Annotated in this window: 66 protein-coding genes and 1 tRNA gene (2 of these 67 only partly in view); 65 read left to right on the top strand and 2 right to left on the bottom strand. The window is 46.5% G+C overall.

Going from position 1 to position 56,786, the window contains the following annotated elements:
- From ACI3EW_RS11500 to ACI3EW_RS11205, 60 genes are all read left to right on the top strand, one after another.
- A protein-coding gene (locus tag ACI3EW_RS11500; protein WP_405578291.1) for a tyrosine-type recombinase/integrase crosses the window boundary here: on the top strand, positions 1–84 show its 3' portion. It extends 783 nt beyond the left edge of the window; the window shows 84 of its 867 coding nt (coding positions 784–867); the start codon falls outside the window, past its left edge; the stop codon is at positions 82–84.
- A 338-nt stretch (positions 85–422) separates the two neighbouring features.
- Positions 423–1,124 (top strand): AP2/ERF family transcription factor, encoded by a 702-nt coding sequence (locus ACI3EW_RS11495; RefSeq protein WP_405578288.1) that lies wholly within the window; start codon positions 423–425, stop codon positions 1,122–1,124.
- A gap of 250 nt (positions 1,125–1,374) precedes the next feature.
- Entirely contained in the window at positions 1,375–5,328 is a 3,954-nt protein-coding gene (locus tag ACI3EW_RS11490; RefSeq protein WP_405578285.1) for a vWA domain-containing protein, read from the top strand.
- Positions 5,309–6,025, top strand: a complete 717-nt coding sequence (locus tag ACI3EW_RS11485; protein ID WP_405578282.1) for a class C sortase — start codon at positions 5,309–5,311, stop codon at positions 6,023–6,025. The genes ACI3EW_RS11490 and ACI3EW_RS11485 overlap by 20 nt, the downstream gene beginning before the upstream one ends.
- Before the next feature lie 77 nt (positions 6,026–6,102).
- Positions 6,103–8,133, top strand: coding sequence for an isopeptide-forming domain-containing fimbrial protein (locus ACI3EW_RS11480; protein ID WP_405578279.1), 2,031 nt, complete (start codon positions 6,103–6,105; stop codon positions 8,131–8,133).
- 46 nt (positions 8,134–8,179) lie between these two features.
- Complete coding sequence (locus tag ACI3EW_RS11475) at positions 8,180–8,782, top strand: hypothetical protein (protein WP_405578276.1); 603 nt, start codon at positions 8,180–8,182, stop codon at positions 8,780–8,782.
- 148 nt (positions 8,783–8,930) lie between these two features.
- Complete coding sequence (locus ACI3EW_RS11470; protein WP_118628460.1) at positions 8,931–9,125, top strand: helix-turn-helix domain-containing protein; 195 nt, start codon at positions 8,931–8,933, stop codon at positions 9,123–9,125.
- Between the two features lie 29 nt (positions 9,126–9,154).
- Positions 9,155–9,544, top strand: a complete 390-nt coding sequence (locus tag ACI3EW_RS11465; RefSeq protein WP_405578273.1) for a hypothetical protein — start codon at positions 9,155–9,157, stop codon at positions 9,542–9,544.
- A 19-nt stretch (positions 9,545–9,563) separates the two neighbouring features.
- A tRNA-Ile gene (locus ACI3EW_RS11460) sits at positions 9,564–9,636 on the top strand.
- Between the two features lie 235 nt (positions 9,637–9,871).
- Positions 9,872–10,189: a hypothetical protein gene (locus ACI3EW_RS11455; RefSeq protein ID WP_405578270.1), complete on the top strand. Its 318-nt coding sequence runs from the start codon at positions 9,872–9,874 to the stop codon at positions 10,187–10,189.
- Entirely contained in the window at positions 10,180–10,527 is a 348-nt protein-coding gene (locus ACI3EW_RS11450; RefSeq protein ID WP_227240232.1) for a hypothetical protein, read from the top strand. Before ACI3EW_RS11455 ends, ACI3EW_RS11450 begins: the two co-directional genes overlap by 10 nt.
- Positions 10,524–10,895: a hypothetical protein gene (locus ACI3EW_RS11445; protein ID WP_405578267.1), complete on the top strand. Its 372-nt coding sequence runs from the start codon at positions 10,524–10,526 to the stop codon at positions 10,893–10,895. The genes ACI3EW_RS11450 and ACI3EW_RS11445 overlap by 4 nt, the downstream gene beginning before the upstream one ends.
- Positions 10,888–11,229, top strand: coding sequence for a hypothetical protein (locus ACI3EW_RS11440; RefSeq protein WP_003023411.1), 342 nt, complete (start codon positions 10,888–10,890; stop codon positions 11,227–11,229). Before ACI3EW_RS11445 ends, ACI3EW_RS11440 begins: the two co-directional genes overlap by 8 nt.
- 12 nt (positions 11,230–11,241) lie before the next feature.
- On the top strand, positions 11,242–11,565 hold the full coding sequence (locus ACI3EW_RS11435) for a hypothetical protein (protein ID WP_405578264.1): 324 nt from the start codon (positions 11,242–11,244) through the stop codon (positions 11,563–11,565).
- A complete protein-coding gene (locus ACI3EW_RS11430; RefSeq protein WP_129879491.1) occupies positions 11,562–12,290 on the top strand; it encodes a single-stranded DNA-binding protein in 729 nt (242 codons plus the stop codon). Before ACI3EW_RS11435 ends, ACI3EW_RS11430 begins: the two co-directional genes overlap by 4 nt.
- Positions 12,280–12,534 (top strand): hypothetical protein, encoded by a 255-nt coding sequence (locus ACI3EW_RS11425; RefSeq protein WP_003023403.1) that lies wholly within the window; start codon positions 12,280–12,282, stop codon positions 12,532–12,534. Before ACI3EW_RS11430 ends, ACI3EW_RS11425 begins: the two co-directional genes overlap by 11 nt.
- Positions 12,524–12,844 (top strand): hypothetical protein, encoded by a 321-nt coding sequence (locus ACI3EW_RS11420; protein ID WP_405578257.1) that lies wholly within the window; start codon positions 12,524–12,526, stop codon positions 12,842–12,844. Before ACI3EW_RS11425 ends, ACI3EW_RS11420 begins: the two co-directional genes overlap by 11 nt.
- Complete coding sequence (locus ACI3EW_RS11415; protein ID WP_129879492.1) at positions 12,841–13,347, top strand: DUF7768 domain-containing protein; 507 nt, start codon at positions 12,841–12,843, stop codon at positions 13,345–13,347. Before ACI3EW_RS11420 ends, ACI3EW_RS11415 begins: the two co-directional genes overlap by 4 nt.
- Positions 13,348–13,519: 172 nt before the next feature.
- Complete coding sequence (locus ACI3EW_RS11410) at positions 13,520–14,287, top strand: rolling circle replication-associated protein (protein WP_129879494.1); 768 nt, start codon at positions 13,520–13,522, stop codon at positions 14,285–14,287.
- Between the two features lies 1 nt (position 14,288).
- Complete coding sequence (locus tag ACI3EW_RS11405) at positions 14,289–14,462, top strand: N-acetylmuramoyl-L-alanine amidase (protein WP_129879496.1); 174 nt, start codon at positions 14,289–14,291, stop codon at positions 14,460–14,462.
- Positions 14,463–14,677: 215 nt separating this feature from the next.
- Positions 14,678–15,088 carry a VRR-NUC domain-containing protein gene (locus tag ACI3EW_RS11400; protein ID WP_022279756.1) on the top strand — a complete coding sequence of 137 codons (411 nt, stop codon included), beginning with the start codon at positions 14,678–14,680 and terminating at the stop codon, positions 15,086–15,088.
- Positions 15,089–15,115: 27 nt separating this feature from the next.
- Positions 15,116–15,889 (top strand): ParA family protein, encoded by a 774-nt coding sequence (locus tag ACI3EW_RS11395; RefSeq protein WP_405578252.1) that lies wholly within the window; start codon positions 15,116–15,118, stop codon positions 15,887–15,889.
- 208 nt (positions 15,890–16,097) lie between these two features.
- Complete coding sequence (locus ACI3EW_RS11390) at positions 16,098–17,366, top strand: ParB/RepB/Spo0J family partition protein (RefSeq protein WP_227240230.1); 1,269 nt, start codon at positions 16,098–16,100, stop codon at positions 17,364–17,366.
- The gene (locus tag ACI3EW_RS11385; RefSeq protein WP_173020123.1) at positions 17,359–17,523 is read left to right on the top strand and encodes a hypothetical protein; all 165 of its coding nucleotides are present in this window, start codon (positions 17,359–17,361) and stop codon (positions 17,521–17,523) included. The genes ACI3EW_RS11390 and ACI3EW_RS11385 overlap by 8 nt, the downstream gene beginning before the upstream one ends.
- The gene (locus tag ACI3EW_RS11380) at positions 17,523–17,885 is read left to right on the top strand and encodes a DNA-binding protein (protein ID WP_227240229.1); all 363 of its coding nucleotides are present in this window, start codon (positions 17,523–17,525) and stop codon (positions 17,883–17,885) included. The genes ACI3EW_RS11385 and ACI3EW_RS11380 overlap by 1 nt, the downstream gene beginning before the upstream one ends.
- Positions 17,882–18,277 carry a single-stranded DNA-binding protein gene (locus ACI3EW_RS11375; protein WP_405578247.1) on the top strand — a complete coding sequence of 132 codons (396 nt, stop codon included), beginning with the start codon at positions 17,882–17,884 and terminating at the stop codon, positions 18,275–18,277. The genes ACI3EW_RS11380 and ACI3EW_RS11375 overlap by 4 nt, the downstream gene beginning before the upstream one ends.
- A 20-nt stretch (positions 18,278–18,297) precedes the next feature.
- Positions 18,298–18,864: a sigma-70 family RNA polymerase sigma factor gene (locus tag ACI3EW_RS11370; RefSeq protein WP_129879502.1), complete on the top strand. Its 567-nt coding sequence runs from the start codon at positions 18,298–18,300 to the stop codon at positions 18,862–18,864.
- Complete coding sequence (locus ACI3EW_RS11365; protein WP_055056146.1) at positions 18,865–19,284, top strand: hypothetical protein; 420 nt, start codon at positions 18,865–18,867, stop codon at positions 19,282–19,284. It begins immediately after the preceding gene.
- A 175-nt stretch (positions 19,285–19,459) separates the two neighbouring features.
- On the top strand, positions 19,460–19,756 hold the full coding sequence (locus ACI3EW_RS11360) for an HNH endonuclease (RefSeq protein ID WP_405578244.1): 297 nt from the start codon (positions 19,460–19,462) through the stop codon (positions 19,754–19,756).
- Between the two features lie 109 nt (positions 19,757–19,865).
- Positions 19,866–20,219 (top strand): hypothetical protein, encoded by a 354-nt coding sequence (locus ACI3EW_RS11355; RefSeq protein ID WP_405578241.1) that lies wholly within the window; start codon positions 19,866–19,868, stop codon positions 20,217–20,219.
- A 6-nt stretch (positions 20,220–20,225) separates the two neighbouring features.
- Positions 20,226–21,881, top strand: coding sequence for a terminase large subunit (locus ACI3EW_RS11350; protein ID WP_129879506.1), 1,656 nt, complete (start codon positions 20,226–20,228; stop codon positions 21,879–21,881).
- Positions 21,882–21,898: 17 nt separating this feature from the next.
- The gene (locus ACI3EW_RS11345) at positions 21,899–23,149 is read left to right on the top strand and encodes a phage portal protein (RefSeq protein WP_055056149.1); all 1,251 of its coding nucleotides are present in this window, start codon (positions 21,899–21,901) and stop codon (positions 23,147–23,149) included.
- The gene (locus tag ACI3EW_RS11340; protein ID WP_003023355.1) at positions 23,139–23,738 is read left to right on the top strand and encodes an HK97 family phage prohead protease; all 600 of its coding nucleotides are present in this window, start codon (positions 23,139–23,141) and stop codon (positions 23,736–23,738) included. The genes ACI3EW_RS11345 and ACI3EW_RS11340 overlap by 11 nt, the downstream gene beginning before the upstream one ends.
- Positions 23,739–23,769: 31 nt before the next feature.
- A complete protein-coding gene (locus tag ACI3EW_RS11335; RefSeq protein WP_405578236.1) occupies positions 23,770–25,002 on the top strand; it encodes a phage major capsid protein in 1,233 nt (410 codons plus the stop codon).
- A 16-nt stretch (positions 25,003–25,018) separates the two neighbouring features.
- Entirely contained in the window at positions 25,019–25,516 is a 498-nt protein-coding gene (locus ACI3EW_RS11330) for a hypothetical protein (protein ID WP_216243015.1), read from the top strand.
- Between the two features lie 17 nt (positions 25,517–25,533).
- Positions 25,534–25,884 (top strand): phage head-tail connector protein, encoded by a 351-nt coding sequence (locus ACI3EW_RS11325; protein WP_003023345.1) that lies wholly within the window; start codon positions 25,534–25,536, stop codon positions 25,882–25,884.
- A 150-nt stretch (positions 25,885–26,034) separates the two neighbouring features.
- Positions 26,035–26,613, top strand: a complete 579-nt coding sequence (locus ACI3EW_RS11320; RefSeq protein ID WP_485662990.1) for a hypothetical protein — start codon at positions 26,035–26,037, stop codon at positions 26,611–26,613.
- A gap of 13 nt (positions 26,614–26,626) precedes the next feature.
- Positions 26,627–26,854 (top strand): hypothetical protein, encoded by a 228-nt coding sequence (locus ACI3EW_RS11315; RefSeq protein ID WP_003023341.1) that lies wholly within the window; start codon positions 26,627–26,629, stop codon positions 26,852–26,854.
- A gap of 14 nt (positions 26,855–26,868) precedes the next feature.
- Positions 26,869–27,192 (top strand): hypothetical protein, encoded by a 324-nt coding sequence (locus ACI3EW_RS11310; protein WP_009297820.1) that lies wholly within the window; start codon positions 26,869–26,871, stop codon positions 27,190–27,192.
- Between the two features lie 2 nt (positions 27,193–27,194).
- Complete coding sequence (locus ACI3EW_RS11305; RefSeq protein WP_129879512.1) at positions 27,195–27,626, top strand: HK97-gp10 family putative phage morphogenesis protein; 432 nt, start codon at positions 27,195–27,197, stop codon at positions 27,624–27,626.
- Complete coding sequence (locus ACI3EW_RS11300; RefSeq protein ID WP_002591274.1) at positions 27,623–27,949, top strand: hypothetical protein; 327 nt, start codon at positions 27,623–27,625, stop codon at positions 27,947–27,949. The genes ACI3EW_RS11305 and ACI3EW_RS11300 overlap by 4 nt, the downstream gene beginning before the upstream one ends.
- 7 nt (positions 27,950–27,956) lie before the next feature.
- Positions 27,957–28,520: a major tail protein gene (locus ACI3EW_RS11295; protein WP_129879514.1), complete on the top strand. Its 564-nt coding sequence runs from the start codon at positions 27,957–27,959 to the stop codon at positions 28,518–28,520.
- Between the two features lie 69 nt (positions 28,521–28,589).
- Positions 28,590–28,958 carry a hypothetical protein gene (locus tag ACI3EW_RS11290; RefSeq protein ID WP_405578225.1) on the top strand — a complete coding sequence of 123 codons (369 nt, stop codon included), beginning with the start codon at positions 28,590–28,592 and terminating at the stop codon, positions 28,956–28,958.
- 209 nt (positions 28,959–29,167) lie between these two features.
- Positions 29,168–32,251: a hypothetical protein gene (locus tag ACI3EW_RS11285; RefSeq protein WP_405578222.1), complete on the top strand. Its 3,084-nt coding sequence runs from the start codon at positions 29,168–29,170 to the stop codon at positions 32,249–32,251.
- 3 nt (positions 32,252–32,254) lie between these two features.
- On the top strand, positions 32,255–33,142 hold the full coding sequence (locus ACI3EW_RS11280; protein WP_003023324.1) for a phage tail family protein: 888 nt from the start codon (positions 32,255–32,257) through the stop codon (positions 33,140–33,142).
- 4 nt (positions 33,143–33,146) lie between these two features.
- A complete protein-coding gene (locus ACI3EW_RS11275; protein WP_129879522.1) occupies positions 33,147–34,301 on the top strand; it encodes a siphovirus ReqiPepy6 Gp37-like family protein in 1,155 nt (384 codons plus the stop codon).
- Between the two features lie 5 nt (positions 34,302–34,306).
- The gene (locus ACI3EW_RS11270; protein ID WP_405578217.1) at positions 34,307–35,443 is read left to right on the top strand and encodes a hypothetical protein; all 1,137 of its coding nucleotides are present in this window, start codon (positions 34,307–34,309) and stop codon (positions 35,441–35,443) included.
- A 14-nt stretch (positions 35,444–35,457) separates the two neighbouring features.
- Positions 35,458–35,895: a hypothetical protein gene (locus ACI3EW_RS11265; protein WP_003023317.1), complete on the top strand. Its 438-nt coding sequence runs from the start codon at positions 35,458–35,460 to the stop codon at positions 35,893–35,895.
- Positions 35,888–37,030: a phage major tropism determinant gene (locus ACI3EW_RS11260; RefSeq protein WP_405578214.1), complete on the top strand. Its 1,143-nt coding sequence runs from the start codon at positions 35,888–35,890 to the stop codon at positions 37,028–37,030. The genes ACI3EW_RS11265 and ACI3EW_RS11260 overlap by 8 nt, the downstream gene beginning before the upstream one ends.
- 40 nt (positions 37,031–37,070) lie before the next feature.
- Positions 37,071–37,427 carry a diversity-generating retroelement protein Avd gene (gene avd, locus ACI3EW_RS11255; protein ID WP_003023311.1) on the top strand — a complete coding sequence of 119 codons (357 nt, stop codon included), beginning with the start codon at positions 37,071–37,073 and terminating at the stop codon, positions 37,425–37,427.
- A 326-nt stretch (positions 37,428–37,753) separates the two neighbouring features.
- Positions 37,754–38,815 carry a reverse transcriptase domain-containing protein gene (locus ACI3EW_RS11250; RefSeq protein WP_405578211.1) on the top strand — a complete coding sequence of 354 codons (1,062 nt, stop codon included), beginning with the start codon at positions 37,754–37,756 and terminating at the stop codon, positions 38,813–38,815.
- A 24-nt stretch (positions 38,816–38,839) separates the two neighbouring features.
- On the top strand, positions 38,840–39,019 hold the full coding sequence (locus ACI3EW_RS11245) for a hypothetical protein (RefSeq protein ID WP_002591286.1): 180 nt from the start codon (positions 38,840–38,842) through the stop codon (positions 39,017–39,019).
- Positions 39,020–39,021: 2 nt separating this feature from the next.
- A complete protein-coding gene (locus ACI3EW_RS11240; RefSeq protein ID WP_330377826.1) occupies positions 39,022–39,504 on the top strand; it encodes a phage holin family protein in 483 nt (160 codons plus the stop codon).
- Positions 39,505–39,582: 78 nt separating this feature from the next.
- Positions 39,583–40,992 carry a phage tail tip lysozyme gene (locus ACI3EW_RS11235; protein ID WP_405578206.1) on the top strand — a complete coding sequence of 470 codons (1,410 nt, stop codon included), beginning with the start codon at positions 39,583–39,585 and terminating at the stop codon, positions 40,990–40,992.
- Between the two features lie 464 nt (positions 40,993–41,456).
- Positions 41,457–41,654 (top strand): helix-turn-helix domain-containing protein, encoded by a 198-nt coding sequence (locus ACI3EW_RS11230; protein WP_003023288.1) that lies wholly within the window; start codon positions 41,457–41,459, stop codon positions 41,652–41,654.
- 21 nt (positions 41,655–41,675) lie between these two features.
- The gene (locus ACI3EW_RS11225) at positions 41,676–42,176 is read left to right on the top strand and encodes a hypothetical protein (protein WP_405578201.1); all 501 of its coding nucleotides are present in this window, start codon (positions 41,676–41,678) and stop codon (positions 42,174–42,176) included.
- 270 nt (positions 42,177–42,446) lie between these two features.
- Entirely contained in the window at positions 42,447–43,508 is a 1,062-nt protein-coding gene (locus ACI3EW_RS11220) for an IS30 family transposase (RefSeq protein ID WP_129879532.1), read from the top strand.
- Positions 43,509–43,650: 142 nt separating this feature from the next.
- A complete protein-coding gene (locus ACI3EW_RS11215) occupies positions 43,651–45,498 on the top strand; it encodes a hypothetical protein (protein ID WP_405578198.1) in 1,848 nt (615 codons plus the stop codon).
- A 39-nt stretch (positions 45,499–45,537) separates the two neighbouring features.
- A complete protein-coding gene (locus tag ACI3EW_RS11210) occupies positions 45,538–46,398 on the top strand; it encodes an LPXTG cell wall anchor domain-containing protein (RefSeq protein WP_405578195.1) in 861 nt (286 codons plus the stop codon).
- A gap of 30 nt (positions 46,399–46,428) precedes the next feature.
- On the top strand, positions 46,429–48,696 hold the full coding sequence (locus ACI3EW_RS11205; RefSeq protein WP_485662983.1) for a hypothetical protein: 2,268 nt from the start codon (positions 46,429–46,431) through the stop codon (positions 48,694–48,696).
- Between the two features lie 192 nt (positions 48,697–48,888).
- On the opposite strand, the gene lysS is transcribed toward ACI3EW_RS11205, so the two are convergent.
- Both lysS and greA read right to left on the bottom strand, forming a co-directional pair.
- On the bottom strand, positions 48,889–50,826 hold the full coding sequence (gene lysS, locus ACI3EW_RS11200; protein WP_021905726.1) for a lysine--tRNA ligase: 1,938 nt from the start codon (positions 50,824–50,826) through the stop codon (positions 48,889–48,891).
- Positions 50,827–50,840: 14 nt separating this feature from the next.
- The gene (gene greA, locus ACI3EW_RS11195) at positions 50,841–51,323 is read right to left on the bottom strand and encodes a transcription elongation factor GreA (protein ID WP_117484601.1); all 483 of its coding nucleotides are present in this window, start codon (positions 51,321–51,323) and stop codon (positions 50,841–50,843) included.
- Positions 51,324–51,691: 368 nt separating this feature from the next.
- Here greA and ACI3EW_RS11190 point away from each other — a divergent pair, with 368 nt between their 5' ends.
- The 5 genes from ACI3EW_RS11190 to ACI3EW_RS11170 form a co-directional block, all read left to right on the top strand.
- Entirely contained in the window at positions 51,692–53,194 is a 1,503-nt protein-coding gene (locus tag ACI3EW_RS11190; protein ID WP_215703634.1) for a class I SAM-dependent DNA methyltransferase, read from the top strand.
- Between the two features lie 81 nt (positions 53,195–53,275).
- Entirely contained in the window at positions 53,276–54,460 is a 1,185-nt protein-coding gene (locus tag ACI3EW_RS11185) for a restriction endonuclease subunit S (RefSeq protein ID WP_405581704.1), read from the top strand.
- A gap of 6 nt (positions 54,461–54,466) precedes the next feature.
- Positions 54,467–55,579 carry a Fic family protein gene (locus ACI3EW_RS11180; protein WP_485662981.1) on the top strand — a complete coding sequence of 371 codons (1,113 nt, stop codon included), beginning with the start codon at positions 54,467–54,469 and terminating at the stop codon, positions 55,577–55,579.
- Positions 55,580–55,669: 90 nt separating this feature from the next.
- Positions 55,670–56,638, top strand: coding sequence for a site-specific tyrosine recombinase/integron integrase (gene xerA / locus ACI3EW_RS11175; protein WP_405581698.1), 969 nt, complete (start codon positions 55,670–55,672; stop codon positions 56,636–56,638).
- Between the two features lie 24 nt (positions 56,639–56,662).
- Positions 56,663–56,786: the 5' portion of a restriction endonuclease subunit S gene (locus ACI3EW_RS11170; protein ID WP_405581695.1), read on the top strand. The gene runs 989 nt beyond the window's last position; 124 of the gene's 1,113 nt are visible here — the first part of the coding sequence; its start codon is at positions 56,663–56,665; the stop codon falls past the right edge of the window.

Raw genomic sequence — 56,786 nt, 5'->3', positions numbered from 1 at the left:
GAGGCCTGCGCGAAGGATTTAGAGCTGGGACTGGTCCAAAGGGAGGAGGCGATATCGGAAGGAAAGAAAGGCAACACGGAATAAATGGGAAAATAAAGGATCCGTCTGCGACATAATGTGTATTATGTCATGAACGGCTTTTCTTAAAAGAATATGCATCGTTTTTACGTATAATTTACATGGTTTTTACACTTTCTAAAGCTAATTTGAAAGAGTGTCCAGTCTGCGAATCTACTTCCCGGACTGTATGTTTTTTGGAAAATCATGTTAAAAAAACGCAAAAAAACAAAAAACCCGGAATATCCATTGAAAACAAAGGTTTTTCGTGATATTATTTTTATGTATATATATGAATACAAGGGGGATTCGTTATGACATAATACACATTATGTCATGAACGGCTTTTTTGAATGAAAAAATGTATGATTGGAGAACGATACGGAAGTCTCGTGGTAATTGAAAAAGTGAAGATTCCGGGAAAACCGAAAACCTATTGGCGGTGCCGGTGTGACTGCGGGAATACATGCACCGTGGAAGATTCACACCTGAAAAACGGACATACGAAGAGCTGTGGATGCAGAAGACGGATCCGACTCCAGGAAAAACGTCTCGATCTCACCGGACAGCGGTACGGCAGACTTGTCGTTCTGGGACCGGCAGCGATGCTGACAGAAAAAAAAGAAGGCACGGTGGAGCAAAGTGGATCGTCTGAAGGTGATCGCGAGGATCGTCCGGGAAGGATGAGTGACTACTGGCTTTGTCAGTGTGACTGTGGAAAACAGTGCATCTGCCGAAAAGAGAATCTCCGCTCCGGAGTCACAAGAAGCTGTGGCTGTCTTCAGGAAGCACAGAGGAAGGTAAATATGAAGAAAGCCATCCATTTTATGGACGGAACCTGTGTGGAGAGGATCGCGTGCAGAAAGACATTTTCCAATAATACTTCCGGTCACCGTGGAGTGTACAGAAGAGAAAACAACCGATGGAGAGCATCCATTGGCTTTCAGGGAAAGTCCTACAATCTTGGCAGCTTCGCAACCTATGAGGAGGCAGTTCAGGCGCGGCTGGACGCGGAAAAGCGGTTATATGATCCATTTTTAGCGAAATACCGCGAAGAAAATTCCTGAGGACGCAGGGAAATCACAATACTGATAAAAACACTTCCAACCGCAGGAATACCGGGCAGCTTTGCTGCATAGAATGCAGTTTAGGGAGTGATTTTTATAAATTTTAAGGAACAAGGGGGAAAGGAGGGGCTTTGTGAGCATACAGAGGCAGAAGAATCCTGTGTGCAGCAATTGAAATATTGACTCACAGTAACTGTTCAGCAGAGATACAGTTACGATCCACGATTTGAAAAAAAGGAGGAAAAGAGAGATGAAGAAGCGCGGAATGAAAAAACGTGTTCTGGCAGCACTCATGACGGCCTGTATGGTCGTTGGGTCTGTGCCGGGAGTGTCGTTGGCGGATGCTACTACAGATAACTCTGGAATAAGCTATACGCTTGATGGAGTTAAGACAACAGATAGCGCGAAAACGGCTATTACATTAAACAAAGAAGCAAAACCGGCCGGTGATGGCAAATATGACATTACATTAACGGTCGATGCAACCAAGGCAAAAGATCAAATTCAGGTAAAGCCTACAGAGGTTGCTTTTGTGTTGGATGCATCCGGATCTATGGCATGGTGTACGAATGAAACACATAACCACAAATCAGCAAGTGGTGGAGAAAGCTGTCACTATAATGATGATTTATACGTTTCCCGGTGGACCACAGCAGTTAATGCAATCAAAAATATGAGTAAAGAGCTGAAAGCTGCCGGAGTAAATTGTAGTTATATTCGTTTTTCTGATAAAGCGGAAGATGTTGATGACGCTTCCAAATATAATACGCATTCTCCGCAAGGGTGGACGTACCTTAGCGCTGGAATAAAAAAGGGAATTGAAGTTTTAAATAAAAAAGATGAAAATGCAAATAAAATTTTAATTATCCTCGCAGACGGCGGCAGCAATGATGGATATATGGAACATGAAGGAGAGTTCAACCTTTGGAATTGGACTTATTATGATAATGAAAAACAAATACTAAAAGATTTCAAGGCAACAGGTAAATCATACACTGTAAGCTTTGCCTTAAATAAGACAGACAAAGGCACCTCAATGGATGAAAATAAGTTTAAAGCGCTTGCCAATGCAGGTAATTTAAATGCAAAAAACGCTGAGGACTTAAAGAAGGTATTTGAAACAATCTCTAAGGATATCACGAGTGGCATTAACGATCCGTTAGGCGAAAATGTTAAAATGATAAGCGGAACGCTTAACGCAAGAGATGGATCTGCCAGCTACGATGAAAATACGAACACGATTAAATGGAATTCCAACGGTACAATGAAAGATAAGCTGACATTGACTTACACCGTGGAATTGACAGATGAAGCGAAGAAAAAGGTCGGAAACATTAAGTTAAACGGCAATGCAGAATTCAACTATTCCTATACAAAGGATGGTAATAAGGTAGATAAGCACATCGAGTTCCCGAAACCATCTATTACAGGTGCAACATTGACAGTCAATTATGTTGATGAAAATGATAATTCTGTACAGGATCCGGTAACTGAGTGGGTAGGCTTTACCGGTGAAAAAGCTTTTGAGACAAAGATTCCACAGGCCAATGAAGAGATTACAATTGGCACGCAGAGTTATCGCGTAACAGATGTAACATCAACGAATTTCGCGATGACATCATTGATGGTGCATCCACTGATGGCAACAGAAGGAAAGGCATACAGTGTTACGGTTCGTTTGACGAAGGTCGAAACACAGCCGACTATTTACAAGGTCACTTATGATGCAAACGGCGGTGCATGGGATTGGTCCTTCTCAAAAGATGGATACAACTTAAATGCGACAAGCGGTGCCAACAAGCTTACAAAAGAGAATGCAAGAGGTGAAGAAACTCTTGAACTCTTAAGTGGCAATGAACTTCCGACACGTGAGAATTATGATTTTGACGGATGGTATCTTTATGATCAGAAACTTAATTCTGAAATGACAGTAGCAAATGCTGCCGGTACAAGAACTGAGGTTGTGGTAGAAGCACACTGGAAGGAAAGAAAACCGGAAGTTCCGCGTAAACCGGTGGATACAGAAATTGTGCCTGCAGTAATCGTAGAGTGCCGCAATGCTTCCAATTCCGGTCATGAAGCAAAACAGTATGATTTAAACATTCCGAACAGCTATGAGATCGGAGAAGTAAGATCCGTTAATGGAAAATACGTCAGCACAGTGAAAGTGTTCGGTGTATATTACGCAGAGAAGTATAATACGGATGTGGATTATGATCATGTACTGACAACAGTAGGCGATATTACATACGATCTTACATGGAACGCAGATACAAAGACATGGGAAGCACCGGCTCTCACAAGAATTCCAACGATTAAGGTAAATTGTGCAGGGGACAAACCGGAGAAACCGGTGGATACAGAAATTGTGCCTGCAGTGATCGTAGAGTGTCTCAATGCTTCCAATTCCGGTCATGAAGCAAAACAGTATGATTTAAACATTCCGAACAGCTATGAGATCGGAGAAGTAAGATCCGTTAATGGAAAATACGTCAGCACAGTGAAAGTGTTCGGTGTATATTACGCAGAGAAGTATAATACGGATGTGGATTATGATCATGTACTGACAACAGTAGGCGATATTACATACGATCTTACATGGAACGCAGATACAAAGACATGGGAAGCACCGGCTCTCACAAGAATTCCAACCATTAAGGTAGATTGCTCAAAGGATACTCCAATCCCGACTGATCCGGAACTTCCAGGCTTTAAAGAGTTAGAGGATCTCATCGAAGGAGTCGTTCTTGTTCATACAGGCAGCAATGCAGCAGCTCACCCGGATGAGAAATATCCTCTGATGGAGAATGGATATGAGATTTCATGGTATGGAACTACAAAGGCAATCCTTACAGTAAAGGCAGCGCCGTATGTAAGCAAATATATTGCAGACCATGGCAATCATGACGTTAAGGGAGCCGCTTCAGCAAAACTGATCCTTGCTCGTACGGATGGCGGCTGGGATGTCGAAGAGGGTACAAGACCGATCAGATTCTTTGTGAAGTGTACCGAAAACAATCCGGAGAAACCGGCTCTTCCGAAATACGATGATCTGAAGAAGCTGTTTGGAGAAACGATCAATGTAACCTGTGAAACAGATGAGCAGCACGCTCCGCAGTCCTTCGGTCTTATGGCCGGAACTTACAGCGTCACAAGAGATAAGGAAGACGATAACGAGGCAGTTGTTACTGTATTTGCAAAAGATTACATCAAGGCATATGCAGATGGAAAACATACCAATGCAGGAGACGATGCAGCAACAGTCAAGCTCTTCTGCGATGAGGACGGCAAGTGGTATTCTGAAAATCATGAGATCGTGATCAACTTCAAAGCAAAATGCGAGAAAACACCGGAGACCCCTGAGGAGCAGTACACCGAAATCAAGTTCGTTGTTGTAAACGGAACATTTACAGAGAACGGTCAGACAGAACTCACAAAGACCTTTGAGGTTGGAACGAAGCTCACACTTGCAGATATTCCAGCATCCAAGGGTAAGAGCAGCAGCTACAGCGATCAGACCTGGGATAAGTTCCCGGTTGGATATGTTGTAGGAAAAGATGGAACGACCTTCACGATCACTTACAGGTGGAGATCAAGCGGCAGTGACAGTGATGACAGTGATTATGACTATGGCACATCCACAAGAGGCAAAGCCACAAACGCAGCCGGTAAGTTCGGTCGCTGGATCTTAGAGGGCGGCGAGTTCACGGAGGACAACGGAAGACTTCCGTCCAACGAGTACTTAAAGATCGGTGATACGATCTACGGTTTCTACACCTACGGATTTGCCATCGACTTTGACCGTCCGGAATACTACACAGACGCGGCAATTCAGGCAAAGGGCGGCTACCGCGACGCAACAGGAACCTGGAGATTAAATGGCTGGTGGTTCTGCTATGATGACGGTACATTCCCGCATGATGAGTGGGTATACCTCACATGGAACGGCCGCTCCGACTGGTACTACTTTGACGTAGACGGCTGGATGGAAGACGGCTGGTTATACCGGAACAACAACTGGTATTATCTCCATACTCAGTACGACAACACAAGAGGACGCATGTACACCGGCTGGCATGAGATCGACGGCAAGTGGTATTACTTCAACACAGCATCCGACAAGGGAACACTTGGCGCAATGCTTGCGAACACCACAACACCGGACGGATATCAGGTAGATGCAAATGGAGCATGGATCCGGTAATTCCGGCAGGAAACCTTCATGGCTCACCGGGCGCGGGATCCTCATAGCAGTCATATTTCTTCTGGGACTGGGAATTTTTCTGTACCCGCATATCTGCGACTGGTACTATCAGTATCAGTTTAACAAGGCGATTGCGGCGTATGACCGGTTTCAGGGGATCGACTGCGAAGGAATGATCCAGGCGGCCCGAGAGTACAATGAAAGACTTGCAAAGAAAGAGGAACAGTTTCTGGTTCCCGCAGAGGAACGGGAGGAGCTTGACCACCTTCTGGATCCATGGGGAACAGGGATGATGGGATATGTGGACATTCCGAAGATCGGGGTCCACATTCCCATTTACCACGGGACGGAAGAGCGGGCGCTTCAGTCGGGCGCCGGTTTCTGGTATGGGACAAGCCTGCCGGTGGGCGGTGAAAATACCCATTGTGTGCTGGCTGCCCATAACGGTCTTGTGAAGGCGAAACTGTTCACCGACCTGGACAAACTGGAAGTGGGAGATCAGTTCACTCTGGATGTCTTAAACGAGACATTCACGTATGAGGTGGATCAGATTCTCGTAACACTCCCGGAAGAGACGGAAGAACTTTATATCCAGAACGGAAAAGACCTTGTGACGCTTTATACCTGTACTCCGTATGGGGTAAATACCCACAGGCTTCTTGTCCGCGGACACCGGGTAACAGAACCGGAAAAATGATGGAAAAAATGCGCCGGTTCACAAAAAAGTGAAAACGGCGCTTTTTTCGACATAAATTGACATGGAGGGGATCGAAAATGAAAAAGAAAATGAACAAGGTTTTCGTGGTCTGTCTGGCAGCGACTGCGATGACGGCGGGAATGTCGGTTTCGGCATTTGCGCAGGTACATATTGGTGAGACTACCTATAAGACGTTTGATGAGGCAGTGGCTGCGGCAGCAGATGGAGCGGTGATCGTTCTTGATACGGATGAGACGACAAGTGGGCTTAATCTGAGCAAGAACTTGACGGTAGATGGTGGTGCGGATAAGAAGAATCTTACATTTAAAGACAAAGGAATTGCACTTTGGGGCAAAAAGCTGACTTTTAAGAACTGCGCTGTGGGATTGGAAGGAATCGGATCGACACCATATACAGCGGAGTGGAATTGGATGACGATCTCTGCATCAAAGGATGCAGAGCTGCATCTGGAGAACGCAGAGATGGTAATGGATGGCAATGGTGTTGCTGCAAACACTCATGCGATCTATTTCGGCTCGAATAATAAGCTGAATCTGAAGGATTCCAAGTTGGAGATTCGAAATTATCCGCAGGATGCCCTGGAGTGGGATGGCGGTGACGGAGGCTATAATGTGAATCTCGAAAATTCGACCTACATCTCGGATAATAACCGCTCAGGTTTTACGGGAACATTTTATGCCACGATCGATAACAGTAAAGTTCAGGTGTTAAACAGCCATGGAAACGGATCAAACGGTACATACTATACGATAAAAAATGGATCGGAAGTTTTGTTTGATGGAAGCGGTACCTGGGGAATTTCCGCATGGCGGATCGACATGAGCAATCAATCCTCCTTAACAGCAACAAACAACGGGTACAGCGGTATCTGGACCAGAGTGCTGAATGTGGATAAGACATGCAAGCTGGATGTGGAAGGAAACGGGGTGAAGCCTTTATCCGCAGCCACAAATGGCGGAATCGTATTTTTTGGAAATGGAACATATAAAAGCACGATCGAGAAGGGCGCAGATGTGACGATCATGAACAATGCCGGTTCCGGAATCTATACAAAACAGGCAGCCTGCGATCTGACGATCGGTTCTGCAACGATCATCAACAACGGAACAGGAATACAGAATGAGAATAAGATTGGTGCCGAATACGGCGGAGGCATCTACAATATCGGTACCATGCGTCTCGGCTCATCGGTTATTCTCTACAATAACCATGCCGGAAAAGGTGCCGACGATATTTACAATGGAGAAAGTGCGACACTGAAATTCGGAGACACAAACAAAGAGTGGATCCTCGACGATTGTAATCACGCGATCGACGGCTGGTATGATGACACAGAAGGAAGCCGCTGGAATGCCGATGGCGGTGAAAGTGAGCATCATATTGTTCTTGTAAACAGCGGAAGTAAGACCGGTATGCTGCAGATCAAAGCTGCGCATGGACTTGATGCGGACGATAAGGAGAGCAGACCGGATATCGATAAAAAGGCAGACGGTGAGGATGAGATCAAGGGCGTAAAACCGGGCGATAATATAAGCTTTACTCTGGAATCCCATCTTCCGGCAAGAATGGCTGGATTTGTAGTACGTTCCGATTCTGATGCAGAGAGATTGTATATTCCGGAGAAGTTCTCCGAGCGTATGATCTTCCATGACGTGATGAGCAAAAATCTGGAATTTGATAAAGCAACCTTGAAAGTGACAGTCGGAAATGAAGGAAGTGTAATTCCAGAAGACTATTACAAGGTAGAAACCGGAAAAGGTGATGAGACATTCCGGGTAAGTATTGCTTTGATCGCAGCATTCAATGACGGATATATTACATATGATGAGTTAAAGAATGCAGAGCCGATTATTGTTTCCTATGACGCAGCTGTCTCTGACAAAGCCATTGATGGAGACAAGGTGGAGAACCGTGCATGGGTCAACGACAGCGAAGAGGATATCGTTGATGGCCCGGTCATCGATCCGGATGTCCCGTCCACCGGTGGAATTGGAACAAAAGCCTTCACAGCAGCAGGAATCGCCCTGATGGGAGCGGCAGCAGGTGCTGTGATCGTGACAGGTAAGAAAAAGAAAAAAGAACAGTAATTCAGACTTTTCGGATTGTTGCTAGTTATAAGAACGAGGTAGAGACATGAAAAAATCATGGAAAAGTTTCATGACCGTCACCGCAGCCGCCGCTGCGATGACGGCTGCCATGGCATTTTCTTCGTTGGCGGCTGTGGCGAAGGTAGGAACACAGGAGTTCAACAATCTTCAGGATGCGATCAATTCCGCGGGAGAGTCGCCGGTAGTGATCGATCTTGAGGAAAATGTAAGTCTTACAGACGGACTTGTGATCGGTGCAGGAAAAGATGTGACGATCCAATGCGGCACGTCGGATCCGAAGACGATCAAGATGGAAGGAAAGGGAATCCACACAGAAGGAACTTATGATGCTGCAGCTAAAAGTTGGAATACCAGTCGGCTGACATTTAAAAACTGCGTATTGGATATTACCGCGAATGATAATCCGGGTGGAAGTGGCGGCACTGCGAATCTGATCTCGAATACAGATCTCACCTTGGATCATGTGACATGGACACAGAATAGTGCGAATGGCGGAAGTGGAAGCGGAATGTATTTGTATCAGGAAAGCAATTTATACCTTGTAAATGGTGCAGTCATGACGATATCCGGCTATAAAGGATCCCGGGCAAGTGGTATTTTCGCAGACAATTCAGAGGATAAGTTTTAGAATGAAAATCGACAAGAGGTTATAAAGCCTCTGCCGATTTTCTTTTTTTATAGGAAACAGCAGAAAAGAAGAGCGTGCAGAGCGTAAAACTCTGGCACGCTTATTTTTTTACCATAAAAGCGAATGAGGACGGAAAGGAGCATAGAACATGGCAAAACGAAAGTACAAGCGTCTGCATTACGAGGACAGGCAGACCATAGAGGCTATGAGTAAGCAGGGCAGCAGTGTAAGCGATATTGCAGAGGTGCTGGGAACACATAGGGACACAATTTATAGAGAGTTCAAACGCTGCAACGCCACACTGAAAACCTACACGGCGGCAGCGGGGCAGCAGGCATTATAAACCAGAAGAACAAAAGAGAGGTAAGGCACATGAAAAAAGTAGATTTTAACAAATTGCAGGCGGGCGACTTAGTACAAGTACCACGTACACAGTTTGCGCCTATGCGCAGTGGGTGGAACGGCTGGCTATTCAGTGAGGCGGTAGTAATAAGAAAGGGAGTAGGAAGAAAAAGCAAAAGGAACGTAGTTGTAGTGGAAATGAGAACACCAGCAGGAAAGAACAACTACGGAACTATAGAGGCAACATTTTACGCAGAGAATGTTTTTACCACGCCAGCAGCAAAGAACGCAAGAAACATTTTGAAGAAATACGGAATAGAGGACGCAGAGGGCTTTTACAAATTCATTGAGCGGGACGACGTAACGGGCTGCGATTGGATAAGGTTTTTAATAGAGAAAGGCTTTTTATTTAATGAGTAGGCGGCAGCAGCCGCCACGAGTGCCGTTAGTTCAGTGGTTAGAGCAGCCGCCTCATAAGCGGCAAGTCGTGGGTTCAAGTCCCACACGGCACATTGCGTAGCAGGCATGGCGAGCCTGCGGCAGAGGGCAGCAGGCTAATAGCTGCAATCTGTATACCGTGGAAAAATAGCGGCGGTCATACCAGCCAGAAAGTATGTGGACGGTCAACAGGTTTTCAGTTGCTTTTTAATGCGAAAAGCAGCCCGCACGGTAAAACCAAACGCCAGAACAGGAGAGCGGCACACATGGAAAGACAGAGAGCGCCGCCGAAAGGAAGAGAGGCAGAGAATGGCAGCAGAGACATTGATAGTAGAGGACGCATACCAGAGAGACTATGCAGATGCCATAGCAGATATGCGAAAGAAAAAAGAGCAGAGGCGGCAGCGGGAGCAGGCAAAGAAAGCCCGCCGCTGGTATTTCATTAAGCAGAAAGCCTACGGGCTTGCAATGCTGGCAGTTACCGTGCTGGCAGTATGGGCGACAGAGGGAGATATAACAATAGCGGTTATTACCGTACCGCTGGGGCTTATGTGCATTTTCAGTAAAAAAATGCTGATAGTAGACAACTACTATTTTGAGGCAGAAAAGGGGCAGACATGGGTATAACAAGGACGGTAACTACACAGGTGTATTGCGACGTATGCGGCAAGTGGGTAATTGGCTGGGAAAGCGAGGAAACAGGAGTAAGCAGAGAGTGGGCTAAGTACCATGCAAGGTGTAAGGGCTGCACAGCTGGACAAAAGGTTATATGCAAAGAGTGCCGGATAAAGCAGCGTATAAAAAAATGCAGTTTGCAGAAAAAATGGGGCGCAGCCGGAATGGACGGCGGCGCTTGTCTGGGATTTTCACACGACGGGGACGACGAGCCTATAGAACGCTGCAAGCGTTGCATAGCCTACACAAGTTTTGACTGGGACGAGGAAAAAGAAAGGCTGAAACTATGAGGAAACAGAAACGACAGACAGTTAAGAAACTGATACAGTGCGTAGCCATTATAGCAGCAGGCGTGCTGGCAATCATTTTGTTTATGTGGGTTATCTGGTACAGAGGAAAGAACAGCGAGCCAGTGACGGACGAACAGGTAGCAGCGCAGATGCAGCAGGCAGAGCCGCTGGTTATTGAAACGCCAGAGGCAGCCACAGAGGGCAGTATAAGAGTATACGACTATGACGGCTGCTGTATTTATTCCTACTACGGCAAAATTCGGATAAACAACGACGGTAAGAACGGCAAGGACATTGACGTAGAGGCAATAGGCTACTTAGAGGGCTACCAAGAACATAAGGACGAAAGCGAGGCAGGCAATGAGTGAGGTATACATACGCAGCCAGAATAAAGAAAAGCTGTATAGACTGGGCGGTAATTACGCCTGCGTAGAGTACGGAGAGTACGAGGACGTAAAGAAAAAGAGAGGCGGCGCAGAGGCAGACAAAAAGCGCCACGTAATTTGCATAAGTGACGGGTGTTTAGAGGAAATCGGAGAGTATGCAACAAAAGAGCGCTGCTTAGAGGTTCTGGACGAGATACAGAAAGCGTGCGTAAGCTATCTGTTTACGGCTGGCGGCGCAGCCATAGTAAGGGGCGGCATGGACGTACAGCCGTTTGCAGTAGTAATACCGAGGCTGTACGAAATGCCGGAGAAATAGGAGAGGCAGACAGTGACAGTAAAGGAATTTATAGGCACGCTGGAAAGTTCAGACCGCCTGCGCATTATCGAGGACGGGGCAGAGGTTTACGTAGGGTATCTGGCAGCGTTCAGACCGTTTGCAGACCATGAGATAAGCGAGGAATACCAAAAATACAGCGAGCATGAGGTAAAGAAGTTTAGAGCAGTGCCGGAGATAACGCACAGACGCTGGAAAGAGCTGGGGCTTATGAAACCATTAGAGCCAGACCAGACAGCACAGTATAAGTTTAGTGATTTGCAGATGTCACTTTACTACACCATATACATACAGGAAAGGAAAGGGCAGGAAGTATGACAAAGAAAAAGCCGGATTTTTTACGGGATTTAGATACTGCAATCATGGACGAGCTTACAGGTGGCGGTATCAAGGAAAATGCAGCGGGACTGGTAGGAACGCTTACACAGATTAAGGAAATTAAGCAGCTATGCGGGCTGCCGTTTTGTGGTTATATGGCAAAGGTAGAAACGGTAAGACCGAGCGGCGTGCCGGACGAGGTAACGGTAGTATTTGCAGAGGACGTACCATACAGAGCTTGCAGCGGCATAGAGTTTGACGTTATGCAGGAATTTGTAGAGGGCAGCAGGCTTTTACTGACGGGCAAGGTGCAGACGCTTAAGGACTTCCAGAGCGGTAGACTGCTGGTATATATTCTGGCAGATTTTGTGGCGGTATCAGAAAAGGCAGTAGAGCAGGACGAGGTAGCAGTAAGAGGCATTATAGCAAATACGCCAACACACAGAGAAACGCCGAGAGGCAAGCGCATTACTGATATTACGGTAAGGGTAAGAAATGAGCTTACAGGCGGCAGCTGCTATTTACCGTGCATCTGCTGGCAGGAACAGGCAGACGAGGCGGCGCAGTGGCAGCAGGGCGATACTGTAGAGCTGCTGGGGCGGTATCAGAGCCGCCAGTATGAAAAGGTGCTTGACGCAGCCACAGGAGAAAGAGAACAGCGTACAGCTTATGAGGTATCGGTACGGCTGATTAGAAGAAAGGAAGAGGCAGAAAATGAGCGTTGAACGCATTGGTAAGGGCTATGTAAAAATCTGCGTGAGTGAGGAAGAGTTAGAGAACAGCATAGCTGGGCTTAGCCAGTTAAAACCTATTTTGCAAACGCAAGTAATGAAAGGGAATGGAAGAAACACAAAGCAGGGGCTTATTGACGCAGCAGAGCTGGGAAAACATTTTGATACGGCGATAGATGCAATGACTATGCTTTTGGCTGGGTTTAAGGAAGAAAGCGAGGTACAGAATGAAGAGTAAAACAATTTTAGGAGCAGACGGCGCAACAAAAATGCGACAGATTACAGTAGGGATACACGGAAAGGGCGGCGAGGCAGGCATAAAGGCAATACAGCAGCTTGCAGGCATGGTGGACAGCTTAAAGCAGTGCCAGACACCGCAGGAAGTATACGACAGATATTTACAGATTACGGGGTATTGTAAATGTTGCGTTGATTGTAATTTTATAGACAAAAAGGGAGCAGACGAGCTGATGTGCTTAGCAGCATATCTGGCAGGAAATGAACAGGCACGGGCAGAGGCACAACAGAAAGCGGGTAAAAAGGCATGAGAAAGGTTTATATATGCAGCCCATACAGGGCGAAAGACGGCGCAGAGCTGGACAGAAACATAGATTATGCGCAGCAGCTGACACGGCAGGCGTTAGAGGCGGGCTTAGCACCCATTACGCCGCATTTATATATGACGCAGTGCATGGACGATAAAAAGCCGGAAGAGCGGGCAAGAGGTATGGCTGCGGGGCTTACGTTGTTGAAAAGCTGCGATTTTGTTATTGCTGGCGTGAAATACGGCATAACAGAGGGAATGGACAGAGAAATACATACAGCAAATATGCTGGGAATTGCGGTTATAGATGCAAACCAGATTAAGCGGCATCTGGAATACGAGGAAAAGCGGAAGGAGCGGGCGGCGAGCGATTACGCAAAGTTGCATAGCTGCGAGTTTTGCAGGGGCAGCAAATTATACAGCTGCACGGGCTACGATTGCAGAGAGCCGTACAGACGGGCTTATGAGTATGCCTTAAGCCGCATAGGAGAGCGGCAGGAAACATGAAAAAAATAAAAGCGCCTACGGTGGGGAAACACCATAGGCGCTAAGCTATACAGCTTTGAAATACTATAAAAATTATAAGCTATGTATGGCGCAAAGTCAAGAAAATTAACGGGCGGGCAGCCCGTTTTAACACTTGATAAAAGTATTAACGAACCGACAGAGAGGTAGATATATGCCATACGTAGAGAGGGTAACAAAAGCGGGGAATACGATAGAGATAGAGAGGTACTTTACCAGCAGATACAAAAAGAAAGGTATCAGCAGAGGGGATAAGGTAAAGCCAACAAAAGAAGAGCAGGAGAAAGTAAACACCAGACAGGCAGAGAGAAAGTTAAGGATACTCATAAATGCGAACTATGGCTATGGGGACTACCATTTAGTGCTTGATTATATCCGCAGGAAAGGGCAGCCAGACAGAACGCCGGAGCAGATGCGGCAGGACATAGACGTATTTTTGAGGGAGTGCAGAAAGGAGTACAGAAAAGCAGGGTTAGAGTTCAAATACATACACGTTATGGAGATAGGCAAGAAAGGTGCGAGGCATCACCACCTTGTAGTAAATAAAATTGACACAGAGATTTTACAGCGCTGCTGGTATAAGGCATACGAGGGGCATAACAGGGTTAAGGTATTCCCTCTGGACGACAGCGGAAACTATGCAGAGCTGGCAAACTATTTAATTAAATACACAGGAACGCATAAAAAGGGTACTGACGGAGCATTACAGGGCAAGCGCTGGAATTGCAGCAAGAATTTGGTAAGACCAGAGCCAGAGTATCACATAATTTCAGACCGTGAGTATTTCAAGAAAGAGCCAAAGGCAATAAAGGGCTATTACGTGGATAAGAACAGCGTGAGCATGGGCGTACATAGTCCAGAGTATTACGGCTATGGGTATTTAAGATACACCTTAGTAAAAATAACGGATAGGGGGGGCTGAAATGCAGATAATCAAGGGCATTGCCATTGCAGCAGTGTTGATAATAGCCGGACTGCTGGCGCTGATTGTGGCAGCGTATCTGGCGCTTAGAATTGCGGCGGCTATTTTTGAACAGCAGGAGAGCTGGAAAGACAACGGCAGCAGAAAGGGCAGAAAACATGATAGAAAAAATTAAATACTGGTTATTCCAGAAAGGCAAGGACTGTAAGCGCTGCTGCCTACGGTGCAGATATTACGATATATGCCGCTGGGACGTACTGGGAAATGCAGGACTACAAAGCGAGGAAACAATAACGCTTTTGGCGATAGAGAACAGCAAGCCGCATAAGGACGGGCTGCTTTTCAGAATTTGCCAGTATGTAGAATTTAAGCAGAAAGCGAGGCGAGAAAATGAGAAACTTTAGACTGGACGACGAAAGCGGGCATCAAGAGGCATTATTTAACTGGGCTGCATACAGAACAGGGCTTATGCCGGAGCTGCAATATATGTATCATGTGCCAAACGGCGGCAAACGTGATGCGGCAACAGCAGTGGCGCTTAAGAGGCAGGGCGTAAAGGCTGGCGTGCCGGATATTATGTTACCAGCTGCAAGGGCTGGGTATCACGGGCTTTACATAGAGCTTAAGGCAGGCAAGAACACGACGACAAAGAAACAGAAAGAGTGGTTAGAGTATCTGCGGCAGCAGGGTTATTATACCGCCGTCTGCTATGGTTGGCAGCCAGCAGCGCAGCTGATAGAGCAGTATTTATTACATTCAGACGAGCTTACAAAAGAGCAGGAAACAGTAACCATGCGTTAGAGGCGACGCAGGAAAGAGAGGCAAAGAATGAAAACAATAAGCATTTTGAATTTAAAGGGTGGCGTAGCCAAGACCTTTACAGCGGCAAACATGGCGTATGAGCTTTACAGGCGAGGCTATAGGGTGTTGCTGATTGACAACGACAAGCAGGGAAATTTAAGCAAGGCGTACAGCAGATATGACGCAGAAAACGTAGCACCAGTTACAAGGTTGTTGGCTGGGGACTGGCAGGGAGCAACAGGGCTGATACAGAATACAGATTACGTAGGGCAGCAGTGCTGCATAGATATTGTTACGTCGAATATGTCACTTTTTGGGGCTACGTGGAATTTGACAAAAGAGGACAGCGAGAACCAGACAGAACGCTATAAGAGATTTGCAGACATTATGGGCGGCTTTTATGATTACTGTATCATTGATAACCCGCCGGATATTGGGCTTAATGTCATAAATGCGCTGGCAATCACGGACGAGGTAATAGTACCCGTAAAAGTGGACGAGGACGCTTTAGAGGGGCTGGACATTGTGACAGAGCAGATAGAGGACGCAAAGGCGTTTAACCCAGCATTAAAGCTGGCAGGCGTGTTGATTACGTCATACCAGAACACAGACGGCGAGGCAGCAGGCGTAGAGTGGCTGGAACAAAAGACAGATTTTAATATTTTGGGTATTATTCGGTATTCCAAGAAAGTAGCAGAAAATACTTTCATGCGTAAGCCAATTTATGAGTATAGCCCATGCTGCGGAGCGGCGCAGGGGTACAAGAAATTTGTAACAGCGTATACAGGGAAAGCGAGGTAGCAAGCGTGGCACATAAAGAGAGATTATGCGCTTACTGGCATTGCCGCAGGACTGGCGGTACGGAGTGCTGGAACTGGGGCAGCAAATTTGCAGGGCAGAAATGCCCGCAAAGCGACGCTTGCGAGCATTGGAGAACGTGCGAAATGTGTAACGGAGTAATGGGACAGTGTAAGAAAAAACAAAGGATTGAGAAAGAGAGGTAGAGAATATGGCAAAGTTTGGTATTAACGACATTCTGAACGCAAAGACGAAAGCAGCAGGGCAGCAGGCGCAGACAGAGGGATACAAAGAAATCTATTTAAGCCCTTACGAGGTAAAAGCAGCGCAGGAGAATACACACCAGAAATTAGAGAACATAGAAGAGCTGGCAGACAGCTTTTTACACGTAGGACAGGAGCAGCCTACAGTATTGGCGAGAGTAAACGGGGAATACCGTATAATCGACGGACACAGACGTAATGCGGCAAATATTTTAAACTTAGAGCGGGGGCATAAGGAGTATGAGAAAGTGCTTTACCGCTTTATGGACATGAGTGAGGCAATGTATGAGCTGCGCTTATTGGCTGGCAACGGATATACGCAGGAGCTTACAGCCTATGAAAAAACCAGATTAGTAGAGCGTACCAAAGCGGCGCTTATCAGAGCCAAGGAAGAGGACGGCTTAGAGATACAGGGCAAAATGCGTGATTTAGTAGCAGCTATGATAAACGAGAGCAGCACAAACGTAGCCAGAATGGACGCAATCAACAACAACGCAACGCCGGAGATTAAAGAGCAGCTGAAAGAGGGCAATTTAGGTATCACTGCTGCATACGAGGCAGCCAAGCTGGACGAGGACGAGCAGAAAGAAATAGCGGAAAAAGCAGCAGCGGGCGAAAATGTGAGGGCAAAGGAAATAGCGGAAAAGGTAGCAGAGAAAAAGGCGGGGGACGATTACGAAACACCGCACCCAGAAAGCATAACGTCTTTGTGCTATTCTTGCCAGAAATACAAGGACTGCAACGTAAAAACGGGAACGTGCCAGAAATGCGACCAGTACATAAACAAGGCAGAGGCTGAAAAGACGGACGAACAGCGGTACAGCGAAGAGCAGGACGCTATAGACCGCCAGACAAAGAAGAAATTACAGGAGCGGGCAGACGCAGAAAAAATGGAGCATCTGCCAAGCGAGGGAAACACAGAGCATAAACAGCATGAGGTAAAAATAGTGGCATCTTATTACGAGGACGTAGTAAGCGGGAAAAAGAGCTTTGAGCTGCGGAAAAATGACAGAGGCTACAAACAGGGCGACAGCCTTAAAATGCTGGAATTTAAGGACGGTAAGCACACAGGGCGCACGATTAATGCAGATATTATTTATATGCTGGAAGATTATACAGGGCTTACAGAGGGCTACTGCATTCTGGGTATCAGAGTAACAGACTATACGGGTAAGGTGTCCGAAACGGACACAGAAAGCGGGGCGGTAAATGTTTGAGTTTATGGACGGCGTAGTAGATGCGCTGGAAGAATTGGGACAGGCAGCAGTAGACGGGGCGGTATATTGCCTGATATGCGTAGTCAAACTGGCGTTGATAATAACAGCGCCAGTATGGGTGCTGCCGTATGCGATATGGAGAAAGGGGCGTAAGTAGTGAAATACAGACAGTGGAAAAAGAACTATAAGAAAAAGCACGGAGTAAACCCGCCGTTAGAGCTGGACAAGCGAAAACAGCGCAGGCTTGCAAGAAAAATGGCAAGACAGATAAATAAAACCTTGCCAACAGCAGCAGAAACATTGACGGCAGCTATTAACAGCTGGGTAAAGAGCATAAAGCCAGTGCTGGCGACATTCTGCGAGAGCGTAGCGGCGGCGTTTAGCAATGTGGCGGCAGGATTGAGAGAAGAAAGCGAGGCGGTAGAAAATGACAAGTATATTACTGGGAATAATTGCGCTGGAATTGCTGGCGATATTTTCAAAGCTGGACAAGCTGGAAGAGAGGGGCAGAGAGAATGAATAATGTATCACTTACAGGGCGGCTTACAAGAGAGCCAGAGCTTAGATATGGCGGGCAGGACAATAGCACAGCTATTACCAGCTTTACGCTTGCGGTAGACGACGGGAAAGACACAGATTTTATAAATATTAAGTGTTTCGGGCGTACTGCGGAATGGGCGCAGAAATGGTTAAGTAAAGGCAGCAGGGCAGAGGTTACGGGCAAGATTAAAACAGGCAGCTACGAGAGCCAGCGCACGGGCAGCAAGGTATATTACACAGAGGTTGTGGCAAATAGCGTAGGTTTTGGAGAGAGTAAAGCAGAGGCAGAGGCGAGAGGGCAACAGCTGCCGGAGAGCGACGGGTTTATGAACATACCAGAGGGAGCAGACGAAGAGCTGCCGTTTAATTAACAGAAAGCGAGGTACAGAACATGGAGCAGGAAGAAGCAAAGACAACAGCGGCGGTAGGGGCAGAAATGCCGCCAGAGGCTGAAAGCTGGGTACAGCTGCACGAAAGCGAATTGACGGAGCTGATGCAGAAACAGGCAAAGGCTGCAATAACGGAACTGAAAAGACAGGAAAAGCAGGAGCAGAAGAAAGAGAAATACCACAACACTTTTACGCTTATGAAATGTTACCGTGATGCAGTTTTCCATATCGAGAACGCCATAAGCGACGGGCAGCAGTTAGAGCTTAAGGGCATGACGGACGAGCAGCAGCGTACATACTTAGAGAGTATCAGACGCACACGCTTTAAGACATTGATAATGACAGCGCATATAGACAAAGCGGTAGAAGAGATAGAGCGCCGCAGAGAGGCAGCAGGCAGAGGCGTAGAGTACAAGGCTTTTGAAATGTATTTCATGCAGGGTATGGACTATGCGGAAATTGCAGAGCAGCTGGACACAGGAAAGAATACACCGAGGCGCTGGGTAACGGGTATCATAAATGAGCTGTCAGTATTATTGTGGGGCATTGATGAAGAGAGGGTAAAGTAAGTGTTTGAAAAAATAAAGGCATGGATAAAAAGAAAGCGGGAAACAGCGAGGGAACAGCAGGCGGCAGACAGGCTGATAAAGCATATAGAGCAGGCGTTAGGATTTGAGCTTTACGAGTGGCAGAGGTTATATATAATAACTGGGATATGGCAGCCGCCAGAGGGACGACTGCACGGAAGAACGACAGCATATATATTGCGGCTATTGTTAGACCAGAGTAAGCCACTGCTGCTGTATGAGTTTTCACAAGTGGCAGCGTATGCAGATAACCCATTTATGGAGCGGCAATATCAGCCAGTACCCATGCAGTATGTAGGCTGGTTTAGGCATGAGATAAGGAGCATATACGAGCAGCTAAGAACAGCAGGCGTGCCAGTAAGAGAAATGATAACAGTACAGCAGCGGGTAATATCGTGGTAAAAACGTGGTGTTTACATGGGAAAACAAAAGAGATACAATGGTAGCATGAAATGAGTAGGCGATAGCTTAAGCCATGTGCGGCAGCAGTTGCCTACTCTTTTTCTATTCATTCTTTAGCCTCCACCCAGCGCATGAAACTTAGGGCGCTGGGGAATGAAGAAAGAGAGGGGACAGTATGAAAGCATGGGCTAAGAGTTTTTATTTATCGGCGGCGTGGGAACAAACCAGAGCCGCTTATTTAATGTCACAAGATTATATTTGTGAACGCTGCGGGCAGCCCGCAAAGATAGTGCATCATAAGCGCTGGCTTAACAGAGAGAACATAAACGACATAAGCGTTACGTTGTGCTGGGATAACTTAGAGGCGTTGTGCCAAGACTGCCACAACAAGGAACACCACAAACAGGAGAGGCATAAGCGGTATCGGTTCGACGAGAACGGCGGCATACTCCCCCCCATATCAGAAAAATAATTAAAGGGGGCGAATACCGAGGGGGATACCCTAAAATTACCCTACGGGCGTGCGCACGGGTGGTGTAGGGGGTGTGGTGCGGCGCAGGAATGGAAAGCGGGGTAAAGGAATGGCAACAAAGAAAGAGAAAACCAAAGAACAGAGGATAAAGACCGAAAAGACCAGACTTAAGGGAATTTTCAAGGACTTAGACGAAAACAAAAGAAAATTAGTAACGCCGCTGATAGAAAAGGCTGCATTTATGAGCGTTGAGCTGGACGACTTGCAGGCGAAACTTGAAAAAGACGGCTGGACGAGTGAGTACCAGAACGGGAAGAACCAGTGGGGAACAAAGAAAAGCCCAGAGGCAGAAACCTACATAGCGCTTAGTAAGAACTATGCAGCAGTGATTAAGCAGCTTACAGAATTAGTACCAGCTGCGAAACGAAAGACAAGCAGGCTGGCGGCTTTGCGGGAAGAGTAAGCAATATTGCCGCCTTATCGAAATTATATCTATGAGTACCACGCAAAGATTACAAGCGGCGAAATCATAGCGGGAAAATGGATAAAGAAAATATACGAAATCATTATAAACGGGCTGCAAAAGCAGGAGTATTTTTTTAATGCAAAGGCTGCGAATAAGGCTATACGGTTCATAGAGAACTTTTGCCACCACAGCAAGGGACGTAATGATTTAATCAAGTTGGAGCTATGGCAGAAAGCCATAGTTTCTGTTATTTTTGGCATACAAGACGCAGAAAAAATACGTATTTTCCGTGAAATTTTTATTGTAATTGGCAGAAAAAACGGAAAAAGTTTATTTGCATCTGCGATTATTGCATATATGGCGTACTTAGAGCCGGAGTATGGACAAGAAATATACTGCTTAGCACCGAAATTAGACCAAGCGGCGCTGGTGTACGACGGATTTTATCAAATGGTACAGGCAGAGGACGAGTTAGCGGAGCTGGCAAAGAAACGGCGCAGCGATATTTATATTGCGGAGAGCAACACGGTAATAAAACCGATTGCTTTTAATGCCAAGAAGTCAGACGGATTTAACCCACAGCTTGTGGTATGTGATGAAATGGCAGCATGGAGCGGGGACGCTGGACTAAAACAGTATGAGGTTATGAAATCCGCTTTAGGCGCACGTACTCAACCTATGATATTGAGCATAAGCACTGCCGGATATATCAACGACAGTATTTATGATGAACTAATGAAACGTAGCACAAGTTTCTTGAAAGGAAACAGCAAAGAGCGCAGGCTATTACCATTCCTTTACATGATTGATGATGTGGAGAAGTGGAACGACATAGACGAACTGAAAAAGGCTAACCCTAACATGGGTGTATCCGTAAAAGAAAGTTTCTTTATGGACGAGATAGCCGTAGCAGAGGGCAGCTTAAGTAAAAAAGCAGAGTTCCTTACAAAGTATTGCAATATCAAGCAGAACAGCTCTATTGCATGGCTGGAATATCAGACAGTAGAGAACGCCGGAGTAGAAAAGACCTTAGAAGACTTTAGGGACTGCTACGCAGTGGGCGGTATCGACTTAAGCCAGACAACAGACCTAACAGCAGCAAGCGTGGTTATTCAGAAAGACGGCACGCTATATGCGTTTACACAGTTCTTTATGCCACGGGGCAGGCTGGAATACCTACAGGCTACAGACGGCGTGCCGTATGACATATTTGTAAGAAAGGGACTGATAACCTTAAGCGGCGAGAATTACGTAGACTACCACGACGTTTACGGCTGGTTTACTATGCTGCTGGAAGATTACGGTATACGACCTCTGAAAATCGGCTACGACAGATACAGCGCCCAGTACCTTATTACCGATATGGCAAATTATGGTTTTCACATGGACGACGTTTACCAAGGCGAAAACCTTACACCAGTTATACGGGAGTTTGAGGGCATCATAAAAGACGGCGATTTTAAGATTGCCGACAACAATTTACTAAAGACACATTTCTTAAATGTTGCGCTTAAGCACAACATGGAAACAAGAAAATTCAGACCTATAAAAATCGAGCAGCGGGCGCATATCGACGGCTTTGTATCTGTCATAGATGCAATGACCGTGCGGCAGAAATACTGGGAAGAGTGCGGCGAGCTGCTTAAAAATGCCGCATAGAAAGGAGTGTAAACGGCATGAAATTTTTAGACTATCTTTTTCATGGCAAAGAATTAAAAGCCATAGGTAATTATTTCAAAATGCTGAACGGATACAGCCCGACGTTTACCAGCTTTAGCGGCGGCGTGTATGAAATGGATTTAACCAGAACGGCTATAAATAATTTTGCCACACATTGCAGCAAGCTAAAGCCGGAGATAGAGGGCAGCGCCCTTAAGTCGCTGGAAAAGACATTGCAGCATAAACCCAACTACTTCATGGATACAACAAAATTTATAAAGCGTCTGGCAACGTATGTAGCGGTGGAACACACCGCTTTTATTATACCTATCGAGGATGAATACGGGCGCTTGTGTGGCTGGTATCCGCTGCGGGCTGAACGCTGCGAGGTGGTAGAGAGTGAGGGGCAGTTATATTTACGGTATCTGTTTGCAAATGGCAGCTATGGAGCTATTGAGTTTGAGCGTGTAGGCATTATGACAGACTTTGAATATAAAGACGACCTTTTCGGAGAGGACAACAGCACGCTTGCACCAACTATGCAGCTGATACATACGCAGAATGAGGGAATTATAAACGCTGTAAAAAATTCTGCAAATATCCGTTTTCTGGCAAAGGTGGCAAATATGCTGAAACCAGAGGATATAAAGAAAGAGCGGAAACGCTTTACAGAGGATAACTTAAGCGCCGACAACGATAGCGGCATGATTATTTATGATAACAAGTTTAGTGAGCTGAAACAGGTAGAAAGCAAACCATATACACCAAACGCATTGCAGATGCAGCACATACAGGAAAATGTATGTACGCATTTTGGTACAAATATGGATATTCTGCAAAATAAATTTGATGAAAATACGTGGAACGCTTACTACGAGGGGAAAATAGAACCGTTTGCAATACAGCTATCGCTTGTTATGACAAATATGAGCTTTACAGAGAGAGAAAGAGCCTGCGGCAATGCTATTTTCTTTTCTGCAAACCGCCTACAATACGCCAGCAACGCCACAAAGTTAAGCGTAAGTACACAGCTTTTCGACCGTGCGCTACTGAACAGAAACGGCGTAATGGATATATGGAACATGGCACACGTTGAGGACGGGGAAAAGTATTATATCCGAAAGGAATATACAGAGGTAAGCGAGCTGCACAAAGGAAGTGAGCAGTCAGTTATCATACAGCAAGTACCGCAGCAGACAGAACCAGCAGCAGGAGAAGAGCCGCAGAACGGACAGGAAGAGAAAGAGGGTGTAAATAATGCCAGTTAAGAAAGAGCGGGAATATAGAACGCTGGTAGCGCCTCTGGCTGCGCAGAGTTCCGGCGAAAAGCGTTTACAGTCGGAGTGCTACGTAGAGGGCTACGCTACTACATTTAATGCGCCATACCTTTTATATGAGTTTGAGGACGGCACAAAGATTTACGAAAGAATAGACGCACACGCATTAGACAGCGCAGACATGAGCGACGTTATCATGCAGTACGACCATGAAGGCAGAGTATTTGCCAGACAGTCAAATAATACGCTGATTTTAGAGCCGGACGTAAAGGGGCTTTTTGTGGCAGCAGACTTAAGCCGGACAGACTTAGCCCGTGGGCTGTATCAGGACATAAGCGCAGGAATGATTACTAAAATGTCATGGGCGTTTACAGTGGCAGAGGAAAGTTACGACAGAGAAACACATACAAGAACAATTTTGAAAATCAAAAAGGTTTATGATGTATCAGCCGTGAGCATTCCGGCAAATAACGATACTGAAATAAGCGCCCGTGCTTTTGCGAGTAGGAGTTACGAGCGAGAGCGGCAGGAGTTGCTTAAGAGGCGGGCAGCAATACTAAAGATTAAGGCGAGCTTATAAAAACCAAAAACAAAAAAGGAGAACACAGACTATGAGATTAAAGGAAATTGAGGCAAGATTAGCCGAAATCAAAGAAGAGCTTAACACCAGAGCGGCGGAGCTTACAGACGAGGAAATTACAAAACTGGAAACAGAGGTAACAGACTTGCAGGAAGAGCGCACCGCTTTACTGGCAGCGGCAGAGAAACGCAAAAAGCTGCTTGAAAGAATTGCAGCAGGAGAGCCGACAGGTGGAGCGGGAGCAGATACCACGCTGCTTAGAAATTTCAAGGGAGCAGGCGGCGCAGGAGCAGGAGAACCAGAGGACAAATACGACACTATGGCATACAGAAAAGCGTTTATGAATTATGTATGCAGAGGCGTTGCTATTCCGGCAGAGTACAGAGCAGCTGAAACCACCACCACAGCAGACAGTGGCGCTGTAATTCCGACAACTATTATGAATGAAATCATTCAGAAACTGGAAAGCTACGGCAGCATTTATGCAAAGGTGCGCAAGATTAACGTACAGGGCGGCGTTTCCATTCCGATTGCAGACTTAAAGCCTACTGCGCACTGGATTACAGAGGAAAAGAGCAGCGACGACCAGAAAGCATCTGCTAAAAATTCCGTAACATTCAATTATTACGGTTTGGAGTGCAAAATTTCCCAGAGCATTTTAGCGAATGTAGTAACGCTGAAAATGTTTACTGATTTGTTTGTACCTATGGCAACAGAGGCAATGGTAAAGGCTATTGAAATTGCTATTTTCAACGGTACAGGCGAGGGGCAGCCGCTGGGCGTTCTGAAAGACAGCAGGGTAACAGCTGTAATTACTCTGACACCGGAAGAGTACGCAAGCTGGAACGGCTGGCACAAGGTAAAAGGAAAAATGAAAAAGGCGTACAGAAACGGCAGTTTTGTTATGAACCAGTCCACTTTTGATACTGGCATTGACGGTATGGAAGATAAGAACGGGCAGCCTATCGGACGCACAAACTACGGCGTAAACGGAGAGGAAACATACCGTTTCATGGGTAAGAATGTAGAAACAGTAGAGGACGACGTTTTACCGAGCTGGGACGACGCAAACGAGGGCGACGTAATCGCAGTATTTATGAATTTATCCGATTACGTTATCAATACCAACATGGAAATGCAGGTAGTGAAGTGGACAGACCACGACAACAACAAGATTAAGAATAAGTGCTTAATGGTTGTGGACGGCAAAGTAGCTGACGCTGCGGGCATTATCTTAGTTAAAAAGGGCGTAACAGCAGTGTAAGAAAGCGAGGCAGGCAATGAAAGGACATTTAGACGTAAAGCAGTTGGAAAGCTATAATAAAGCAGATTTGCAGGAACTGGCAAAGCAGCTGGGCGTAGATGCAGAGGGAACAAAGAAAGAAATTGCTGCACGCTGCGCAGCCGTCGAGGTAGACATACCAGACGACAGCGAGCTTACGGAAGAGGATAAAAAAGTAGCAGCCGAGGCAGCGGCAGAGGCGGCAGCCAAAGCCGAAGAGGAAAAGGCAGCGGCAGAGGCGGCAGCCAAAGCCGAAGAGGAAAAGGCAGCGGCAGAGGCGGCAGCCAAAGCCGAAGAGGAAAAGGCAGCGGCAGAGGCAGTAGCCAAAGCCGAGGAAGAAAAGAAAGCAGCAGGGCTGGTAAAAGTGAAAGCAAAGCGCCGTTTTCTTGACAAGGAATTAAACCAGATTAAGGATACGGGGGATATTTACACAGTAAGCAGAGAGCGTGCAGCAGTTCTGGAAGAGGCAGGCGTAGCAGTAGTAATGACAGAGTAAGAAAGAGGGTGCAGGCTATGGCAGCAGATACCACAACATTAACCGAGAAGATGCGGGCGGCGCTGCGTATAAGCAGCACCAGTGAGAAAATCACAGAGGAAATAAACGACTGTATAGCCGCCTGCAAAATGGATTTGCAGGACGTAGGCGTAAAGAAACTGGATGAAACAGACGCACTGATTATTAGGGCAATTACCTTATACTGCAAGGCAGAGTTTGGCTATTCTGATAAATCAGAGCAGTTTTGGAAGTCTTACGAGTGCTTGAAAACTCATTTAAGCCTATCCAGTGAATACACAGGCGGCGAAACGCCGGACAGTACAGACGACGAGGTAAACGAGGAAGATATCAAGAACTTATTCGGATAGGAGAAACAGACAGAATGGCGATTAAAAGAGTAACTTATAATACGCTGTCTTATCTGGTAGCGGAAATTAAAGACCGCTACGCAGAGAAAAGCGCCATAGGAGCGCTGGGGGGGGCTTGATAAGGTAGCGGTAGAAAATCTGGCAGACGATTTGAAAAAACTTATAAACGGCAAGGCAAATGCAGCCACCACGCTTGCGGGTTACGGCATCACAGACGGAATGACAGCAACGGAGATAGCAAGCGCTATTTCCACGGCGATTGCTGGAACAGACCACTTAAGCCGTGTAATGGTAGACAGTACGGCAGATATTAACGTAGCGGCAGACGGTGCAGAAAAGAAAATCTACATGGTAAAGAATACCGACGGAGAGGCAGGAAACCTTTACAGTGAGTACATGGTAATTGACGGAAAGCTGGAAAAGGTAGGCGACTGGAAAGTAGACTTAAGCAGCTATGCCAAGACCACAGAAGTAACGACAGCCATTGCAAATGCGCTGACAGCATACGCCAAGACCGCAGACGTTACTAAGGCAATCAATGCAGCAGTAGCGGGGCTTATCCAGCTGGACGACTTAAGCGTAGCGTCTACGGGGGCAGGCAATGTAGTAACGGGGCTTGCGTATGACAACAAGACAGGAAAATTTACAGTAACCAAAGGACTTACTGCACTTACAGAGGCAGACTTTACAGAGATTACGCAGCAGGAAGTAAAAGCCATGTTTGCGTAAGTGAGGTGCTGGTATGAGGTGGTTTAGCCTTGCCAGCTTAAAGGCGCTGGTATCAGAGATAACAGCCAGAGAAAACAGCAATATGCAGGCTGTAAATGATACGTTTTCAGAAGTCTACGACAATATGGAAACGCTGGACGGGCGCATAGATGCTTTAGAGCATAAAACCGACGCTGCATATCTGGGTAACTGTTATTGCGGTAGCGTCTATTTGGGCTATGTGTCCGAAACGGACACCTAAAGGAGTGGTAAAAAATGGACTGGATAGACGAGATAACGCTAATAAGCGAGGTAAGCGGAGAAAACAGGGTAAATAAAAACGGCTTTGCAGTAAAGCCGGAAGAAAGCGCCCGCACTGTATTCTGTAATAAAAAATCAGTAGGGTACAGTGAATATTTTAAGAGCCAGCAGACAGGAAAGCTGGTAGAGGCAAAGTACGAGGTACATAAGGCAGATTATGGCGGCGAGGACGTAGTAGAAGTAAACGGGCGGCGCTATTTTGTGCTTAAGACCTACGATACAGGGACAGACACCATAGAGCTTACGCTTACAGATTTACGCCACAGAAACGAGGTGTAAGCATGGGAGAATTTAATACAGTTGGGCTGGAAGATATTATAGACGCTTTCGGCAGGAGAGAAACCGCCACGGTTGAGGCAGTACCGAAAATGCTTAAGGCTGGCGCAGATGTGCTGATAGAGGCACAGAAAGCAGAGGCACAGGCAATGGGACTGAACGAAACGGGCGGTTTTATCAATTCCATAAAAGCCACGGACGTAAAGGGCGACGATACGGAGAAATACGTAGAGATATACCCGCAGGGACGGGCAGGGCATGGAAACGACAGGAAAGGCGATAAAAGCAAAGTGCGCTATGCAACAATCGGCTTTGTGGCAGAATACGGGACAAGCAGCCAACAGGCACGCCCGTATATGACAACTGCAAACGCCAAGGCGCACGAAAAGGTAGTAGAGGCGCAGCGCAGTATATGGGAGAGTGAAACGGGCAAATGAGCATACAGGAGATTTTAGAAAGTGCAGGGCTGCCAGCCCAGAGGGGCGTATACACTGGACGGGATAAGCCGGACGCATACTATACATTTTTGCGGCTGCTGGGTACGCCTGCGGTAAATGCAGACGACGAAGAGAAAGAACGCAGGGAAATGTATAGAGTTACGCTTTTCCATAAGGGCGATTTTGAGGCGCAGCTTGATAAGACAAAAGAGGTATTGAAAGCAGCAGGCGTTTATATCAACAGCATAGATGCAGAAAGCTACGAAACAGAAACGGGGTACTGGTTAGTGCCTATCACAGTCGAGATTTTGAAAGAGGAGTGATTAAACAATGACACTGGGACTGAAAGATTTATATTATGCCGTATGCACAGAGGCAGACGGCGTAGAAAGTTACGGAACGCCTAAGAAAATGGCAGAGGCTATGACCGCCGATTTATCCGTAAAGACCGCAGACGGCAGTTTATATGCAGACGATACGTTAAGCGAGAGCGTCACGGAGTTTGCAAGCGGCACGCTTAAGTTGGGAATTAAAGACCTTACGCCGGAAGTGCTGGCAGAGCTGCTGGGGCAGGAAGTGGACGAGAACAGCGTAGTATGGGCTGGAAAAGAGGACGAGCCGCCGTATGTTGCTGTAGGGTTCAGAGCAAAGAAAACGGGCGGCAAATACCGCTACGTATGGCTGCTTAAGGCAAAATTCAAAGTGCCGTCTGAAAAGTACGAAACTAAGGGCGAGAGCATTAAGTTTAATACGCCGGATATTGAGGCAGATTTTACAGCCAGAAAGAAAGATAACCGCTGGAAAGCAGACTTTGTGGGAACAGAGGACAGCAAGGCGGCTAAGACATGGTTTACAGCCGTACCCGAACCGGGAGCGGCAATGCAGACAATATAAGAGAAAGGAGAGAGGCGCAGCGCAGGCTGCGCCTTAATTTATAGCATGAGCGCAATTAAAGACGGACGCATGCCCGTAGAACTGAACGGCAAAACCTATTATTTACTGTTTTCCCTTAATGCACTGGACGAGATGCAGGACAGATTTGGGGGATATGACAAGCTGGACAAGGCTTTTGACCAGAGTAACCCGACTATGATTAAAGATTTACGCTGGTTGCTTACCCTCATTATCAACGAGGGCATGGAAGAGGGAGAAACACCGCTTACAGAGCAGCAGGTAGGTAAGTTAATTCATATCGGCAATCTGCCGCAAATTAAAGACGCTATTTTCTCTGCTTTTGCATATTCCACAAACGGCGGGGAAGAGAAAGAGGCAGCAGACGGAGAGGCAGACACAACAGCAGAGGGAAACAGAGTAGCCGTGCAGGACGAATAGACACCGCACGGCTGCTTTATATAGCAATGGCTATGCTGCATTACACGGAAAGCGAGGCGTGGAAAAAGACACCTTACCAGATTATTAAGCTATTCGGCTATCACAAGGAGTATAACCCGCACATTTTCGGACAGGAAAGCAGCAGCGCACCAGCACAGGCAGCAGAGGGTATGGACGACATAGACATAGCGTTAGGGGGATTGTAAATCATGGCTGATAAAACAGACAATATTAAAACCAAACTTAGTTTTGACGGCGAGGCACAGTATAAAGCAGCCTGCAAAGAGATTAACAGCACCCTTAAGCTGCTTAACTCTGAAATGAAACTTGTAACGGCAGAGTATAAGAGCAATGCGAGCAGTGCAGAGGCGCTGAAAGCCAAGCAGGAAGTATTACGCAAAACTTACGACGAACAAAAGAAAAAGGTAGAGGAAACGGAAAAAGCCCTTGCAAAGTGCAAAGAGGCTACAGGAGAGAACAGCGAGGCGAGTAAAAAGCTGGAAACGCAGCTTAATTACCAGAAAACAGCCCTTGCGAATACAGAAACAGAGTTAGGAAAGACCACTACAGAGCTGGACAAGGCAGAAAAAGCCGCAGACGGAATGGGAAACGAGGTAGAGGACAGCGGAAAACAGGCGAAAGAGGCAACAAGCAAATTCAGCGGCTTTACAGAGGTTGTAAAAAAGGTTGCGACAGCAACGGCAGCAGCGGTGGCGGCAATCGGCACGGCAGCCGTAGCAGCAGGCAAGGCACTTTACGATATGGCAAGTGATACGGCATCTGCGGGCGACCAGATAGACAAGGAAAGCCAGAAAATGCAGATAAGCGCAAGCCTATACCAGCAGTTAAGCTATGCTTGCGAAAGGAGCGGCAGCAGCGTAAGCGACTTAACCAAAGGCGTTAAGAATATTACTACAGAGCTGGGGAAAACAGCAGAGGGAGCGAAAGGTGCAGGGGCGAGTTTTGAGGCTATCGGTGTATCGCTGAAAAATACAGACGGAAGTATAAAAAGCACGGAGCAGGTGCTTTTAGAGAGCATAGACGCACTGGCGGGCATGGAAGATGAAACACAGCGAAATGCAGCCGCACAGGATATTTTTGGAAAAAGTGCAGCCGAGCTTTTACCGTTGCTTAATTCTGGCGCAGACGGAATTAAGCAGCTTATGGACGAAACAGAAGAATACGGCATGATAATGTCGGACGAGGCAGTAGCAGCAAGCGCAGCGTTTGAGGACAGCTTAAGCCGCTTGCAATGGACGTTTAGCGGCGTAAAGAACAGTATCACTGGCGAAATGCTGCCGTCTATCACAATGATTATGGACGGACTAAGCGACCTTATGGCGGGACAGGACGACGCAGGCGAGAAGATAAAGCAGGGCGTTACTGGAATAATCAGCAATATTTCACAAATGATACCGCAGATATTGGAAGTGATAACGAATATAGCGGGGGCAGTGCTGGAAAGCGCACCCTCTATTATGCAGGCACTGGCGCAGGGCATTATAACGGCGCTGCCTACGTTATTGCCGACCATAACAAACGTAGTAACCAGCATTGCAACTATGCTGATACAGTTACTGCCGCAGATTTTAGAGGCGGGTATGCAGATACTCATAAGCCTTGCGCAAGGTATCGCACAGGCGCTGCCTACATTGCTGCCGACAATCGTAACGGTGGTTACGAATATTGTAACCATGCTGATAGAAAATATACCGCTGCTGATTACAGCAGCCTTACAGCTTATTACAGGGCTGGCACAGGGGCTGGTAGCAGCGTTGCCCGTACTGATTGAGGCACTGCCGGAAATCATAACGGCTATCATAAATGCGCTGATTGAGGGCATACCGCTTATTATCGAAAGTGCGGGCGATATTATAGTTGCGCTGATTGACGGCATCATAGATGCAATACCGCTTTTAATCGCAGCCATGCCGCAGATTATCGCAGCCATTGTAACAGGACTAATTACAGGGCTGCCTAAGATTTTGACGGCAGCAGGCAAGCTGGTAACGACAATCATAAACAAGATAAAAGAGCTGCCTACTCTGATACCGCAGGCAATCGCTGCGGGCGTTGAGAAAATAGCAGAGTGGGGCGCAAATATGCAGGAAAAAGGCGACACGGTTATAACAGATTTTGTAACGAAAGTTATAGATATTGTTAAGGAGCTGCCGCAGAAAATCTGGAACAGTATAGTAAGCGCAGTTACCAGAGTGGCTACATGGGGTGCAAATATGCAGACCAAAGCCAAAGAAGTAATGAACACCATGCTTACGAACATTGTAACGATTGTGAAAGAAACGCCTGCTAAAATCTGGAACAGCATAGTAGGAGCAGTTATCAGAGTGGCTACGTGGGGCGCAAATATGCTTACGAAAGCCAAAGAGGTAATGAACACAATGGTAACAGGCATTGTTACTATCGTGAAAGAAGTACCGCAGAAAATCTGGAACAGCATAGTAGGAGCAGTTACCAGAGTGGCTACGTGGGGCGCAAATATGCTTACGAAAGCCAAAGAGGTAATGAACACAATGGTAACAGGCATTGTTACTATCGTGAAAGAAGTACCGCAGAAAATCTGGAACAGCATAGTAGGAGCAGTTACCAAAGTGGCTACGTGGGGTACAAATATGCTTACGAAAGCCAAAGAGGTAATGAACACAATGGTAACAGGCATTGTTACTATCGTAAAGGAAATACCAGAGAAGATATACAACAGCATTTCTGGCGCAATTTCCAAAGTGGCTACATGGGGTACAGAAGTAAAGAACAAAGCCGTAGAGGGCATGAAAAATGTAATTACTGGCATAACCGACGTATTTAAGGATATTGGTAGTACGTTCGCTGGGTTCGGTAAGAACATGGTAGAGGGCATCTGGAACGGCATACATGGAGCTACGCAGTGGATAAAGGACAAAATAAGCGGCTGGGTAGGTAATGTTACCGACTTCCTTAAGGGATTATTTGGAATTAACAGCCCGTCTAAGCTGATGCGTGACGAAATCGGCGTATATCTGGCGCAGGGTATCGGCGTTGGCTTTTCTGATGAAATCGGCGGCGTTAAGAAAATGATTGAGGACAGCGTACCGCAGGAGTTCGACGTAGGCGCAAAGGTAAATGTAGGCAAAGAGTTTACATACGATTATGACGACAAAAAGCCAAAGCCGAGAGGTGGCGGCAGTGCAGCAGGCGGCGTAGTCGTCAATCAGTATATTTATGCGAATACTACGGACTACGCAAAGCAGCAGAAAGAGGCAGCCCGACAGTTCAGAATGATAGCAAGGACGGTGTAACACATGGAAAATGAAAAACTGACTTACATAAATTCAAGGGGCGAGCGGTTAGAGCTGGGAGTAGACAGCGTATACCATTGCAACATAAGTAAAGACGTAGAGGGTATTTCCGGCGTTACGAGCGTCATTTACAGCACAAACAGTATGGGACAGCACGGCGACACTTACGTAGGGCAGCGTATCGAGGCAAGGGACATAGACGTAGTGGGGCATATCAACACACGGGACAAGGCGCAGGCATTGGAACTGCGCCGCCGTATGCTTAAGATATTCAACCCAGAGCTTAGCGCTACGCTGGTGTATGAGTATGGCGGCTTTAAGCGTGTGATTGATTGCAGGGCGTATGGAGAGCCTAAGATACTAAAGAAAGAGGTACTTTATGAGTTTGATTTACAAATAGAGTGCCTTAACCCGTTCTGGCGGGAAGAGGAAGAAACAAAAGAGGATATAGCAAGCTGGGTGGCTGCGTGGCATTTTCCTTGCGTTATCGAAAAGGACAGCACAAAGAGCATGATATACGGATACCGGGCAGAAAGCGTAATAGTGGACTGCTACAACGAGGGCGACGTATCAACAGGAATGAGGATAAGGTTTACAGCACTGGGGACAGTTTCAAACCCGATACTGCTTAATGTGGATACCGAGGAATTTATACAGATTAACGCCACCATGAAAACGGGCGACGTGATAGAGATTAACACGAAGTACGGCAGCAAGGGCGCTAAGCTGATAAGGGACGGCGTAGAAACCGACTATTTCCGCTACATTGATGTAGACAGTACATTTATGCAGCTTGCCATAGGCGACAATATGTTTAGGTATGATGCAGCCAGCGGGGTAAATTCTCTGGAAGTATCCATATTCTACAGCAAGGAATTTTTAGGAGTGTGACGGTATGGAGCTTAGAGTATTCGATAAGACGGTGCAGCCGCTGGGAGCTATAGACGAGCTGGCAAGCCTACTATGGCATACAAAGTATTTTGACGTAGGAACTTTTAGCCTGCTTGCGCCGATTACGGACAATAACAGCCGTTTGCTGGTAGAGGGCAATTTAATAACCAAGCACGACGGGAAAAAGGAAGTAAAGACCGCTGACGGCGGCGTATGGCGCAGGGCAGCGCAGATAACCTACGTACACATTACCAAAGACGAGAACGGCTTAGAGCAGTTAGAGGCACAGGGCTATATGCTTAGCTGGTGGCTTAATAAGCGCTGCATTTATCCGCAGATTGTGGCAACAGGTACAAACCAGTACCTTATAAACCTTATGGTAAAAAACAACTGCGGCAGCGCAGCAGGAACAAAGCGACGTTTTCCATTGTTTACATTTCTGGCGCAGGAAACCATAGACGGCGTGGCGGTTGAATATGCAAACGAGGTATACGCACAACTGGGGCAGGAAGTAAAGGCAAGGGCGCAGGCTGGAAAGCTGGGCTATGACATTCTGCTTAACGAAAGAGAGGGACTGTTTGGCTTTTATCTGTATAAGGGCAATGACCTTACAGCCACAAATACCGAGGGTAACACGCCCTGCATATTTTCAAGAGATTTTGATAATGTCAATGAGCAGGAATATACAGCCAGTATAGAGAACTGCGGCAACTTTATTTATGTGCAGGGAGCAGCTGACGACGACGGCAGCCAGCCAGTAACCACAGTGGACGGCGAGGGCGCAACGGGGCTGGATTTGGTAGAGGTATTCTGCGACGCTACGGACATTGCCAGAAAGTACCAGCAAGGGGAAACAGAGGTAACAATACCGTTGAATACCTATATTGCAATGCTGAAAACGAGAGGCAGCGCAGAGCTGGAAAACTACGGCAAGAACATAAATTTTGTAAGTACCATAAATACAAATTCAAACTTGAAATTTAAGGCTGATTTTGATTTAGGCGACCGTATTACTTGCAAAGAAACCAAGTGGGGCATACAGATAGATGCACGTATTACAGAAGTAACAGAAACATACCAGAAAGGCGAGGAAACCATAGAGGCGACTTTTGGCGACAGCCTGCCGACGCTGGTAGACCAGATTAGGAAAGTGAGGTAGCAGAAATGGCAAACAGCTTACCGTTTAATGCCGTGGCAGTAGACGGAGAGTACGACAGGGTATATAAAGCCGAGGATTGGGCGTGGTACTTTGCTACTTTCATTGCAAACGGCATTTTTCCAAAGCCGAGCGACGGGCTACAGGTGGTAGCTTACAGCGGCATGGAAATAAGAGTAAATGCAGGCTATGCCTTTATAAACGGCTACGCCTTTAGAAATCCTGCAACGCTTAGCGTAACACTGGATACGGCAGAGGGAGCGCTTAACAGGGTGGACAGGGTAGTAGTTCGCTGGGATTTGCCGCAAAGAGATATGTATATTGCGGTGCTGAAAGGCACACCGTCTGCAAAGCCGACAGCAACGGCAGTAACCCGCACTACGGAAATATGGGAGCTTGCACTTGCAGATATTTACGTAGGCAAGGGCGTAACAAGGATACAGACGCAGAATATCACAGACCAGCGGTTTAATAGCGCAGTCTGTGGAATTGTGACGGGAACGGTGGAAGAGATAGACGCAAGCGTGCTTACAAAGCAGTTTACGGACTTTTTCAACACCTACAGCGCAGCCGTGCTGGACGAGTTCAGCGCATATAAGCAGAGTATGGAAAAGTACCTTACAGAGATTGCGGGTGTATATGACAGCTACGTAAGCAAGACAGAGGGTTTATTTGCGCAGTATGAGAGCCAGTTTAACGAAAGATACAGCAGTTTTGAAAGTACACTTGATAACTGGGACAATGAGCTTTTAAGCGCCTATACAGACTTTATGGCAAAAATTAAGCTATTCCAGTCGGACGCTGAAAACGAATTTAACACATGGTTTGAGAGCATCAAGGACAAGCTGGGCGGGGACATAGCAGGCAGCCTGCAACTGCAAATTGAAGAGCTGGCAGCAGCCATGCAGGAAGTGAAAGAGCAGGCAGAGGCAGGCACGAAAGAAACCAAAGAGGCAATAGCAGCGCTGGACGAGCGGCTTAAGAGGGTAGAAAGCGGCTGGGGCATTGACTATAAGCATGACGCTGTACTGGGATTGTGCTACATGGGTGCAGCATATATGAGCCAGCATTACGAAAGAACAGAAGAAACGGCAGTATTAGGGGATACCTACGTGGGTAATTCCTATCTTGCAAATACATTTTAGAAAGGCGGCAGACTATGAAAGGGTTTCCAAAGGTATTAAAGACAAAAGAGGATTATTACAACTGCCTTGCTATGGTAGCAAGCGGAGAACTGGCAGCAGCAGACTTGCTGGCAAAAATCGAGAGCGCAGAGAACCAGCGCTATATTGAGTGCGGCGTAGCAGCTGTAGAGGAAGAGAAAAAGGCGGTTACGGTATATTACTGCGACGAGGCAGCAGTAGGCATGAAGTTTGTAGCGGGCAGCGTATCCGGCACGGTGCAGGGAGTAACACATATCCAGACTGACGAGGCAGCGGCAGCAGGAGAGGCAGGAAACGACAGAACAGCCCTCACGCTTTCCAAAGCAGTAAAAGCGGGCTGCACGGTAATTGCGCTGGAACGCACAGACACCGTGGCAGGAATGACAACAGACGACATTGCAGCACTGAAAGGAGTATTAAAGCAGTATGAGTAGATTATTAGTGGACGACGTTACAAAGACAGACGCAAGGGCGCTTTTGAATGTAAATAAAATGGCTACAATCAGCGATATTGTAGCACCGAGCAACGAGTACATTTACGCCAGCGGAGCAAATGAGCTGACCGTAGTAGAGGGCTGCGTAATTGCCGTGGGTGGCGCTGGAATTTTCAAGACAGCAAATACCATTCTTACGGCTGCTAATCTGGACGCAGGCAGCACTTTTGCGGTAGGTAAGGACTATTACGTATATATCTGCGACAGCAGAATTGACAGCGCAGACGAGAAATACGTAATTTCCCTTAACTCTACATACCCGACAGGCTGGAACGCTACAAACAGCCGTAAAATCGGCGGCTTTCATTATGGACGCTGCCGCAAGGTGGACAGAAATTTACAGCCGCTTAATGGCAGCAGTGTTATTTTTGGCACTGGCTGGGAAAGTGCAGTAAGCAACGGCATTGTACCACGTTCTGTATGGACACTGGGACACCGCCCGAAATGCAGCCCAGAGGGTATGGTATATTTAGGCGGCGGCACATGGGTAGATATTTACCTTAATTCTGACGACGGAGCAAAGGGCTTAAAATCAGAGTACGGCTGCGCACCTATGACGGGTACAGAAAACATGAACTGGTACAACTTTGTAGAACGTCTGGCAAAGAGCGGTAAGCGCCTGCCGAACTATGCGGAGTTTTGCGCTTATGCTTTTGGCAGCCCTGCCGGACTGGATAACGCAAATACAAACGCATGGAGCGCCACCAGCAATACAGGCAGAGGCGTAACGGGCAGCGTAGTAAATGCCGTTTCTTCCGTGGGCGTTGTAGATGCCGTGGGGCGTGTATGGGAATGGCTGGACGAGCTTATTACAAGAGCGGAACACGCAACAAATGCAGACTACCACGCAAGCGTAGCGTGGGGCTGGGACAAGAAAAGCCCATTGAATACAGGCGAGAAGTCTTACGACGTTGGTAACATTTACCAGTATTACGCATATTCTCTGGCGGCGCTGCTGGCGGGCGGCTACTGGTACGATGGGGCGCGTTGCGGCGCTCGTGCCGTGAGTTGCAGCAGTTACCCGTGGGATGTCGATGCGATCGTTGGCGCTCGTGGGGCGTGTGACTCTCTGTAGACGGCGGGCGAAAGCCCAGCCGGATAAACGGGGGTAAGGCATGGACATACAGACAAAAACAGATATTATACACCAGAAAATATACGATTTTCTGCTATATATCTATCCTTTACTTGCAAAGTATCCAAAGTTTGAAAAATTCAGTTTACAGACGGCGACCAGAAACGCAATTCTTGAAATGCTGCAAGAGGTTATAAAGTGGGATAAGACGGCGACGAAAAGCCACTTATACACGGTAGATACGGCATTGCAGGAAAGTAAAGAATTGCTGCGGCTGGCGCATGATTTGGAATATAGCGCCATGAACGCACGGCACTACGGCGAGAGCTGCCGCAAGCTGAAAGAAATAGGCGTTATGCTGGGCGAAATGATAGAAGAGGTAAAGACCAGAAAATAGCAGGATATGGGGCAGCTGCTTACTTACAGCCTCTGGCGGCGCTGGTAGCGGGCGGCGACTGGGTCAATGGGGCGAATTGCGGCGCTCGTGCCGTGTATTGCAGCAATTACCCGTGGGGTGTCCTTGCGCACGTTGGCGCTCGTGGGGCGTGTGACTTAGTGAGAACATTACAGGCACAGAGTTCTACGGAATACTGGCAAGGACTTAGAAAGGGATAAGACCGAGTGTTTAATATCCTATAGTCAGAGCGGCTGTCCCGCCGTGAGGCAAAGAGAAAAAATACGGCTGCTGGTTAGTAGCTACGGCGAAAGGCAGGAGCTTAATACTTGAAGAGAGTAGGATACATTACCGATAAGGACGGGCGGCACATTACGCTTTTAGAGGCTATGGGCGACTACGGAAACGTACAGAAAGCATATAACAAAGCCAGAAAGTGTAAGCGCCACAGAAAAGACGTACTGATTTTTACGAAAGACAAAGAGGAAAATTTAGACAAGGTGCGGGAAGATATTCTAAACCTTGCCTATGAGCCGAGCGAATACCATTACTTTAAGGTGTACGAACCGAAAGAGCGGCAGATAATGGCACTGCCGTTCTATGACAGGGTGGTACAGCACGCCATAAACAACGTGTTAGAGCCTATATTTGATAAGCGGTTTATATCGCAGTCTTACGCCTGCCGGAAAGGTAAAGGTATGCACGCTGCATCTGATACGCTAAAAGAGTGGCTGTATGAGTGGAACAAATACCACCCAGACCAGCCACTTTATGCTATCAAGGCAGATATACACCACTATTTCCAGAGCATAGACCATGCGGTATTAAAGACTGAAATACGTAAGGTTATAAAAGACGCTGGGGTACTGGCATTGCTGGACAGGATAATAGACCACAACGGCAATATGCCGGACGGCGTAGGGATACCAGTGGGAAACCTTACCAGTCAGTTATTTGCAAATATCTATCTGGACGCATTAGACCAGTTTATTAAGCATGAGCTGGGCGTAGAGGCGTACATACGCTATATGGACGACTTTGTAATATTAAGCCCAGACAAGGAACAGCTGCGCAGCTGGCTTGCACGGATAGAGCAATTCTTACGGAAAGAGCTTAAGTTAGAGTTTAACCCGAAAACTACCATACTGGCAGCAAAGAACGGTATAGACTTTGTAGGCTACAAACACAGGGCGACGCACAGGAAAGTACGAAAGGACAGCATAAAGCGTATAAAGCGTACTATCAAGAAGTGCGAGAGCGGGAAAATCACAAAAGAACAGTTACAAAAGAGTATACAGAGCTGGACGGGACACGCAGGACACGCCGACAGCTATAACCTACGAAAGAAAATAGAAACGCTGGCAGAGGCAGCCATAGAAAAGGCTGCTTAAGCGGCAAAATGCAGGAGCGAGTACATGAGTAGCAATTTATTAAGGGTGGTACAGGAACAACAGGAAACCATAGAAAAGCAAAGCAGGCTTATTGCTGATTTAATAGCCACTCTGGAAAGCTGGGAGCAGACAGCGGGCTACGACGGCGCAGAGCTGAAAGAGCGGGCAGAAAATTTGCAATTAAGAGAAAGGCAGGATTTATGAACATGACTATTACAGAATTTATTGAGGCGGCGGCACATAACAAAATTATCCAGCTGGTAGTATTGGCGATTGTGTGCGACACGGTTTTTGGCGTGCTGCGTGCAATCAAAGAAAAGAAATTTAACAGCTGCGCAGGAATTGACGGGGCTATCAGAAAAGTAGGTATGCTTATTTCTCTGGTATTCATGCTGGCAATCGACGTACTGATTAAGATTAACTTAATCGGATTTATACCGGAGCAGGCACGTACATATTTAGGGCTTGACACCGTGGGCGTGGCTGAATTTTTCGCATTGCTTTACATTGCCTATGAGGTAGTGAGTATTTTTAAGAATATGGCATTATGTGGGTTGCCCGTAAAAAAGGTATGGGAAAAGGTACGGGAGTTTTTGGCAAAGTATACGGACGAGCTGCCGGACACAGACGAACTGGACGGGGACAGCACCACAGGCAGCGTAGAGGAACACAGGACACAGGAAAGATAAGGATAATAAGGACATAGCAGCAAAGAGCGCTTGCGGGACACCGCAGGCGCTTATTTTGTATGCGGAAAGGCGGGAAACATGAAAATTAACAGAATGATAAGCGGGTACAATTTCAACAAGGGCAGCATTTCCAGAATTAAGTATATTGTTATCCATTACGTAGGCGCACTGGGCGGCGCAGAGGATAACTGCCGCTATTATGGCGGCGGCAATAGAAATGCGTCGGCGCATTACTTTGTAGGATTTAACGGCGAGGTATGGCAGTGCGTAGAGGACGCTAATATAGCGTGGCATTGCGGAGCGTCGAGCTATAAGCACGCAGAGTGCCGGAACGCTAATAGTATCGGTATTGAAATGTGCGTAAGGAAGAAAAACACAAAGAGCATGGGCGCAACAGATAAAGACTGGTATTTTGAGGACGCAACAGTAGAGGCAGCGGCAGAGCTTACCCGTTACCTTATGAATAAATACGGCGTGCCTGCATCTCATGTAATCAGACATTACGACGTAACGGGCAAGATTTGCCCTAACCCGTATGTATATAACGCCAGCGCCCACACATGGGACGAGTTTAAGCGTAAAATCAGCGGACAGGCAGAAACACCGCAGGGCGGCAATGAAAAAATAATCTGGAATTTTCTTACAGGCAAGGGCTTAAATGCTTATGCCGTGGCTGGTATTATGGGTAATCTGTATGCTGAAAGCGGGCTTATGCCGAACAACTTACAGAACACCTATAACAATAAGCTGGGTAAGACGGACGCAGAATATACAGCGGCGGTGGATAATGGCAGTTATGGCAATTTTGTAAAGGACAGTGCAGGCTATGGGCTGGCGCAGTGGACGTATTGGAGCAGAAAGCAGGCGCTGCTTAATCATGCAAAACAGGCGGGCGTATCCATTGCAGACCTTAATATGCAGCTGGGCTTTTTATGGGAAGAATTGCAGGGATACACAGCAGTAATGGACGCACTGAAAAAGGCGGCCAGCGTGCGTGCTGCATCTGATGCCGTTCTTACTGGATATGAAAAGCCAGCAGACCAGAGCGAAACAGTAAAGAAAAAGCGTGCAGAGTACGGCGAGGGATACTATAAAAAGTATGCAGCAGGAAACGGTACAAAGTATTACAGAGTGCGCAAGAGCTGGACGGACGCAGCAAGCCAGCTGGGGGCGTTTACGTCGCTGGAAAATGCAAAGAGTGCTTGTAAGGCGGGCTATACTGTATATGATGATAACGGCAAGGCGGTATATACCGCAGCGGGGCAGCAGGCAAGCGCAGGCGTTCCGTTTAGCGTACAGGTGGATATTTTAGACCTTAATATCAGAACGGGAGCAGGCACAAACTATGCAAAGACGGGAGAAAAAACAGGAAAGGGAGTATTTACCATTGTGGAAGTGAAAGCCGGACAGGGCGCAAGCGCTGGCTGGGGACGCTTGAAGAGTGGCGCAGGTTGGATTAGCTTAGATTATGCCACAAGATTAGCTTAAGTTTTTGAGGGCGGGCGGTTTGCTGTCTGCCCTCTATTTTTTTACAATTTTATAGGATTTTCTGCATAAAAGCGTTGACAATATACCAAAGTTGGTATATAATAAAATCATGGAAAGGAGATAAGAACAAATAAGAGGCAAAGCCACTGGAAAGGAGAAACGGCACAATGGGTAAGAAAAAGAAACAAAAGAAAAAGCCTATCGAATGGCGAGACCTGACAATCAACGCATTGATAGACTTAATCATAGGCATAATACTTATCATAATCGGTAAGTACATAGGTTAGGGCGAAAGCCCTAACCGACAGGCGGGCGATAAGCCCGCCACCTATAAAAAATATATCACAAACCCACAGCCGAGTAAAGAGTATGCTTTTGAAATTAGGAGTATTTTTAGTAGTAGTAGGACTGGTAAAGCTGCTTATTGCTTTCGTTTTGAGAGCAAAGAAAAAGAGAGGTAAGGCATGAACTTAGGCGAGAACATAAGGAAAGCACGAAAAGCGGCGGGCGTTTCACAGTCAGAACTTGCGGAACGCCTGCAAGTCCACCAGAAAGATATAAGCAGGTGGGAGAATGGGGCGCACGCACCGACAATAGAAATGTTTGCGAAAATATGCAGAGAGCTTAACGCCTCTGCTGATGAAATTTTAGAATTGAAGTAGATACGAAAGCGAGGGCTTACTATGACAAAGAAAAAGGTAATTTTAGTGGCAGCGGCTGCATTATTTGCAGTAAGCGGTTTAACAGCGCTGCCGTCTGGAAATATAACAGGTGGGGTGGGCTGCATTGTGGTTGCGGCAGTATGCACCTATTTTGGACTGAAAAAGAAAAGCGCAGGAAAAGAGAGCGAAAACAGAACGCCTGCGCCTGCCGCTGCATCTGGTGGTAGAGTTTTAGATACAATCAGAACGAAAGTAGTAGGCGTGACGTTCAATAATGAGGACGGAGAAAACAGGCAGGATATTTTAAGCAGAATGTCCGGCAGTGAAGATATTACAGTAGAAAAGTATACATACAACGGAGAGCCTGCCGCATACGTAAAGTGGGGCGATAAGGTAATAGGCAATCTATCGGCAGAGCTGGCGGGGGACTTAGCGAGAAAGTACCCGAAAGCCCGCTACACCGCAGAAATACTGGAAATTTCTGGGGGGGGTACAGACGTTCGGGTGCAATATAGAGCTTGACGTAATCGAGGACGCAACGCCCAGCGTAAGCCAGCATACGGGAGAAACTACAGTATATGTAGACCGTAGCAACAAAAAATACCATAGTAAGCCTAACTGTTCGGGAATGAAAAACCCAAAGAGCATACCGCTAAGCCAAGCAAAGAAGAAATACACCGCTTGTAAAAAGTGTTGTAAATAGGTAAAGGCATAAGCCGCAGACTTGTAAAAGAGTTTGCGGCTTTTCGTCGTATATGGGGAAAGAACAGGAACGAAAGAGAGGTAGCAGAAATGGCGAATAAGAAAGGCAGCCGACAGCTGACATGGACAGACCGTATAAGTATTGAGGCATTGAAAAAAGCAGGGCATAGCGTGATAGAGATAGCAGAACAGCTGGGCGTACACCGCAGCACTATATACAATGAGCTTAAGAGAGGGGAATATATGCACAGAAATAGCGACTATACAGAAACATTAAGTTATAGCCCAAACAAGGCACAAATGAAAGCAGAGGAAAATTTAAAGGCAAGGGGTACACAGCTTAAAATAGGAAACGATATTGCATACGCTAATTATATAGAGGATAAAATAGTAAATGAAGATTACAGCCCAGCTGCGGTACTGGGAGAATTGAAAGCACAGGGGAAAGAGGGGGACTTTTCCGTAACAGTATGCGTAACGACCTTATACAGCTATATTGATAAGGGCATTTTCCTTAAGCTGTCTAATAAGAATTTGCCAGTAAAGAAGAATAAGAAGAGAAATTATAAGAAAGTACAGAGGCAACAGAAAAGGGCGACAGCAGGAGAGAGTATAGACAAACGCCCGAAAGAGATAGATACACGGGAAGAGTTTGGCAACTGGGAAATGGACAGCGTTTTAGGTAAGCGGGGAAAGTCGAAAAATACGTTGCTGGTACTGACAGAGCGGAAAACCAGAAACGAGATTATATTTAAACTGCCAGACCATACAGACGAGGCAGTAGTAGCGGCACTGGATAGATTAGAAAGAAAATGGGGCGCTGATATGTTTAAGCGGGTATTTAAGACAATCACGGTAGACAACGGCAGCGAGTTTGCAGACGCAGAGGGCTTACAGCGTTCTATTATCAACGAGGGAGAAAAGCGGACAAAGGTATATTACTGCCACCCTTATAGTAGCTGGGAACGTGGCACGAATGAGGTAACAAATAAGATGATACGCCGGAAGATACCGAAAGGCACAAATTTTGACGACAGGACAGAGGAAGAGGTAGAGAGTATAGAGAACTGGATAAACGGATACCCACGCAAAATACATGGCTACCATTCAGCGGGGGAATTATTCAAGGAAGAGGTAAAGCAGCTTGCATAACAACGGATACAGGGAGCGTGAGAGGCTGGCAGCAGTGGCAGCCTTAGTACTGCGCTGCCTAAAAGTGAAAATACACAATAAAACAGGCTGCGTATTGTGCAAAATGGCAAAACGATAAAAACATGAAAAAATGTCGATTTTAATGTTGACATTTTTAGCAGACAATTCAGAGTATGATGATATGCCAAACCGGAGTATTATAATTTCAGATCATTCCAGTCTCAATATCACTGATTGTGACTGGCACGGAATGACGGTCAATCCGGTAGACGTGACGGTAGAAAAATATTCACATATCGATATTACGGGGTGTGGAAATCCGAACTACGGTGGTGGAATTGGCTGCTATTACGGAAAACTGAGCGTAACGGATCATTCTGATGTGACAACGAATCAGAATATTGGTAGCGCCTGGGGAATTTTTGTAAAAGAGCTGTTTGTAGACGGTACTTCAAAACTGATTTCCTGTAGAAATACCGGAAATGGGCTGGATGTCGGAGGAAAAGGAACCATTGAGGGAGGAGCTGAGATCAGTCTCGACGGAAATGGGAAAAGAGGTCTTCAGGTATATAGCGGCAGCGATTATTGGTACGGCGATGTTGAAGTCAAAGCAGGGGCAATTGTATCGGCCTGTGAAAATAGATCAAACGGGATTTTAAATACGTATAAGCTGTTTGTTGAGAATGGAGCAACGCTTAAGGTTGAAGAGAATCATGATCGCGGAATCCGTAACGTGAGAGAACTGACTTTAAATGCAGGCAGCGTTTGTAAAAATCAAACGGGTTCAACCGGAGCAGGAATTTTCAATGAGGGAACCTTGAAGATCGGCACTGGCGTCCGCATCTGCAATAACCACGCAGCCATCTACGGTGGCGGCCTCTATAACGGGGAAAACGGAACCGCTGAGCTTTCGGACGGCGTGATTCTCTACAACAACCACGCAGCCAAAGGTGCTGACGATATTTACAACACTGCAGGGCGGAAGCTGACCTTCTGCGCAGTCGGAACCGGTTGGAACCTCGACGACTGCAATCACCGCATCGACGGCTGGTATGACGATACAGAGGGCTCAAGATGGAACGCAGACGATAATCTTCCGGAAAATCGTCATATCGTTTCGGTAGCTTCCGGCGAATATGAGACGGGATTTCAGATCAAGGCGGCTCATGGCGCGGAGATCTATGAGACGACAAGTTATCCGATCGATAAAAAGGCAGACGGCGAGGACGAGATCGGAACCGTAAGTCAGGGAAAGAAGATCAGGTTTACACTGAGCTCCAGTCTTCCTAAGCTGCTTGCACGCTATGTTGTGACGGCATCCAACGCCTCACCGGCAAACTCCGCAAGGGAGATTCGCAAAGTCCGCGTACACAGTGCGTCCGGCGCGGGAACAGTCCGCGTATACAGCGCGTCCGGTGCGGAGACAGTCCGCGTGTACAGTGCATCCGGTGCAAGAAGAGCGAGAAGCGTAAGCGGGGACAACTTCGATAATGAGATTTCTACACAGACTCTTTCTGCAGATGAAAAATATGCGATCCCGGATTCTGTTGTGGAGACCATGGTCTTCCACGATGAGATGAACCGGTATCTGAAGTTTATTGACGGTACGCTCCGTGTGACCGCGGGCAGGGCTGGAAAAGAAGTTCCTTCCGGGTATTACACGGTAACAGCCAGTGGTTCCAACGCATTCCGGGTTGAGGTTGATCTTGTAAAACTCTTTAATACCGGAATCATCGATTATGAAGATCTGACGGGTGAAAATCCGATTACAGTGACCTATGAAGCGGTCGTGACAGACGACGCGATCCAGGGGGACGAGCTGTTTAACGAAGCCTGGGTCAACGATGGAGAACATGACTCCGTGGAAGGTGATGTCCTCGATAAGAAGGTTCCGTCCACAGGCGGAATGGGACGGGGAATGTTCACGGGTCTGGGACTCCTGTTTATGGGCACAGCGGCAGCAGCGTGGAAGAGAAAAAGAAGCATGTAGATCAGATACAGAAATCGATGTAGAAGGAAGGAATCCAAAATGACAGGAATTCGGAAAAAGAATAAGATCCTGGGCTTTATTTTTGCCGTGCTTGCGGTATGGATGTTGATATTTCAAAATCCGTCCTACGCGGCACAGCGGGGTAGTCTGAACGTAAAAACAGAACAGGCCGGAATGACGGTATATCTCTATCGGGTTGCAGAAAAACAGGCGGGTGTCTATGTGCTGAATGAGAAATTTCAGGCATCCGGTGCGGATGTTTCCGGGGGTGGTTCCAGAGAGGCTGCGATCACTCTTACAAATTTTGTGAAGGCGCAGGGGATCCAGCCTTACCGGACCGGAACGGGAAGCGGAAAGCATGTGGTTTTTCGGAATCTCCCGGATGGAGAGGCTCTCTACCTTGTGACGGGGGATCCGATGACCGTTGGCGGCAAGACCTACATTCCGGCACCGGTTCTCGTGGAAGCGGGCGGTGCCGCGGCGGAAGCAGATATCAAGTGTGACATTGAAGAACCGGAAAATCCGACAAACCCAACGGAACCGACGAATCCGACCGAACCCACAAACCCGACGGATCCATCGAATCCGACCTCTCCGACCCGTTATTATGATGACAGCGATGATGACGACTGGGATCCGACTCCGAATAAGAAGCCGACGATCACAACAGCGGCTGACGAGACGGTGACGATCACAGATGCGGAGACACAGTCGGAAACCAGAGTGGAGGAGAGTACGGCAGAGAGTGAAACAGAGACATCTACGGAGACAACCGTGGAGAACGAAAAGAAGCTTCCCCAGACAGGACAGCTGTGGTGGCCGGTAGGGATCCTGCTCTCCGCAGGCGCAATCCTTCTGGCGGCAGGTCTTGTGATGAAAAAGAGAAGTAAAGAAAAATAAAAAAATTAAAGAGAAACATGAGGTACAAATATGAAAAAGCAAACGCTTCATCCAATCATGATTGCGTTACTGGCACTTTTTGTTCTGCTGCAGGCATTCTGTCTGACAGCATTCGGCGCTGAAAATCCGGAGGTATGTATTCCGGCTGGAACAGATACGGAGACTGTGAATCAGATTCTGACAGAAACGCTGCTCCCGGACAGTGAAGATACACTGGAATGGGAGTACGAGTGTGTTGGAAAGGAAGATGGTGGTCTGCTGAAAAATACCGCCTGGGGATCAGTAGGCGGATTTGAAAGTACAACAAAAAAATACTTTGTGACTCACACCTATATCCATCCGGCGCTGGCAGACAATGCGGATGGTGAATATAAGGTACGCACAGGAGAGAAAAAATTCACAATCAGAAAAACAGCAAAACCTACCGTGGATTGCGAACTGCTCCGGGATCAGGAAATTCCGCTGATATATGACGAGGACGGAACCCTTAATGCCGAAGAGACGAAAGAAGAGATCTTCACGAGAGTTTTTTCAGCTTCCAATGCGGAGTTTATTACCTGTGACGATGTGACGATCCAGTACTACGGTAAAGCTGAGTCAGGCTCTGTAGGAAATCTCGGAAAGAACTGGGTCGCACTGGACGGGGAGACGGTGAATCTCCTGACCTATCCGGCAATCCCGGCAGGAAAACAGAAGATCCGTATTTTATGGGACGGCAATGAGGAGTATTCCGGTTTTGAAAAAGAGACAGACGTGACCATGACGGAACGGGAGCAGATGAAGTTCAATCTGAAAGAGGCTCCTTACGAAGTAGGGCTTGTTTTTGATCATGATCAGAATATCGATTATACTGCAACAGCAAAAGCGATCTACGAGGCTGTAGTGGAGTCCACAGAACCGGAAGTGGATTTTGATGAGTTCGAGGTGAAGTACAATGCAGATCCTTCCGGGCTCATTGAAAATTTCAAACCGCTCGATGATGAGTCACTTGTAACAAAGAAATTCGGCCCGGGAAGCTGGAAGATCCGTATTTCCTGGGGCGGAAGCAGGAATTATGCGCCGGGCAGCGTGACGGTATCAGTAGCAGTGACGGACAACCGGATCAACAGTAAAGTCGTATTAAAGAGCGAAATCTCCTTCACATATAATAAGGATGTGGAAGCAGTAAAACAGGCGGTTCTTGACAATGTGATCGACTGGGAAAATTCCGAGCTTCCGGAGTGGGACACACTGTCTGTTGACGATTTCACTTTTTCCTACAATGCGAGACTTTCTCTTCTGGACGGTTTGAGCAGCGAGCTCGGTGACAGCTTTGCTGACAAATTCCTGAACGGAGAAGGAATCAGGGACGATGTTCCGTTTGAAGGAAAAAGCTATGAGCTCGGCGGAAAGGTTCTCGGAAGCTTCCCGCAGATCGGCGCAGGCGAGCAGAAGATCAAAGTGACCTTCAAGGGAAATTCGGAGTATCGCGCAAGTGAAGAAGCTGAGGGCAGCGTGACCATCAACAAAGCAAATGTGAAGGTCAGCGTCAACAGCGCCAGCAGATATGTGAGCGAGGCTGTGAAGGGCGGAGAGCTTGTCTCTACGGATCCGGAGGATCAGTTCAACCTGTATATCATCTACGCCGGAATCACCAGCAATGTGACTACAGGCGTTTATCTGGAGCTTCCGGAACAGTATACCTCCAACAGCACTGTCATCAAGATCGTAGATAAGGCGCTGGAAAGCTTAAATCAGCCAACCCTGACAGAAATGCTGCAGAATGGCATCACGGTCGGTGAGCTTAGAAAGCTTCTAAATGCCAGTGAAGTGATCGATGTGCTTAAGAAGATCGGTGTGGATACCGGCGCTCTGGGACAGGTCATCAAGGTGATCAACAAGCTTCCGTCCATCGCTGATAATCTCCGGATCAGTATCGGTGCCCCGAATCATGCTGGAATTTACAGCGTGACAGCAGTCACCGACAATAAGAACTACAATACGGGTGTCGGCGCCGGCGCTCTTGTCTTAAAGGCTGACAAGGCAAAGCTTGTATGGAACCAGAGTATCGGCAAAAAGATCTCCGCAGCGGAAGCGGCGGGTGCTGATTTTGGCGCACATCTCGAGATCGGCGGGGAGAGAGTTGGCGACCAGTCCAGCGTCAGCGTGCTCTACTCTGGATTTACAAGTAAATGGAGAGCATACTCCAGCACCACAACCCCGCCGACTGAGCCGGGGCGTTACACGATGACCGTAGTCGTTCTCGGCGGCAATTACCTTGCCTCCCCGATCAACCGATCGTTCCAGATCACCAAATAAATTAAGAAAAGAAATTGGAAACCAGCTGATGAAAATCGCAGAGTCCAGGTGACGGCTGTTATTTATAACAGGCGTGATCAGATCAGGCAACTGACCAATATGGATTTAGAATAATAAGAATTATAAAACAACGAAGTGGACAGCCCCAACAGGAACTGCCCACTTCTTTTGTTATCCGAATATTTCTTTTAATTAGTACAGCTTCGCACCAGCCGGGATATGGTTATCAACCATGAGAAGGTTTAACTTCTCCTCGCCCTCTTCAGTATGGATTGCACTAAGCAGCATACCGCAGGAATCGATTCCCATCATGGCTCTCGGCGGAAGGTTTGTGATCGCGATCAGGGTCTTTCCGACAAGCTCTTCCGGCTCGTAGAAAGCATGGATACCGCTTAAGATCGTGCGGTCTGTGCCGGTTCCGTCATCGAGTGTGAACTGAAGGAGCTTTTTGCTCTTCTTGACTGCTTCGCAGGCTTTTACCTTAACAGCGCGGAAATCGCACTTGCTGAATGTCTCGAAATCAACATAATCAGCGAACATCGGCTCGATCACAACTTTGGAGAAGTCGATGACTTCCGGAGCTGCGTTCTCGGATGTCTTAACGACCGGTTTCTCAGACTTCTTTGTGTCTAAGGACTTCATTGTCGGGAAGAGCAGTACGTCACGGATCGCCGGGGAGTTTGTAAATAACATAACAAGACGGTCGATACCGTATCCGATACCACCGGTCGGCGGCATACCGATCTCAAGGGCATTTAAGAAGTCCTCATCTGTTGTGTTTGCCTCGTCATCACCGGCAGCAAGAGCAGCCTCCTGTGCTTTGAAACGCTCTCTCTGGTCGATCGGGTCGTTTAACTCGGAGTATGCGTTACACATCTCACGGGCATAGATATAGAGCTCGAAACGCTCAACCTGCTCCGGATGATCTGGTTTCTTCTTGGTAAGCGGGGAGATCTCGATCGGATGGTCTGTGATGAAGGTCGGCTGGATCAGGTGCTCCTCAACGAACTCCTCGAAGAAGAGGTTGATGATGTCGCCGCGAACGTGACGATCTTCGTAGTGAACGCCCTTCTCATCCGCTAATTTCTTTGCTTCCTCAGTTGTCGTGATCTCGTTGAAATCAATACCGGTGTATTTCTTGATCGCATCGATCATGGTCAGGCGCTCGAACGGCTTTCCAAGGTCGATCTCAACATCCGCATACGGGATCGTTGTGGATCCGCAGATCTGCTCTGCGATATGACGGAACATGTTCTCGGTGAGGTCCATCATTCCCTTGTAGTCTGTATATGCCTGGTATAACTCCATCAGAGTGAATTCCGGGTTGTGTCTTGTGTCAAGACCTTCGTTACGGAATACACGGCCGATCTCGTAAACACGCTCCATACCGCCGACGATGAGTCTCTTTAAGTAGAGCTCGAGGGAGATACGAAGTTTAACGTCCTCGTCAAGTGCATTGTAGTGAGTCTCGAACGGTCTTGCAGCAGCACCGCCGGCATTTGCAACGAGCATCGGAGTCTCAACCTCGAGGAATCCGAGGTTATCTAAATATCTGCGGATGCAGCTGATGATCTTGGAACGCATCACGAATGTCTTCTTTACGTCCTCGTTCATAATCAGGTCCACATATCTCTGACGGTAACGGGTATCTGTGTTTGTGAGTCCGTGGTATTTCTCCGGAAGGATCTGTAAGCTCTTGGAGAGCAGAGTTACGGAATGGGCATGAACAGAGATCTCGCCCATCTTTGTTGTGAATACAAAGCCTTTGATGCCGACGATATCGCCGATATCCATCTTCTTGAAGTCTTTGTAGGAATCGTCACCGAGCTCATCACGGGATACATAGCACTGGATGTTGCCCTTGAGGTCCTGGACGTTGCAGAAAGAAGCTTTACCCATCACACGCTTGGACATGATACGTCCGGCGATGGAAACTTCCTTTCCGTCATATTCTGCGTAATTGTCTTTGATATCTGCGCTGTGAGTATCCTGATCATACTTTGTGATCTGGAACGGGTCCTTGCCCTCTGCCTGTAATTCAGCAAGCTTTTCGCGGCGCACCTTTAAGAGCTGGTGGATATCCTGCTCTTTTGCATTTGCATTCTTGTTCTGATTCTGCTGTTCAGCCACTTTTCTTTTCTCCTTTAGTCTACTCTCTTAATATCAAGTACCTTGTACTGAATGATTCCGGATTGTGTCTCGACGTCAACAACGTCGCCAACGCGTTTTCCGATCAGCGCGTGTCCGACCGGGGACTCGTTGGAGATCTTATTCTCAAGGCTGTTTGCCTCTGTGGAACCAACGAGCTTGAATTCCATCTCCTCGTCGAAATCGACATCGTAAACCTTTACGATACATCCGACGTTGATCTTGTCAAGGTTTACCTCGTCCTCAACAACGACCTCCGCGTTCTTTAACAGCTTCTCGAGCTCTTCGATTCTTAACTCAATATCTCTCTGCTCATCTTTCGCAGCATCGTACTCGGCGTTCTCGGATAAGTCTCCCTGTTCTCTTGCCTCTTTGATCTTCTGGGCAATCTCACGACGGCGGTTTACTTTCAGATCCTGAAGCTCATCCTCGTATTTTTTCAGTCCTGCATAAGTTAAAATATGTTTCTTATCAGCCATGACGTCTTACCTTTCTTATTGTTTCGGGGCAGAATGACCCTTTATAATTTTTAGCTTTACATTCTCTGTATTATAGCGTGTAGAATTGGGATTGTCAAGAAGCCGAAAGCCTTAGTTTTGGTGGATTTTTGCGGAGTTTCGTGGGGATGTGACAGAAAGTGCGGGGGAAGTGTATTTATTATAGAAAGAACGCGGAGACCCTGTACAGTAACGAAAGAGCAGTTCGACAAAGTAGATTTGTTGATTTATAGCGACAGATGCTTTATACTTATGATAATAAACAGGAATATAAAAGAGCATTTCTGCAAGAATTGGGAATAAAAGTAAGCGCAGAGCTTTTTATTTTAGTGGAAGATGAGGAAAAAAAGATGGTAACAGGAGAACTGAAAAATAAAATAGACAGTTTATGGGAGATATTCTGGACAGGCGGTCTGACGAATCCGCTGGAGGTAATCGAGCAGATGACGTATCTGATGTTCATCCGGGATCTGGATGATGCGGATAATACTCATGCAAAGGAAGCAGCGATGCTCGGAATTCCTTATAAGAGTATTTTTGCGGGACAAGTGCAGATTGGTGAGCGGATGGTTGATGGAAATCAGTTAAAATGGAGTGTGTTCCATGATTTCCCGGCGGAAAAGATGTATGCAAACATGCAGGAACTTGTATTTCCGTTCATGAAAAATCTTCATGGAAATAAAGAAAGCGCCTATTCAAAGTACATGGGAGACGCGATCTTCAAAGTTCCGACACCGCTTATGCTGGATAAGATCGTGAATGCGCTGGATGGTGTTTACGAACAGATGGAACAGTTAAAGAAAGCGGATACCAGGGGCGATGTCTATGAATATTTATTATCAAAACTTGCAACAGCAGGTGTAAACGGACAGTTCCGGACTCCGAGACACATTATCCGGATGATCGTCGACATGATGCAGCCAAAGCCAGATGATGTGATCTGTGACCCGGCCTGCGGTACATCCGGCTTTTTGGTGACAGCCAGCGAATATCTGCGGGAGAATTGCAAAAAAGAAGTCTTATTTGATAAGGCGAACAAAGACCATTATATGAATCATATGTTTCATGGCTATGATATGGACCGTACGATGCTTCGAATTGGTGCCATGAACATGATGACCCACGGTGTGGAAAATCCATCGATCGAGTATCGTGACAGCCTGAGTGACCAGAATCCGGACAAAGAGAAGTACAGCCTGATTCTTGCCAATCCGCCGTTTAAGGGTAGCCTCGATTACGACATCGTATCTGCGGATCTCTTAAAAGTCTGCAAAACAAAGAAAACAGAGCTTCTGTTCCTGGCACTTTTCTTAAGAATGCTGAAAATCGGCGGCCGGTGCGCCTGCATCGTCCCGGATGGCGTATTATTCGGATCATCGACCGCACACAAGGCGATCCGGAAAGAGCTGATCGAGAACAACCGCCTGGAAGCCGTCATCTCCATGCCGTCTGGGGTATTTAAACCCTATGCAGGAGTTTCTACTGCAATCCTGATCTTTACAAAGACCGGTCATGGCGGCACCGACAAAGTCTGGTTTTACGACATGAAAGCAGATGGACTCAGTCTTGACGATAAGAGAAGTGAAATTTCTGAGAATGATATTCCGGACATTATTGAGCGATTCCATCATCTGGAAAAGGAGACAGACCGTGAACGCACCGAGCAGAGCTTTTTCGTCCCGAAGGAAGAAATTGTGGAGAACGATTATGACCTCTCCATCAATAAATATAAGAAGATCGAGTATGTTCCGGTAGAATACCCGTCTACGCTGGAGATCATGACCGAGCTTCGGGAGCTGGAGATGAAGATCGGGGAAGAGATGGATGAGCTGGAAAGACTGCTGGGGTTGTAGAAGATGATGGAAAGAGAATATGGAATTGGGAGATTTTCGGAGATGGAAAATGGACAATTCAGGTTTGTAGGGATGAGGTAGATGGAGAAAAACTGGGTAAAGATGTCGGACGTGTTGTTCTTCCAAGAGGGTCCAGGTGTGAGAAATACACAGTATACGACATCGGGTGTAAAGCTACTTAATGTAGCTAATTTGGTTGATGGGAAAGTTGATTTGTCAACTTCTACACGGTATATTTCAGAAGATGAAGCCTATGGAAAATATAAGCACTTTTTATGTGATGCTGGTGACTTTGTCGTGGCAAGTTCGGGAATAAAAGTTGAGTATATTGATAAAAAAATGGGCTTTATTGAGGAAGCAATGCTTCCATTATGTATGAATACAAGTACTATTAGATTTAAAGTGATCAATGGAGATAAGCTTAGAATAAAATATTTTATGTATTATCTCAAATCGCAACATTTTAAAGAGCAACTTGCTAAAGAAATTACTGGATCAGCACAATTGAATTATGGACCTAGTCATTTAAAGAAAATGATTTTACCGTTGATTGATGTTTCGGCTCAAGATGAAATAATTCGATGTTTGGATAACATTCAAAAGAACATTGACATGAGAAGGAAGGAGCTAATATGTTTCGATGAATTGATCAGAGCCCGATTTGTCGAGATGTTTGGTGATCCAAGAAGTAATCCTTTTGGGTTTCCAAAGAGTATGCTGAAAGACACATGTAAGGTTGTTACAGGAAATACTCCGCCGAGAGCAGCTCAAGAATATTATGGCGATTATGTAGAATGGATTAAAACAGATAATATTGTGCCTGAGATGATTAATCCAACTAAAGCAACGGAAAGTCTTTCAGAAGAGGGAATAAAAGTTGGAAGGACAGTGGGTAAAAACTCCATTTTAATGGCTTGCATAGCTGGAAGTATTGCAAGTATAGGAAAAGTTTGTGTTACTGATAGAACAGTGGCCTTCAATCAACAGATTAATGCAGTTATATCCAAAGAATATAATATTTTATTTTTATATGTAATGTTGCAGTTGTCTAAAGATTATTTAGTTGAAGAGATAAACATGTCTTTAAAAGGAATATTATCTAAGTCAAAACTTGAGGAGAAAGAGTTTATTGTGCCACCAATAGATTTACAGGAGCAGTTTGCCGAGTTTGTTGAACAAGTCGACAAATCAAAAGATTCCGTCAAAAAGGCACTCGATGAGGCGCAGCTTCTGTTTGACAGCCTGATGCAGCAATATTTCGGATAAATTTGAGTGACAGAAGGTGAATGCATGGGGAAATCGCAGGAATGGAAACTTGCTTTGGATCAATATATCCGTCAGGGAGATTCAGGGCTGGCTGAAAAAAGTGCTGCATGGCAGACTGCAATCGGTTTGCAGGATGTGGATGGATTAAAGATCTCAGAATATTTGTTGAAAATTGCCAAAGGACATATCGAAGGCAGGATTGACATGAATGCGGCGAAAACACGGATTCAGATATACTATGAAAAACGGAAAGGACACCTTACCGATGTCGAAGAGAGGACACAGGAGGCAGACCTCGTTTCGCTGCACATTGTGGAATTATTGGGAGAGAAAACATTTCAGCTTTCACCTGCATTTTATATCAACATTCATAAACGTTTATTTACAGGGGTATTCCCGCATGCAGGGCGGCTGCGCAGCTACAATATCACAAAAGATGAGTGGATTTTAAACGGGAAAACCGTTTATTACGCTTCTTATAATGAAATACAGGCTGCATTGGATTACGATTTTTCACAGGAAAAACAGTTCCCGTATGAAACAGTTTCAGTTGCAGATGCAATGAAACATATTGCGGCATTTACATCCGGAATCTGGCAGATTCATCCATTTGGTGAGGGAAACACCCGTACCACAGCAATTTTTGTTATTCAATATCTGAAGGCATTTGGATTACGGGTCAACAGTGATGTATTTGCAGAGCATTCATGGTATTTTCGAAATGCGCTGGTTCGATCCAATTATAATAATTTTCAGTTGGGGATTCATGCAACAACAAAATATCTGGAACAGTTTTTTGAAAATCTGTTGATGAATATGAATCATGAATTAAAGAACCGCTATTTGCGTGTGGATTATCGGGATGATAGGATGATTCAAAGTGAGAATGCGGAGAGTTCAAAGTGTATAGATAATATTTTGAATTGCACTTTGGAAGAGATGGCTGTAATGAAGGTCATCGAAGAGAATCCGCGAATCACTCAAAAAGCTTTGGCTGCTGCATTGGGAAAATCAGAGCGCACGATCAAGACAAGAATGGGGTCTTTAAAGCAAAAAGGACTGATTCAAAGGAAAAATGGAAAGCGCAATGGGGATTGGGAAATATTGACCCGATCATAACTGTGAGGTATGAAACAGTTGCACCGGATTAAAAATATATGGCATTTGCAGGAGTAGGATGTTGGTATACAAAGGAAGGAGTATACCGATATGGAAGAAAAACTTGTAAACATCTTAAATCAGATGGCAGAATACCTGAATATTTCACAGATGAAGAAACTGCAGGAGGTTCTGTTGAAAAATCTGGCACAGCCGGAAACAACTAAAGTAGAGACTACGAATGATACCTACTTGCAGATGTTCCTGGATGCAAAGAAAATCGAAGGATGTTCCGAGAGAACGCTTCAATATTACCGTGTCACCGTAGAGAAAATGTTTCAGATGCTAAAGACGCCGGTCAGAAAGATTACAACGGAAGAGATCCGGACATATCTTTCGGAATATCAAAAGATCAATAACTGTGGGAAATCCACAATCGATAACATTCGGCGGAACATTTCAAGCTTTTTCTCATGGCTGGAAGAAGAGGATTATGTCCTGAAGAGCCCAATGCGTCGGATCCACAAAATCAAGACGAAACAGCAGGTGAAGGAAGTGATTTCCGACGAGGGGATTGAGCAGCTGCGGGATCATTGCTGCTGTGTTCGAGACCTGGCAATCATTGATCTGTTGTATTCAACAGGAATCCGTGTCGGGGAACTGGTAAATCTAAACATTAAAGATGTGGATTTTGAGGCCAGGGAATGTGTGGTGTTCGGAAAAGGTGATAAGGAGCGCAAAGTATACTTTGACGCGAAGGCAAAGCTGCATCTGCAAAATTATTTAAACAGCCGTTTTGATGACAACCCGGCATTGTTTGTAACACTGGACGCACCTCATGCCCGCTTAAAGATCAGTGGTGTCGAGATCAGACTGCGGAGACTTGGAAAAAAGATCAATCTGACAAGAATTCATCCCCATAAATTCCGCCGTACCATGGCGACTCGTGCAATCGACAAAGGAATGCCGATTGAGCAGGTCCAGAAAATCCTCGGACATTCACAGATCGATACCACAATGCAGTACGCTATGGTCAACCAGTCGAATGTAAAAACATCCCATCAGAAGTACATTGCCTGATCAATTCAGGTTTGTGGGGATGAAATGATGAATTATATAGCGCTTAAAGACGTATGTACAATAAATATGGGCCAATCTCCGGAATCGAGTAGTTACAATGAAATTGGTGATGGAATTCCGTTTTTTCAAGGAAACGCTGATTTCGGAG

The sequence above is a fragment of the Pilosibacter rotomagensis genome (assembly GCF_045062245.2).
In the GTDB taxonomy this organism is placed as follows: Bacteria; Bacillota; Clostridia; order Lachnospirales; family Lachnospiraceae; genus Pilosibacter.
This window is presented reverse-complemented; position numbering and strand designations above follow the sequence as displayed.

Excerpts from the sequence above, each read along its gene's own strand:
- ACI3EW_RS11495 (WP_405578288.1), top strand. The coding sequence starts at position 423 with ATGATTGGAGAACGATACGGAAGTCTCGTGGTAATTGAAAAAGTGAAG.
- ACI3EW_RS11490 (WP_405578285.1), top strand. The coding sequence starts at position 1,375 with ATGAAGAAGCGCGGAATGAAAAAACGTGTTCTGGCAGCACTCATGACG.
- ACI3EW_RS11485 (WP_405578282.1), top strand. The coding sequence starts at position 5,309 with ATGGAGCATGGATCCGGTAATTCCGGCAGGAAACCTTCATGGCTCACC.
- ACI3EW_RS11480 (WP_405578279.1), top strand. The coding sequence starts at position 6,103 with ATGAAAAAGAAAATGAACAAGGTTTTCGTGGTCTGTCTGGCAGCGACT.
- ACI3EW_RS11475 (WP_405578276.1), top strand. The coding sequence starts at position 8,180 with ATGAAAAAATCATGGAAAAGTTTCATGACCGTCACCGCAGCCGCCGCT.
- ACI3EW_RS11470 (WP_118628460.1), top strand. The coding sequence starts at position 8,931 with ATGGCAAAACGAAAGTACAAGCGTCTGCATTACGAGGACAGGCAGACC.
- ACI3EW_RS11465 (WP_405578273.1), top strand. The coding sequence starts at position 9,155 with ATGAAAAAAGTAGATTTTAACAAATTGCAGGCGGGCGACTTAGTACAA.
- ACI3EW_RS11455 (WP_405578270.1), top strand. The coding sequence starts at position 9,872 with ATGGCAGCAGAGACATTGATAGTAGAGGACGCATACCAGAGAGACTAT.
- ACI3EW_RS11450 (WP_227240232.1), top strand. The coding sequence starts at position 10,180 with ATGGGTATAACAAGGACGGTAACTACACAGGTGTATTGCGACGTATGC.
- ACI3EW_RS11445 (WP_405578267.1), top strand. The coding sequence starts at position 10,524 with ATGAGGAAACAGAAACGACAGACAGTTAAGAAACTGATACAGTGCGTA.
- ACI3EW_RS11440 (WP_003023411.1), top strand. The coding sequence starts at position 10,888 with ATGAGTGAGGTATACATACGCAGCCAGAATAAAGAAAAGCTGTATAGA.
- ACI3EW_RS11430 (WP_129879491.1), top strand. The coding sequence starts at position 11,562 with ATGACAAAGAAAAAGCCGGATTTTTTACGGGATTTAGATACTGCAATC.
- ACI3EW_RS11425 (WP_003023403.1), top strand. The coding sequence starts at position 12,280 with ATGAGCGTTGAACGCATTGGTAAGGGCTATGTAAAAATCTGCGTGAGT.
- ACI3EW_RS11420 (WP_405578257.1), top strand. The coding sequence starts at position 12,524 with ATGAAGAGTAAAACAATTTTAGGAGCAGACGGCGCAACAAAAATGCGA.
- ACI3EW_RS11415 (WP_129879492.1), top strand. The coding sequence starts at position 12,841 with ATGAGAAAGGTTTATATATGCAGCCCATACAGGGCGAAAGACGGCGCA.
- ACI3EW_RS11410 (WP_129879494.1), top strand. The coding sequence starts at position 13,520 with ATGCCATACGTAGAGAGGGTAACAAAAGCGGGGAATACGATAGAGATA.
- ACI3EW_RS11405 (WP_129879496.1), top strand. The coding sequence starts at position 14,289 with ATGCAGATAATCAAGGGCATTGCCATTGCAGCAGTGTTGATAATAGCC.
- ACI3EW_RS11400 (WP_022279756.1), top strand. The coding sequence starts at position 14,678 with ATGAGAAACTTTAGACTGGACGACGAAAGCGGGCATCAAGAGGCATTA.
- ACI3EW_RS11395 (WP_405578252.1), top strand. The coding sequence starts at position 15,116 with ATGAAAACAATAAGCATTTTGAATTTAAAGGGTGGCGTAGCCAAGACC.
- ACI3EW_RS11390 (WP_227240230.1), top strand. The coding sequence starts at position 16,098 with ATGGCAAAGTTTGGTATTAACGACATTCTGAACGCAAAGACGAAAGCA.
- ACI3EW_RS11385 (WP_173020123.1), top strand. The coding sequence starts at position 17,359 with ATGTTTGAGTTTATGGACGGCGTAGTAGATGCGCTGGAAGAATTGGGA.
- ACI3EW_RS11375 (WP_405578247.1), top strand. The coding sequence starts at position 17,882 with ATGAATAATGTATCACTTACAGGGCGGCTTACAAGAGAGCCAGAGCTT.
- ACI3EW_RS11370 (WP_129879502.1), top strand. The coding sequence starts at position 18,298 with ATGGAGCAGGAAGAAGCAAAGACAACAGCGGCGGTAGGGGCAGAAATG.
- ACI3EW_RS11360 (WP_405578244.1), top strand. The coding sequence starts at position 19,460 with ATGAAAGCATGGGCTAAGAGTTTTTATTTATCGGCGGCGTGGGAACAA.
- ACI3EW_RS11355 (WP_405578241.1), top strand. The coding sequence starts at position 19,866 with ATGGCAACAAAGAAAGAGAAAACCAAAGAACAGAGGATAAAGACCGAA.
- ACI3EW_RS11345 (WP_055056149.1), top strand. The coding sequence starts at position 21,899 with ATGAAATTTTTAGACTATCTTTTTCATGGCAAAGAATTAAAAGCCATA.
- ACI3EW_RS11340 (WP_003023355.1), top strand. The coding sequence starts at position 23,139 with ATGCCAGTTAAGAAAGAGCGGGAATATAGAACGCTGGTAGCGCCTCTG.
- ACI3EW_RS11335 (WP_405578236.1), top strand. The coding sequence starts at position 23,770 with ATGAGATTAAAGGAAATTGAGGCAAGATTAGCCGAAATCAAAGAAGAG.
- ACI3EW_RS11330 (WP_216243015.1), top strand. The coding sequence starts at position 25,019 with ATGAAAGGACATTTAGACGTAAAGCAGTTGGAAAGCTATAATAAAGCA.
- ACI3EW_RS11325 (WP_003023345.1), top strand. The coding sequence starts at position 25,534 with ATGGCAGCAGATACCACAACATTAACCGAGAAGATGCGGGCGGCGCTG.
- ACI3EW_RS11315 (WP_003023341.1), top strand. The coding sequence starts at position 26,627 with ATGAGGTGGTTTAGCCTTGCCAGCTTAAAGGCGCTGGTATCAGAGATA.
- ACI3EW_RS11310 (WP_009297820.1), top strand. The coding sequence starts at position 26,869 with ATGGACTGGATAGACGAGATAACGCTAATAAGCGAGGTAAGCGGAGAA.
- ACI3EW_RS11305 (WP_129879512.1), top strand. The coding sequence starts at position 27,195 with ATGGGAGAATTTAATACAGTTGGGCTGGAAGATATTATAGACGCTTTC.
- ACI3EW_RS11300 (WP_002591274.1), top strand. The coding sequence starts at position 27,623 with ATGAGCATACAGGAGATTTTAGAAAGTGCAGGGCTGCCAGCCCAGAGG.
- ACI3EW_RS11295 (WP_129879514.1), top strand. The coding sequence starts at position 27,957 with ATGACACTGGGACTGAAAGATTTATATTATGCCGTATGCACAGAGGCA.
- ACI3EW_RS11290 (WP_405578225.1), top strand. The coding sequence starts at position 28,590 with ATGCCCGTAGAACTGAACGGCAAAACCTATTATTTACTGTTTTCCCTT.
- ACI3EW_RS11285 (WP_405578222.1), top strand. The coding sequence starts at position 29,168 with ATGGCTGATAAAACAGACAATATTAAAACCAAACTTAGTTTTGACGGC.
- ACI3EW_RS11280 (WP_003023324.1), top strand. The coding sequence starts at position 32,255 with ATGGAAAATGAAAAACTGACTTACATAAATTCAAGGGGCGAGCGGTTA.
- ACI3EW_RS11275 (WP_129879522.1), top strand. The coding sequence starts at position 33,147 with ATGGAGCTTAGAGTATTCGATAAGACGGTGCAGCCGCTGGGAGCTATA.
- ACI3EW_RS11270 (WP_405578217.1), top strand. The coding sequence starts at position 34,307 with ATGGCAAACAGCTTACCGTTTAATGCCGTGGCAGTAGACGGAGAGTAC.
- ACI3EW_RS11265 (WP_003023317.1), top strand. The coding sequence starts at position 35,458 with ATGAAAGGGTTTCCAAAGGTATTAAAGACAAAAGAGGATTATTACAAC.
- ACI3EW_RS11260 (WP_405578214.1), top strand. The coding sequence starts at position 35,888 with ATGAGTAGATTATTAGTGGACGACGTTACAAAGACAGACGCAAGGGCG.
- avd (WP_003023311.1), top strand. The coding sequence starts at position 37,071 with ATGGACATACAGACAAAAACAGATATTATACACCAGAAAATATACGAT.
- ACI3EW_RS11245 (WP_002591286.1), top strand. The coding sequence starts at position 38,840 with ATGAGTAGCAATTTATTAAGGGTGGTACAGGAACAACAGGAAACCATA.
- ACI3EW_RS11240 (WP_330377826.1), top strand. The coding sequence starts at position 39,022 with ATGACTATTACAGAATTTATTGAGGCGGCGGCACATAACAAAATTATC.
- ACI3EW_RS11235 (WP_405578206.1), top strand. The coding sequence starts at position 39,583 with ATGAAAATTAACAGAATGATAAGCGGGTACAATTTCAACAAGGGCAGC.
- ACI3EW_RS11230 (WP_003023288.1), top strand. The coding sequence starts at position 41,457 with ATGAACTTAGGCGAGAACATAAGGAAAGCACGAAAAGCGGCGGGCGTT.
- ACI3EW_RS11225 (WP_405578201.1), top strand. The coding sequence starts at position 41,676 with ATGACAAAGAAAAAGGTAATTTTAGTGGCAGCGGCTGCATTATTTGCA.
- ACI3EW_RS11220 (WP_129879532.1), top strand. The coding sequence starts at position 42,447 with ATGGCGAATAAGAAAGGCAGCCGACAGCTGACATGGACAGACCGTATA.
- ACI3EW_RS11215 (WP_405578198.1), top strand. The coding sequence starts at position 43,651 with ATGTTGACATTTTTAGCAGACAATTCAGAGTATGATGATATGCCAAAC.
- ACI3EW_RS11210 (WP_405578195.1), top strand. The coding sequence starts at position 45,538 with ATGACAGGAATTCGGAAAAAGAATAAGATCCTGGGCTTTATTTTTGCC.
- ACI3EW_RS11205 (WP_485662983.1), top strand. The coding sequence starts at position 46,429 with ATGAAAAAGCAAACGCTTCATCCAATCATGATTGCGTTACTGGCACTT.
- greA (WP_117484601.1), bottom strand. The coding sequence starts at position 51,323 with ATGGCTGATAAGAAACATATTTTAACTTATGCAGGACTGAAAAAATAC.
- ACI3EW_RS11190 (WP_215703634.1), top strand. The coding sequence starts at position 51,692 with ATGGTAACAGGAGAACTGAAAAATAAAATAGACAGTTTATGGGAGATA.
- ACI3EW_RS11185 (WP_405581704.1), top strand. The coding sequence starts at position 53,276 with ATGGAGAAAAACTGGGTAAAGATGTCGGACGTGTTGTTCTTCCAAGAG.
- xerA (WP_405581698.1), top strand. The coding sequence starts at position 55,670 with ATGGAAGAAAAACTTGTAAACATCTTAAATCAGATGGCAGAATACCTG.